The 57,125-nt window shown below is 67.0% G+C and carries 50 protein-coding genes (2 of these 50 running past the window's edge); 13 read left to right on the forward strand and 37 right to left on the reverse strand.

Annotated elements, in window-relative coordinates; all coding sequences use genetic code 11:
- Together sufB and KYX69_RS08130 are read right to left on the reverse strand one after the other, a co-directional pair.
- On the reverse strand, positions 1-485 hold the beginning of the coding sequence (sufB, locus tag KYX69_RS08125; RefSeq protein ID WP_300495890.1) for a Fe-S cluster assembly protein SufB. Its footprint begins 979 nt before the window's first position; the window shows 485 of its 1,464 coding nt (coding positions 1-485); the start codon lies at positions 483-485; its stop codon lies off the left edge, out of view.
- Positions 485-904, reverse strand: coding sequence for an SUF system Fe-S cluster assembly regulator (locus KYX69_RS08130; RefSeq protein WP_300495891.1), 420 nt, complete (start codon positions 902-904; stop codon positions 485-487). The genes sufB and KYX69_RS08130 overlap by 1 nt, the downstream gene beginning before the upstream one ends.
- Positions 905-1,008: 104 nt before the next feature.
- Between KYX69_RS08130 and KYX69_RS08135 the strand changes: the two genes are divergently transcribed.
- Together KYX69_RS08135 and KYX69_RS08140 are read left to right on the forward strand one after the other, a co-directional pair.
- Positions 1,009-1,980, forward strand: coding sequence for a quinone-dependent dihydroorotate dehydrogenase (locus tag KYX69_RS08135; RefSeq protein ID WP_300495892.1), 972 nt, complete (start codon positions 1,009-1,011; stop codon positions 1,978-1,980).
- 93 nt (positions 1,981-2,073) lie between these two features.
- Positions 2,074-3,873, forward strand: coding sequence for a long-chain fatty acid--CoA ligase (locus KYX69_RS08140; protein ID WP_300495894.1), 1,800 nt, complete (start codon positions 2,074-2,076; stop codon positions 3,871-3,873).
- Positions 3,874-3,925: 52 nt separating this feature from the next.
- On the opposite strand, the gene KYX69_RS08145 is transcribed toward KYX69_RS08140, so the two are convergent.
- Positions 3,926-6,835: a pitrilysin family protein gene (locus tag KYX69_RS08145; protein WP_300495896.1), complete on the reverse strand. Its 2,910-nt coding sequence runs from the start codon at positions 6,833-6,835 to the stop codon at positions 3,926-3,928.
- A gap of 208 nt (positions 6,836-7,043) precedes the next feature.
- On the opposite strand from KYX69_RS08145, the gene KYX69_RS08150 reads away from it, so the two are divergent.
- Complete coding sequence (locus KYX69_RS08150; protein ID WP_300495899.1) at positions 7,044-7,682, forward strand: aspartyl/asparaginyl beta-hydroxylase domain-containing protein; 639 nt, start codon at positions 7,044-7,046, stop codon at positions 7,680-7,682.
- Between the two features lie 21 nt (positions 7,683-7,703).
- On the opposite strand, the gene KYX69_RS08155 is transcribed toward KYX69_RS08150, so the two are convergent.
- Together KYX69_RS08155 and KYX69_RS08160 are read right to left on the reverse strand one after the other, a co-directional pair.
- Positions 7,704-10,307: a TonB-dependent receptor gene (locus KYX69_RS08155; RefSeq protein WP_300495901.1), complete on the reverse strand. Its 2,604-nt coding sequence runs from the start codon at positions 10,305-10,307 to the stop codon at positions 7,704-7,706.
- A 167-nt stretch (positions 10,308-10,474) separates the two neighbouring features.
- The gene (locus KYX69_RS08160) at positions 10,475-11,485 is read right to left on the reverse strand and encodes a LacI family DNA-binding transcriptional regulator (RefSeq protein ID WP_300495903.1); all 1,011 of its coding nucleotides are present in this window, start codon (positions 11,483-11,485) and stop codon (positions 10,475-10,477) included.
- A gap of 66 nt (positions 11,486-11,551) precedes the next feature.
- On the opposite strand from KYX69_RS08160, the gene KYX69_RS08165 reads away from it, so the two are divergent.
- The gene (locus KYX69_RS08165; protein WP_300495905.1) at positions 11,552-12,394 is read left to right on the forward strand and encodes an endonuclease/exonuclease/phosphatase family protein; all 843 of its coding nucleotides are present in this window, start codon (positions 11,552-11,554) and stop codon (positions 12,392-12,394) included.
- Between the two features lie 43 nt (positions 12,395-12,437).
- Here the strand turns inward: KYX69_RS08165 and KYX69_RS08170 are convergent, their stop codons facing one another.
- From KYX69_RS08170 to lgt, 10 genes are all read right to left on the reverse strand, one after another.
- Positions 12,438-14,531, reverse strand: a complete 2,094-nt coding sequence (locus tag KYX69_RS08170; RefSeq protein ID WP_300495908.1) for a sodium-translocating pyrophosphatase — start codon at positions 14,529-14,531, stop codon at positions 12,438-12,440.
- A gap of 554 nt (positions 14,532-15,085) precedes the next feature.
- Positions 15,086-15,964, reverse strand: a complete 879-nt coding sequence (gene thiL / locus KYX69_RS08175) for a thiamine-phosphate kinase (protein WP_300495911.1) — start codon at positions 15,962-15,964, stop codon at positions 15,086-15,088.
- Between the two features lie 32 nt (positions 15,965-15,996).
- On the reverse strand, positions 15,997-16,626 hold the full coding sequence (locus KYX69_RS08180; protein WP_300495913.1) for a hypothetical protein: 630 nt from the start codon (positions 16,624-16,626) through the stop codon (positions 15,997-15,999).
- 105 nt (positions 16,627-16,731) lie between these two features.
- Positions 16,732-17,901: a tetratricopeptide repeat protein gene (locus KYX69_RS08185; protein WP_300495915.1), complete on the reverse strand. Its 1,170-nt coding sequence runs from the start codon at positions 17,899-17,901 to the stop codon at positions 16,732-16,734.
- Between the two features lie 55 nt (positions 17,902-17,956).
- The gene (locus tag KYX69_RS08190) at positions 17,957-18,799 is read right to left on the reverse strand and encodes a cupin-like domain-containing protein (protein WP_300495917.1); all 843 of its coding nucleotides are present in this window, start codon (positions 18,797-18,799) and stop codon (positions 17,957-17,959) included.
- 182 nt (positions 18,800-18,981) lie between these two features.
- Positions 18,982-20,307: a cystathionine gamma-synthase family protein gene (locus KYX69_RS08195; RefSeq protein WP_300495919.1), complete on the reverse strand. Its 1,326-nt coding sequence runs from the start codon at positions 20,305-20,307 to the stop codon at positions 18,982-18,984.
- A 57-nt stretch (positions 20,308-20,364) separates the two neighbouring features.
- Entirely contained in the window at positions 20,365-21,135 is a 771-nt protein-coding gene (gene pgeF / locus KYX69_RS08200; protein ID WP_300495921.1) for a peptidoglycan editing factor PgeF, read from the reverse strand.
- The gene (locus KYX69_RS08205) at positions 21,132-21,656 is read right to left on the reverse strand and encodes a GNAT family N-acetyltransferase (protein WP_300495923.1); all 525 of its coding nucleotides are present in this window, start codon (positions 21,654-21,656) and stop codon (positions 21,132-21,134) included. The genes pgeF and KYX69_RS08205 overlap by 4 nt, the downstream gene beginning before the upstream one ends.
- Positions 21,653-22,717 carry an SAM-dependent methyltransferase gene (locus tag KYX69_RS08210; RefSeq protein ID WP_300495925.1) on the reverse strand — a complete coding sequence of 355 codons (1,065 nt, stop codon included), beginning with the start codon at positions 22,715-22,717 and terminating at the stop codon, positions 21,653-21,655. Before KYX69_RS08210 ends, KYX69_RS08205 begins: the two co-directional genes overlap by 4 nt.
- A gap of 51 nt (positions 22,718-22,768) precedes the next feature.
- Positions 22,769-23,659, reverse strand: a complete 891-nt coding sequence (gene lgt / locus KYX69_RS08215; RefSeq protein WP_300495927.1) for a prolipoprotein diacylglyceryl transferase — start codon at positions 23,657-23,659, stop codon at positions 22,769-22,771.
- Between the two features lie 287 nt (positions 23,660-23,946).
- Here lgt and KYX69_RS08220 point away from each other — a divergent pair, with 287 nt between their 5' ends.
- Genes KYX69_RS08220 through phbB form a run of 3 tightly spaced genes read left to right on the forward strand, consistent with a single transcriptional unit; the run spans position 23,947 to position 27,928 of the window.
- Positions 23,947-26,172, forward strand: a complete 2,226-nt coding sequence (locus tag KYX69_RS08220; RefSeq protein ID WP_300495929.1) for a molybdopterin cofactor-binding domain-containing protein — start codon at positions 23,947-23,949, stop codon at positions 26,170-26,172.
- Complete coding sequence (gene hemH / locus KYX69_RS08225; RefSeq protein ID WP_300495932.1) at positions 26,172-27,176, forward strand: ferrochelatase; 1,005 nt, start codon at positions 26,172-26,174, stop codon at positions 27,174-27,176. Before KYX69_RS08220 ends, hemH begins: the two co-directional genes overlap by 1 nt.
- Before the next feature lie 29 nt (positions 27,177-27,205).
- Positions 27,206-27,928: an acetoacetyl-CoA reductase gene (gene phbB, locus KYX69_RS08230; protein WP_300495935.1), complete on the forward strand. Its 723-nt coding sequence runs from the start codon at positions 27,206-27,208 to the stop codon at positions 27,926-27,928.
- 184 nt (positions 27,929-28,112) lie between these two features.
- Here the strand turns inward: phbB and KYX69_RS08235 are convergent, their stop codons facing one another.
- The gene (locus tag KYX69_RS08235) at positions 28,113-28,649 is read right to left on the reverse strand and encodes an outer membrane protein (protein ID WP_300495937.1); all 537 of its coding nucleotides are present in this window, start codon (positions 28,647-28,649) and stop codon (positions 28,113-28,115) included.
- Between the two features lie 178 nt (positions 28,650-28,827).
- Between KYX69_RS08235 and KYX69_RS08240 the strand changes: the two genes are divergently transcribed.
- A complete protein-coding gene (locus KYX69_RS08240; protein WP_300495940.1) occupies positions 28,828-34,584 on the forward strand; it encodes an alpha-2-macroglobulin in 5,757 nt (1,918 codons plus the stop codon).
- Between the two features lie 245 nt (positions 34,585-34,829).
- Positions 34,830-36,905 carry a penicillin-binding protein 1C gene (pbpC, locus tag KYX69_RS08245; RefSeq protein ID WP_300496045.1) on the forward strand — a complete coding sequence of 692 codons (2,076 nt, stop codon included), beginning with the start codon at positions 34,830-34,832 and terminating at the stop codon, positions 36,903-36,905.
- A gap of 108 nt (positions 36,906-37,013) precedes the next feature.
- Here pbpC and KYX69_RS08250 read toward each other — a convergent pair whose 3' ends face one another.
- Positions 37,014-37,529 (reverse strand): RcnB family protein, encoded by a 516-nt coding sequence (locus KYX69_RS08250; protein ID WP_300495943.1) that lies wholly within the window; start codon positions 37,527-37,529, stop codon positions 37,014-37,016.
- A gap of 103 nt (positions 37,530-37,632) precedes the next feature.
- Positions 37,633-38,106 carry an outer membrane protein assembly factor BamE gene (locus KYX69_RS08255; protein ID WP_300495946.1) on the reverse strand — a complete coding sequence of 158 codons (474 nt, stop codon included), beginning with the start codon at positions 38,104-38,106 and terminating at the stop codon, positions 37,633-37,635.
- Between the two features lie 111 nt (positions 38,107-38,217).
- Here KYX69_RS08255 and KYX69_RS08260 point away from each other — a divergent pair, with 111 nt between their 5' ends.
- Both KYX69_RS08260 and KYX69_RS08265 read left to right on the forward strand, forming a co-directional pair.
- The gene (locus KYX69_RS08260; RefSeq protein WP_300495949.1) at positions 38,218-38,739 is read left to right on the forward strand and encodes a ubiquinol-cytochrome C chaperone family protein; all 522 of its coding nucleotides are present in this window, start codon (positions 38,218-38,220) and stop codon (positions 38,737-38,739) included.
- On the forward strand, positions 38,736-39,254 hold the full coding sequence (locus tag KYX69_RS08265; protein ID WP_300495952.1) for a DUF177 domain-containing protein: 519 nt from the start codon (positions 38,736-38,738) through the stop codon (positions 39,252-39,254). The genes KYX69_RS08260 and KYX69_RS08265 overlap by 4 nt, the downstream gene beginning before the upstream one ends.
- A 171-nt stretch (positions 39,255-39,425) precedes the next feature.
- Here the strand turns inward: KYX69_RS08265 and KYX69_RS08270 are convergent, their stop codons facing one another.
- The 18 genes from KYX69_RS08270 to KYX69_RS08355 form a co-directional block, all read right to left on the reverse strand.
- On the reverse strand, positions 39,426-40,805 hold the full coding sequence (locus tag KYX69_RS08270; RefSeq protein ID WP_300495955.1) for a UdgX family uracil-DNA binding protein: 1,380 nt from the start codon (positions 40,803-40,805) through the stop codon (positions 39,426-39,428).
- Positions 40,806-40,813: 8 nt separating this feature from the next.
- Positions 40,814-41,836 carry an SO2930 family diheme c-type cytochrome gene (locus tag KYX69_RS08275; RefSeq protein ID WP_300495957.1) on the reverse strand — a complete coding sequence of 341 codons (1,023 nt, stop codon included), beginning with the start codon at positions 41,834-41,836 and terminating at the stop codon, positions 40,814-40,816.
- Positions 41,833-43,032, reverse strand: a complete 1,200-nt coding sequence (locus tag KYX69_RS08280; RefSeq protein ID WP_300495959.1) for a parallel beta-helix domain-containing protein — start codon at positions 43,030-43,032, stop codon at positions 41,833-41,835. Before KYX69_RS08280 ends, KYX69_RS08275 begins: the two co-directional genes overlap by 4 nt.
- Positions 43,033-43,104: 72 nt before the next feature.
- The gene (locus KYX69_RS08285; protein ID WP_300495962.1) at positions 43,105-43,587 is read right to left on the reverse strand and encodes a hemerythrin domain-containing protein; all 483 of its coding nucleotides are present in this window, start codon (positions 43,585-43,587) and stop codon (positions 43,105-43,107) included.
- 28 nt (positions 43,588-43,615) lie between these two features.
- The gene (locus tag KYX69_RS08290) at positions 43,616-44,071 is read right to left on the reverse strand and encodes a hypothetical protein (RefSeq protein ID WP_300495965.1); all 456 of its coding nucleotides are present in this window, start codon (positions 44,069-44,071) and stop codon (positions 43,616-43,618) included.
- Positions 44,072-44,102: 31 nt separating this feature from the next.
- Positions 44,103-45,350, reverse strand: coding sequence for a putative DNA modification/repair radical SAM protein (locus KYX69_RS08295; protein WP_300495967.1), 1,248 nt, complete (start codon positions 45,348-45,350; stop codon positions 44,103-44,105).
- A 36-nt stretch (positions 45,351-45,386) separates the two neighbouring features.
- Entirely contained in the window at positions 45,387-46,802 is a 1,416-nt protein-coding gene (locus KYX69_RS08300; protein ID WP_300495969.1) for a hypothetical protein, read from the reverse strand.
- A gap of 177 nt (positions 46,803-46,979) precedes the next feature.
- Entirely contained in the window at positions 46,980-47,372 is a 393-nt protein-coding gene (locus KYX69_RS08305; protein WP_300495972.1) for a hypothetical protein, read from the reverse strand.
- 22 nt (positions 47,373-47,394) lie between these two features.
- Positions 47,395-47,886 (reverse strand): demethoxyubiquinone hydroxylase family protein, encoded by a 492-nt coding sequence (locus KYX69_RS08310; RefSeq protein WP_300496046.1) that lies wholly within the window; start codon positions 47,884-47,886, stop codon positions 47,395-47,397.
- A gap of 38 nt (positions 47,887-47,924) precedes the next feature.
- Complete coding sequence (locus KYX69_RS08315) at positions 47,925-48,392, reverse strand: disulfide bond formation protein B (protein ID WP_300495975.1); 468 nt, start codon at positions 48,390-48,392, stop codon at positions 47,925-47,927.
- An 8-nt stretch (positions 48,393-48,400) separates the two neighbouring features.
- Complete coding sequence (locus KYX69_RS08320) at positions 48,401-49,750, reverse strand: S41 family peptidase (RefSeq protein ID WP_300495977.1); 1,350 nt, start codon at positions 49,748-49,750, stop codon at positions 48,401-48,403.
- Between the two features lie 88 nt (positions 49,751-49,838).
- Positions 49,839-51,017, reverse strand: coding sequence for a peptidoglycan DD-metalloendopeptidase family protein (locus KYX69_RS08325; RefSeq protein WP_300495980.1), 1,179 nt, complete (start codon positions 51,015-51,017; stop codon positions 49,839-49,841).
- Positions 51,017-51,439, reverse strand: a complete 423-nt coding sequence (locus KYX69_RS08330) for a 23S rRNA (pseudouridine(1915)-N(3))-methyltransferase RlmH (protein WP_300495982.1) — start codon at positions 51,437-51,439, stop codon at positions 51,017-51,019. Before KYX69_RS08330 ends, KYX69_RS08325 begins: the two co-directional genes overlap by 1 nt.
- 10 nt (positions 51,440-51,449) lie before the next feature.
- Positions 51,450-51,782 carry a ribosome silencing factor gene (gene rsfS, locus KYX69_RS08335; RefSeq protein WP_300496049.1) on the reverse strand — a complete coding sequence of 111 codons (333 nt, stop codon included), beginning with the start codon at positions 51,780-51,782 and terminating at the stop codon, positions 51,450-51,452.
- 82 nt (positions 51,783-51,864) lie between these two features.
- Positions 51,865-52,485, reverse strand: a complete 621-nt coding sequence (locus KYX69_RS08340; RefSeq protein ID WP_300495985.1) for a nicotinate-nucleotide adenylyltransferase — start codon at positions 52,483-52,485, stop codon at positions 51,865-51,867.
- Positions 52,482-52,769 carry a type II toxin-antitoxin system RelE/ParE family toxin gene (locus KYX69_RS08345; protein ID WP_300495987.1) on the reverse strand — a complete coding sequence of 96 codons (288 nt, stop codon included), beginning with the start codon at positions 52,767-52,769 and terminating at the stop codon, positions 52,482-52,484. Before KYX69_RS08345 ends, KYX69_RS08340 begins: the two co-directional genes overlap by 4 nt.
- Positions 52,766-53,023, reverse strand: a complete 258-nt coding sequence (locus KYX69_RS08350) for a CopG family ribbon-helix-helix protein (RefSeq protein ID WP_300495989.1) — start codon at positions 53,021-53,023, stop codon at positions 52,766-52,768. The genes KYX69_RS08345 and KYX69_RS08350 overlap by 4 nt, the downstream gene beginning before the upstream one ends.
- 31 nt (positions 53,024-53,054) lie before the next feature.
- Complete coding sequence (locus tag KYX69_RS08355; protein WP_300495992.1) at positions 53,055-54,311, reverse strand: glutamate-5-semialdehyde dehydrogenase; 1,257 nt, start codon at positions 54,309-54,311, stop codon at positions 53,055-53,057.
- Positions 54,312-54,383: 72 nt separating this feature from the next.
- On the opposite strand from KYX69_RS08355, the gene KYX69_RS08360 reads away from it, so the two are divergent.
- The gene (locus KYX69_RS08360; protein WP_300495995.1) at positions 54,384-55,439 is read left to right on the forward strand and encodes a DUF3667 domain-containing protein; all 1,056 of its coding nucleotides are present in this window, start codon (positions 54,384-54,386) and stop codon (positions 55,437-55,439) included.
- Between the two features lie 3 nt (positions 55,440-55,442).
- Here KYX69_RS08360 and KYX69_RS08365 read toward each other — a convergent pair whose 3' ends face one another.
- Positions 55,443-55,817, reverse strand: coding sequence for a hypothetical protein (locus KYX69_RS08365; protein WP_300495997.1), 375 nt, complete (start codon positions 55,815-55,817; stop codon positions 55,443-55,445).
- Positions 55,818-55,941: 124 nt separating this feature from the next.
- Here KYX69_RS08365 and KYX69_RS08370 point away from each other — a divergent pair, with 124 nt between their 5' ends.
- On the forward strand, positions 55,942-57,125 hold the 5' portion of the coding sequence (locus KYX69_RS08370; protein ID WP_300495999.1) for an Hsp70 family protein. Its footprint extends 517 nt past the window's final position; the window shows 1,184 of its 1,701 coding nt (coding positions 1-1,184); its start codon is at positions 55,942-55,944; its stop codon lies beyond the right edge, outside the window.

Genomic DNA, 57,125 nt, shown 5'->3' on the forward strand with positions numbered 1-57,125 from the left:
TCGGAGATGCTGCGGAAGATGACGCCGGCGGCTTCGAGCTCCTTGCGGAAGGTGGTGGCGACGCTGACGCTATCGAACACCGCGTCGACCGCGACCTTGCGCGCGCCCTCGACCCCGGCGAGCACCTTCTGCTCCTCGATCGGGATGCCGAGCTTTTCATAGACGCGCAGGATTTCGGGATCGACCTCGTCGAGCGAACCGAGCTTGGGCTTCGCCTTGGGCTCGGCGTAATAATAGGCATCCTGATAATCGATCGGGTCGATGTCGAGCTTCGCCCAGTCGGGCGTAGGCATGGTCAGCCAGTGGCGATAGGCCTTGAGTCGCCAATCGAGCATCCATTCGGGCTCGTTCTTCTTGGCCGAGATGAAGCGGACGGTGTCCTCGCTCAGCCCCTTGGGCGCGAAGTCCTGTTCGATTGGCGAGGAGAAGCCCCACTCGTACTTCTTGTTGGCGGCGGCGATCGCCTCTGCGTTCTTGGTGGCCATTATGCGGGTACCGGCTGGGAGGAGAGGGAGGCGAGGGTGACGTCGGCGAGCGCACTGCGGACCGAGGCGTTGACGCTGTTCCAGTGCGGCTTGACGCGGCAACCGCTTTGAATCGCGCAGTCATGCTTGCCGCTGTCGACACAGGTGGTGAGCGCGATCGGCCCTTCGATCGCCTCGACGATATCGGCGAGGCTGATTGCTGCGGGCGGGCGCGCGAGGCGGAAACCGCCGCCGGTGCCGCGGGTGCTTTCGATGAGGCCGGCGCGGGAAAGATGGCTGACAAGCTTCTGGACGGTGGGCAGCGGAAGCCCGGTTTCATCCGCCAGCAGCGTCGCGTTCAGCCGCCCGCTGACGCCGCAATGGCGCGCGGCGGCGGAGAGCATGACCACTGCATAATCGGTTTGAGCGGAAAGCCGCATGAGGTCCTTCGTTGCGAACAATTCTCAAATCGGAATGATTCGTTCCGATTGGGCAGATGGGCTTGGGGGTCGCCTTCGTCAACCCATGGTTTTAAGGGGAGGGCATGCTGTACGACCTGCTGAGGCCGCTGATCTTTACCCTCGACGCCGAACGCGCGCACGGAATCGCGATCCGGGCGGCGGGGCTGGCGCCCGGCGGTGCGATCCCGCGCGTGCGACCGGTTACGATCGGCGGGGTGGAATTTCCCAATCCCGTAGGCCTCGCTGCGGGGCTCGACAAAGATGGCGAGGCGATCGACGGGCTGATGGGGCTGGGCTTTGGCAGCGTCGAGATCGGGTCGCTGACGCCGCGTCCGCAGGCGGGGAATCCGAAGCCGCGGCTGTTCCGGCTGGTCGAGGATCGGGCGGTGGTGAACCGGATGGGGTTCAACAATGGCGGGATCGACGCGGCGCTGGAGCGGGTCGCTAGGGCGAAGCGTCCGGGCGTGCTCGGCATCAATGTCGGCGCGAACAAGGATAGCGACGATCGCGTCGCGGACTATGCGCTGGGCGTGGCGAAGGTCGCGCCGCATGCCGATTATGTGACGATCAATGTCAGCTCCCCCAACACGCCGGGGCTGCGCGACCTCCAGTCGCGACCGGCGCTGGATGAGTTGTTGAATGCGGCGAGTGCGGCGCGGCTGGTGGACGGGCGGCGGGTTCCGCTGTTCCTGAAGGTTGCGCCCGATCTCGACCGTGCAGGGATGGAGGGCGTGGTGGCCGCCGCGGCCAATGCGTCGGTGGATGCGCTGATCGTCGGCAATACGACGATTTCGCGGCCCGATACGCTGCGCTCGCCGCTGGCGCAGGAGGCGGGCGGACTGTCCGGCAAGCCCCTGGCGGCGCTCGCGCGGGAGAAGCTGGCGGAGGCGCTGGCGATTGCCGACGGCGCAATGCCGGTGATCGCGGTGGGCGGGATCGATTCGCCGGAAGAGGCGCTGGCGCGGCTCGATGCCGGGGCGGCGATGGTGCAGATCTACTCGGCTTTGGTGTTTGAGGGGCCGGGGCTGGTGCGGCGCATTCTGCACCGGCTGTGACGTAGCGGCATTGCGATTGCCAGCGGTGTCGTTAGGGTTCCCGGCTCAAATCGAGCGCGGGCACGAACTCGCGCCGCAGGAGTTGGGAACAGGATGCGCAAGCTCGAAAAATTCGACAATCTGGTTTCGATGTTCTTCACCCGCGCCCGCGAAAAGGGCGACGCGCCCTTTCTGTGGGCGAAATCGGGCGGCAAATGGCAGTCCACCAGCTGGGCGGAGTCCGCCCGCAAGGTCGCGAGTCTTGCCGCCGCGCTGAAGAAGCTTGGCCTAAAGCCCGGCGACCGCGTGATGCTGGTCAGCGAGAACCGGCCCGAATGGTGTCTGAGCGACCTCGCCATCATGGCGGCGGGCGGGGTGACCGTGCCGACCTACACCACCAACACCGAGCGCGATCACCAGCATATCATCGACAATTCGGGCGCGACGATGACGATCGTGTCCGACGGTAAGCTCGCCAAGACGTTGCTCCCCGCGATTCTGCGCACCGCCGGCAGCGTTGGCCATGTCGTGATCGGCATCGAGGAGATGAAGCTGAGCCAGCCGGGCGCGATCGACTTTCACGATTGGAACGCGCTGATCGCGGCCAACCCGGTCGATGTCGCCGAGGCGGAGCAGGCGGCGGCGCGGATGAAGCGCGCGGACCTGGCGTGCATCATCTACACCAGCGGCACCGGTGGGTCGCCGCGCGGGGTGATGCAGCATCACGGCGCGATCCTCACCAATGTCGAGGGTTGCTGCACCGTCATCAGCGAGGATTTCGGATGGGAGGACGAGGTGTTCCTGTCGTTCCTGCCGCTCAGCCACGCCTATGAACATACCGGCGGGCAGCATTTTCCGATCGGGCTGGGCGCGCAAATCTATTATTCCGAAGGGTTGGACAAGCTCGCCTCGAATATCGAGGAGGTGCGTCCGACGCTGATGGTCGTGGTGCCGCGTCTGTTCGAAGTGCTGCGCACGCGGATTTCCAAGCAGGTCGAGAAACAGGGCAAGTTCGCCAATTATCTGCTCGACCGCGCGGTCAGCATTGGCGGCAAGAAGGCGGCGGGCAAGAACACGCTGCTCGACCTGCCGATGAGCCTGTTCCTCGACCGCACGCTCAAGCCCAAATTGTCGAAGAAGTTCGGTGGGCGGATCAAGGCGATGGTGTCGGGTGGCGCGCCGCTTAACCCGGAAGTCGGGGTGTTCTTCGAGAGCCTCGGCATCACCTTCCTGCAAGGCTATGGCCAGACCGAGGCGGCGCCGGTGATCAGCTGCAACCGGCCCAAGGCGGGGCTGAAGCACGATACGGTCGGACCGCCGCTGGAGGGGGTCGAGGTCAAGATCGCCGACGATGGCGAGATTCTGGTGCGCGGCGAACTGGTGATGCACGGATACTGGCGCAACGAGGCGGAGACCGCCCGCGTGCTCAAGGACGGATGGCTGCATACCGGCGACATCGGGCTGATCGACGAGAAGGGCCGGATCAAGATCACCGACCGCAAGAAGGACATCATCGTCAACGACAAGGGTGACAATGTCGCGCCGCAAAAGGTTGAGGGGATGCTGACGCTGCAGCCCGAGATCATGCAGGCGATGATCGCGGGCGACCGCAAGCCGTACATGACGGCCGTGCTGGTGCCCGACCCCGAATGGACCCAGGAATGGTGCGCGAAGACCGCGACCAAATGCGACCTCAAGGCGCTGCGCGAAAATCCGGAGTATCGCGCGGCGATCAGCGCGGCGGTCGACCGGGTGAACAAGGATCTGTCCGTAATCGAACGCGTGCGCCGCTTCATCCTGGCAGACGAACCGTTCACGATCGAGAACCAGCAGCTGACGCCGAGCCTGAAGATCCGCCGCCACATCCTGAAAGGGGTATATGGCGAGCGGCTGGACGGATTGTACAAGGGGTAATGCCTATGTCGCCCCGGGCCTGACCCGGAACCGGGGCGACGATGGGATTAATTCAGCGCCCGCCCGCCGCCGGTGCCGCCGCCTTTGCCTCGGGCAGCACCACCATCGACCAGTCTTTACCGGGCGCCAGATATTTGGCCGCGAGCGCCTGAAGCTCGGTCGGACCGGTGCGGCCATAGTCTGGCCCCAGCGTGTCGACTGCAGCAAGCCGACGCGGATCGAGCGTCCCGCCTTCGGTCTGCTGCATCCAGAACGGATTGCCGCTCGACCGGCGTGAGACCATTTCCAGCGTCGGCACCAATGCGCGGCGTAGTTCGTCCAGCTCGATCGGTTTGGCGATCAGGTCGGCGGCGATCTCGCGCGCGACCCGCAGGAACAGGTCGGTCTTGTCAGGCGGCAGCAAGGTGAGCGCGATTACGCGCCCGCCGCCGGGCTGGCCGACGGGCCACTGGCTGATCACGGTGGGCGAGTAGCTGACGCCTTCGGCTGAACGAATTCGGTCGAGGATGCGGTCGCGCATCACCGCCGCCAGCACTTCGAGCTTGCGCCCCTCGGCAATGTTCGCTGCGCCGCCGCCGGCCTGCCACGCGATCACGGCGGCCGCCTGATCGGGTTCGCCGGTATGGCGCAGCACGACCGGGCTGGCGACATGCGCCGGAAAGCGCACCGCAGCCGACACGATGCGCGACGCCCGACGCGGCTTCATCGCGCCGAAGGTGTTGCGCACCGCCTCAATCGCCTTTTCGACATCGATATCGCCGAACACCTGCACCTCGATCGGCCCGCTGGCGAGCAAAGGTTCCCAAAAGGCGCGGAAATCCTTGGCGTTCAGCTTCTGGATGTCGGCGAGCTCCGGCGTGCGCCAGCGCGGATCGCCGGCGTGGAGCAATGTTTCGAGACTGTCGGCGATCACCGCATCGGGCGATGCCCGGCGCGCCGCATTGCCGGCAATCGCAAGCGCGCGCGCCCGTGCGATCGGCTTGGGATCCCAGCCCGGCACCTCCAGCTTGGTCGCAATCAGGCGGAGCTGGTCGGCGAGGTCGGCGGGGGAGGTCTGGCCGGCGATCACGAAGGCGTCATCACCCACGCCGAACTGCATCGAGATGCGCCGGTCACCGGTGATCTGGTCGATTTCCTCCTGCCCCAATTTGCCGATCCCGCTTTCCAGCAAGGCAAGGTTGGCGGCCCAGGCCGGGGTCTGGCGGTTGGACGGCAGCGCCTGCATGCCCCGACCGAATCGGACCGAGACATAGGCGCGCCCGACTTCGCCCGGATTCTGGTAGAACAGCGCGGTGACGCCGTTCGAATAGCGGACCTGTTCGATCTTCGGATCCGCGACCGCGATCGATCGCGACGCGACCGTGCCGGGGGTGCCGAGCGGTGGCAGGGATGCGAAGCTGACATCGCCCAGTGCGGCGCGTGTTCCGGCAAGACCCGTGACATCGGCCTGCAGTGCGGCCGCCAGCTTGGCCTGGATATTCGGATCGGCGGTTCGGGTGTTGATGATCGCGCGCGTCGCGACCCCCTGCAGCACCCGCTGGGTCGAGGCGAGGACGCGGTCTGGCGTGAACATCTTCTGATCGATCGCGCCCTGAAAGATTCCGAGGCTGGCCTCTTCGCTGGTCGTCACCTCGTTGATGTCGACCGCGGCGATCAGCGTGTCGGCGCGGATCGATCCGGCGGTCACGCGCGCCGTTTCGATCTCGTTGCGCATTTTCGAGGCGATTTCATTCACCTCGCGATCGATTTCGGCCTGAGTCGGGGCGGTGGCGAGCGCGTCGGCGACGACGGCGCGCACTTCTTTGAGCGCGGTTTCCCAATCCTCACCGATCGGGATGACCTGAATGCTGGTGATGTTGGCCGAACGAAACGCGTCCGACAGGTCGGCACCGGCCTGAAGATAGCTCGATCCGGCGCGCGCGCGGCGTTCGAGACGGCGGTTGATGATGCGCACGGCAACAAGATCCACCCAGCGTTCCTGGTTGAACTTGACCGTATCCTCGAACACCGTCCAAGGGCGCAGCGTGGCCAGCATGACGACGGGGGGCAGGGTTGGTTCGACCGACGCTGCGCTTTTTGGGTGGGCGTCGCTGGGCGTGCCGAAATCGGGGGTGGCAGGATTGGGTCCAATACCCTTCCACGCCGCGAAATGCTTGGCGATTTGTGCCTCGAACAGCGCGGGGTCGAGGTCGCCGACGATCACCAATGTGGCGCGTTCGGGGCGGTACCAGCGCTGGTGAAAGGCGCGGACGGTCTCGGCGGTGGCACCGGTCAGGGTCTCGACCGTGCCGATCACCGGGCGGTCGGCGAAGCGTTGGCCGGCGAAGAGCAGGCGGCGGCGCAAATCTTCGAACCGCTCCGCCGGCCCCAGCGACTCACGCTGTTCGGCCAGCACCACGGGACGTTCCAGCGTCAGCGATTCGGTGGTGATATTGGGCGCCGCCATCATGTCGGCGAGGATCATCATCGACTGATCGAGGCTCGCCTCGTTCGCGTTGGGCAGGTCGAGCTGATAGGTGGTCGAAACCGGCGTGGTGCTGGCGTTGCTGTCCGAACCGAAGGTGACGCCGAGCCGCTGCCATACCCGCTTCGATTCGCCGTCCGGAATTTTGGACGAGCCGCGGAAGGAGAGATGTTCCAGCAGGTGGGCGAAGCCCTTTTCGCTATCCTGTTCCATCAGCGAACCGACCGCGATGTGCAGCCGCACCGCGACCTGGCCGGGGGGCACGCCGTTCTTGCGCACCGCATAGCGCAACCCGTTGGGCAGCGTGCCGAACCGCCATTCGGGGTCGTGGACAATGTCGCTGCCCTTGTAGAGCCAGGGCGTCTTGTCGACTGTGACCGGCGCGGGCGCTGGAGTGGTCCGGGCCGCTGGGGCGCTGGACTGGCCCAGCGCGGGCAGCGCTGCGGCGATCAGCAGGAGGGGAAGGGCGAGCGGCCTTACGCGCGAGAACAATGCCATCGCGGGCGAGCTTAGCTTGGATGGAGGCGCCTTGCCAGACGCCGTGCACACGCTTTGCCGCGTGCCACTTTGGCGCGGGTTCGGCCATGTTTTGGACCCAGACTCGGCTTAGGCATAGGCCGAAGCGGCGACGGCCAGATCGTCGACGGACAGCAGGGCGGGGCGTTACGTGTTTCAGCGGTCGATTGTTCGGAGTGAGGGCGCGTCGGTGGCGCTGCCTGTCGCCGCGCCACCGGCCGCGATGCCGCGCCCCCGCCGTGACGGCCTGACCGAAATTGCCGATCGCGTCCTTGCGGGCTGTTCGCTGGTGCCGGTTGCGCCGGTGCTGGATGTGCGCGCCTTTGGCTGGACCGGTGGACTGCGCGACCAGTGGCGCGCGATCCGCGACGAGGCGCGGATGGCGGCACTCGCCGAAAATCGGGCTGGCGCTGAAGGCCGCTTCACCCTGTGGCGCAGGGGCGGTCATGATGCGGCAAATGCGGCGCGCTGCCCTGCGACGACGGCGACGGTAGCGGCGATTCCCGGGCTGGATAGTGCCGGCTTTTCAATCCTGCCGCCCGGTGCGCATGTGCCCGTGCGGCGTGGACCAACGCGGGGGTTGCTGACCTGCCACCTCGGCCTGATCGTCCCGCGCGACGGCGATGCGCGGATGCGCGTCGGCGACCGCATGGTCCGCTGGGCCGAGGGCGAGACTGTGGTGTTCGATGACACCTATGACCACGAAGCGTGGAACGACAGCGGCGACACGCGCGTCGTGCTGCGCGTCCGCGTGCGGCGGCCGCTGCGCCAGCCGGGGCGGTGGATTGCGGATACGCTGTTGCGGGTGCGCTCGGCGCTTCATCGTTGAAGCGCCGAGCGTCTGGCTCCGTCAGAACTTCGCGCGTACGCCGATCGAGAAGCGCCGTTCCGACAGCGCATAGCTGTTGAGTGCGATCGGTCCGGCGGCGCTATATTCGCTCGTCGCCGAATCCTCCGGGATCAGATTCTGCGCTTGGAGCGACAGCGCGACCCCCTTGGCCAGATCGATGCCGATCTGCGCGTCCAGCTGTGAGCGTGGGCCGACGAAGCTGGGGCGCCCCTCGGAGAATTCGAACACCGCCTCATCGCGATAATTATACGCGATGCGCGCCGAGAACGGACCCTTCTCGTACAGGCCGACGAGGTTGTAGCTGTGCTTCGACACCGCAACCAGCGGGAAGCCGGCATTGTCCTCCGAGTCGGAGAAGGTGTAGTTGGCGATGATGCCGAGCCCGTCGAGCGGTGCGGGGAGGAAGTCGAAGAATTGCTGCACGCCGATCTCGAATCCCTTGATCTTCGCGCTGGCGAGGTTCTCGGGGCGGGAGAAGGTCAGTTCGCGCCCGGCGGGATCGAGATTGGTGTCGATGCCGGTGGTGACGAAGCTGGCGATGAAGTCCTTCACGTCCTTGTAAAAGAACGCGCCCGAGATCAGCGAGCTCTTGCCGGTATAATATTCGAAGCTGATGTCCGCCTGAGTCGAGACGGGCGGTTCGAGTGCGGCGTTGCCGCCGGTCACCGACAAATTGGTCGCGTTGAAGAAGGTCGACGGGGCAAGGTCGGCGATCGATGCGCGCTGCATCGTCTGTGACCCCGACAGACGGACCAGGAAATTGTCGGTGACGTTGAACACGATATTCGCGCTCGGCAGGACGTTGGTATAATCATTCTCGTCGGTCACCAGCGTGCTGGTGGTGCCGACATTGAGGAAGGTATCGACCGACAGGTTGGTCCGCGCGATGCGCACACCGGCATTGGCGGAGAAGGGGATGCTGCCCAGATCGCCCTTGAACCCCACCATCACATAAGCCGCCAGCGTCTTTTCGCTGAAGTCGTAATCGCGCTGCGAGTTGGGCAGCAGCGTCGAGCGGTCGTTGGGATTGGGGTTGGGCTGCGCCGCCTGGGCGCGGGTGAAGACATAGTCGAAGGTCGGCGCGGTGCTGAGGAACGCGCGCGGGAAGCTGCCTGGAATGTCGGGCAGGAACGACCCCAAGGTGACCTGACGCAGATAGGGTTCGATTTCTGCGCGGGTCGGGGTGACTTGGCTGCGATAGGCGTTCGATTGCGCGTGGAGATCGGTGTAGCGCACGCCCGCCGACAGCGTGAAGCCGCTGTCGAATTCATAGGACAGGTCCAGCTTGCCGGTCCATTCCTCGAGCAGGCCGAGCAGGCGGTTGCTGCGCACCCCGTTGCTGGCCGGATTGTAGGACGAATAGGCGGTCGGGTCCCAGGTGCCGAGGTTCAGGCTGGGGATCGTGGTGTTGCGGAAATCGAACGCGCCGGGAACAGCTGCGGTACCCTGAAGCGTGATGATCTGGATCGTCTGGTCGATCGTGCCCTTGCTGTAATAGCCATCGGCCTCGATCGTCAGCCCGCCGCTCTCATATTTGCCGTTAAGGCCGTAGAGATAGCTTTCGGTCGGCTCGTTGCGGATCTGACCCGCCGTGGTGACGGTGCCATTGGCGTTGCCGGCGACGACCACGCCGTTTTCGACGACGCGGCTGCTGACCGGGTTGCTGCCGGTGGGCAGGCGGAAAGCGAAGAAATCCTGATGGCGGCCGGTGGTGAGGCGCGAGAACAGCGCATCGGCGGTCACTACGAATTCGGGCGTCACCTCGACCTGCACCGCGCCGTTGAGGCCGATGCGCGATCGATCGACCACGAAATTCTCATATTGCAGCAGGACCGGGGTCGGGACCACGCCGCCACCGGTGCCGGTGTAGGTGCGGTTGAGGAAATTGTTGCGCTCGAACGCCTGGGTGGTGGTGGTGCGCTTCTGATACTCCGCCGCGACCATCACGCCGATCTTGCCATCGGCAAACTTGGTGGTCGCAAAGCCGGTCAGCACCGGTTCGAACGTCTCGCTATTCTCCGAATAGACACCGGTCGCGCGCAGCGAGACGGTGGCGTTGCGGAAGTCGAGCGGTTTTGGCGTGACGAGGTTGACCGTGCCGCCAAGTCCGCCCTCGGCCTGGCTAGCAAGCGGCGATTTGCGCACTTCGAGCCGACCGAACAGGCTGGAGGGCACCGAATCGAGGCCCGACGACCGGCCAAGCTGGTCGTTCTCCGGCGGCGACAGGCGCGCCGACCAGCCGAGCAGCGTGCGGCCGTCGACTTCGACGCGGACCTGCTGAAGGCCGCGGACCGACACCGACTGACCCTCCCCGAACACGCGGGTGATCTGGACGCCGGTCACACGTTGCAGCGCCTCGGCAACATTTGCGTCGGGCAGCTTGCCGACGTCTTCGGCGGTAATGACGTCAAGGACCTGGTCCGCCTCACGCTTGATATCGGCCGCGCGTTCCAGCGACGCGCGGATGCCGGTCACGACGATCTCGTCCTTGTCCTCGGCTTCGGCGGCCGGGGCGGCGTCCTGAGCCAGCGCGGGCGTGCTGACGAGCGCTGCGGCGAGCGCGCTGGCTGCAATGCCGCAGGTGATCGATGCGCGAAACTTCATGATAGTCCCCTCCCATTTCGCATGAAAAGGACAGGGGTCGGGTGCGCTCTCACCCGTCGAAGCCCGCTCCTGAGCCATGCATCAAATGACCCGGCTTAGACACCGGTGTCACGCAGGTTGTCCTACAAACCGATTCGGGAGTCAATAAAGATGTCGGACAACTTGTTTCAGCTGTTGGGCGCAGGTCCGGTGCTGGCGCGCGCGATCAGGCGCGTGTCGAACGTCATGCGGTCGCGCGGGCTCTTGGCGTCAAGCAGCAGATCAGCGGCGCTGCGGGCGAGATCGTGTACCGGCTGTCGGACGGTGGTGAGCGGCGGCCAGACGGCGGCGGCGAGGTCCGAATCGTCGAACCCGACGATCGACAATTGATCGGGAACGGCAATTCCACGCTCATGCGCCACGGCCAGCGCGCCAGCCGCCATATCGTCATTGCCCGCGAACAATGCTGTCGGCGGACTCGCGCGGTCCAGCAGCAGATGGGCGGCGCGGCGGCCCGAATCGATGCTGTAATCGCCGGCAACCACCAAAGCCTCGTCGAACGCAACGCCGTGCGCTTCGAGCGCGGCGCGATAGCCCTTCAGCCGCTCGACCGTCGAAACATGGCTGAGCGGCCCCTTGATGAAGGCTATCGCGCGATGGCCGTGCGCCAGCAGATGCGCGGTCGCCTCCTGCGCGGCGCTGGCGTCGTCGATGGTGACCGATCGCCCGACTTCGCGGCGCACGCCCGGCTCGATCCGTACATAGGGCAGGCCGCGCCGGTCGAGTTCGTCGAGCAAGGCTTCGTTTTCGGTTACCGGCGGGGAGAGGATGAGGCCGTCGAGATGCGTCTCGTCCACCAGCGCGGCGACATCCGCGACCAGCCCGGGCGCAGCGCTGTCGACCGGCTGGGTCAGCAGGCGATAGCCATGTTCGGCGCACCCTTCCTGCGCGCCGGCGAGCAGGTGGTAGACATAATAGGGGCTGGGGTTGTCATAGAGCAGCCCGACCTGGAAGGACTTGCGCCCGGCCAAGGTTCGCGCGGCGAGGCTGGGGCGGAAGTTGAGTTCGGCGACGACCTGCTCGACGCGGCGGCGGGTTTCCTCGCTGACATTCTTTTCATTATTCAGCACGCGCGAGACGGTCTTGAACGACACGCCCGCGAGCTTTGAAACTTCCTTGATCGTCGGCCGTCGCGCCATTTGCCTCCCCTGACGGGTCAGGCATAGGTGACAGCGTTGGCAACAGGCAAGAGTGGAGTTGTGCGTATGGATCGGCGCGGAGTGATGGTCGCGGCAGCGGCGATGGGGTTTGCGCCGGGATTGGCGCGGGCCGCGAAGCCGCGCATCGGACTGCGGGTGATGAGCTTTAACGTCCGCCTGCCGGTCGACTCGGACGGGCCGAACCGGTGGGAGGCGCGGCGTGACCTGTTCGTCGAGACGATCCGACGGTGCGATCCCGACATGATCGGGACGCAGGAATTGTGGAAGGTCCAGGGCGATTACGCGGTCGAGCGGCTGCCGCAATTCAGTTGGTTCGGGATCGACCGGCGGGGCGGTCGGGGCGACGAGCATATGGGCGTGTTCTTTCGCCGCGACCGGATGAAGGTGATCGATCTGGGCCATTTCTGGCTGTCGGATACGCCCGATGTGCCGGGGAGCATCAGCTGGGGGCACCCCTATCCGCGGATGGCGACCTGGGGCCTGTTCGAGACGGTGGCGGGCAAGCGGTTCTGGCTGATCAACACGCATTTTCCGTATCGCGCCGAGGACGAGGTGGCGCGCAGCAAATGTGCGGCGGCGATTGCGAAGTGGGTCGCCAAGCGGCCTGCTGGTGAGGTGGTGGTGCTGACCGGGGACTTCAATACCGGGCCGGAGAGCGAGGCCCATCGCATCTTGAGTGCCGGGCTGGCCGATGCCTGGGTTGCGGCGCCGGAGCGAACGGGGCCGGAGGGGACGTTCCATGGCTTTTCCGGAACGCCGGGGAAGCGGATCGACTGGGTGATGGCCCGGGGCCTGACGCCGGTGGCGGTCGAGACGGTCGATTTCGGGCGGGGCGGGCGGTTTCCGTCGGATCACTTTCCGGTGGTGGCCGATTACCGCTGGCCCTGAAAGAAAAGCCCCGCCCGGATGTGCCGGGCGGGGATAGGTCAGATCAGCCAGCCGCCAGTGCCGCGAGGAGCAGCAGGGCGACGATGTTGGTGATCTTGATCATCGGGTTGACCGCCGGACCCGCGGTATCCTTGTAGGGATCGCCGACGGTGTCGCCGGTCACCGCGGCCTTATGGGCTTCGGAGCCCTTGCCGCCGTGGTTGCCGTCTTCGATGTACTTCTTGGCATTGTCCCATGCGCCACCGCCCGAGGTCATCGAGATGGCGACGAACAGGCCGGACACGATCACGCCGAGCAGCATCGCGCCGACCGAAGCGAAGGCGTTGGCCTGGCTGTCGACGGCCAGGATCACGAAGTAGAGGACGATCGGCGAGAGCACCGGGAGCAGCGACGGAATGATCATTTCCTTGATCGCCGCCTTGGTCACGATGTCGACGGTCCGGCCATAGTTCGGGCGGCTGGTCCCGGCCATGATGCCGGCATTGTCGCGGAACTGGGCGCGGACATCCTCGACCACCGCGCCCGCTGCACGGCCCACGGCGGTCATGCCGAACGCGCCGAACAGATAGGGCAGCAGCGCGCCGAGCAGCAGGCCGACGATGACGAACGGATTGCTGAGCGAGAAATCCACGACGATGTCGGGGAAGTAGCGCGTCAGATCCTCCGTATACGCCCCGAACAGCACCAGTGCCGCGAGCGCCGCCGAACCGATGGCATAGCCCTTGGTCACGGCCTTGGTCGTGTTGCCCACAGCATCAAGCGCGTCGGTGCGGGTGCGGACGTCATCGGGCAGCCCGGCCATTTCGGCGATGCCGCCGGCATTGTCGGTGACGGGGCCATAGGCGTCGAGCGCGACCACCATGCCAGCGAGTGCGAGCAGCGAGGTGGCGGCGAACGCCACGCCGATGATCCCGGCCAGCTGGAACGATGCGATCACCGCGACGACGATGACGATGGTCGGCAGCGCGGTCGATTCAAGGCTGATCGCCAAACCCTGAATGACGTTGGTGCCATGACCGGTTTCGGATGCCTTGGCGATCGAGCGGACGGGGCGGTACTGGGTGCCGGTGTAATATTCGGTGATCCACACCAGCGCCCCGGTGACGCCAAGGCCGATCATCATGCACCAGAACAGGTCCATGCCGGTGAACGCCTGATCGCCGATCGTGGCGTTGAGGTCGTCGAGTGTAAACTCGGTCGCGAACCAGATCGCCGGAACGGCGAGGATCGCGGTGGTCCAGAAGCCCTTGTAGAGCGCACCCATGATCGACTGGCTGCCGCCGAGCCGGACCATATAGGTACCGATGATCGAGGTGATGATGCACACGCCGCCGACGATCAGCGGGAGGGCCATCAGCTTGAGCATGGCATTGTCGGAGAGCCCGCCGACGAGCAGCGCGATCGACACCATGGTGAGGCCGATCGTGACGACATAGGTTTCGAACAAATCGGCGGCCATACCGGCACAGTCGCCGACATTGTCGCCGACATTATCGGCGATCACGGCGGGGTTGCGAGGGTCATCCTCGGGGATGCCAGCCTCGACCTTGCCGACGAGGTCGGCGCCGACGTCGGCGGCCTTGGTGAAGATACCGCCGCCGAGACGCGCGAAGATCGAGATCAGCGACGCGCCGAACGCCAGTGCGGTCAGCGCCTTGATGATATCCTCGCCATTCGCGGCTTCACCGGCGGGGCCGACGAGATACCAGAAGAGTCCGGCGATCGAGAGCAGGCCGAGCCCGGCGACGAGCATGCCGGTGACGGCCCCGGCGCGGAAGGCGAGGGTGAGGCCACCCTGGAGCGAGCCGCGCGCCGCCTCAGCCGTGCGGACATTCGCGCGGACCGAGATGTTCATGCCGACATAGCCGGCGACGCCCGACAGGATCGCGCCGATCAGGAATGCGACGGTCGACAGCGCGCCGAGCGTGAAGAACATCACGGCGGCAACGACGACGCCGACAATGGCGATGGTGGTGTATTGGCGGCCGAGATAGGCCTTGGCGCCTTCCTGAATGGCGGCGGCGATATCCTGCATCTTCTGGTCGCCCGCCGGTGCGCGCAGCACCTGTTGCGACGTCACCAGGCCATAGAGCACGGCAATCAGGCCGCACACGATGGCGATGTAAACAATCGTCATCTGGTATCCTTCCCCTGTGAATCCCGCAGGTCGTCCGGATCTTGCTGCCCGGTACAAACCGCGTCGGAGTGGAGCGTAGAGAGGGGCGGGGGGCTGTCAAGCGGCGTGGTGGAATGGGGCAATGCCGGACGAAGCGGACAAAAAAGCGGGGTGTGCGGCGCGAAGGACCAGGACGCGCCGGGTTGGCTACCGCGACGGGGCGGGTTCGTGACTGCTGCGCGACGGTGACGCGACAGGCGCGCGACATCCGCGCGACGGGCGGACAACCGGGAGGCGACGGGGAAGCGGCAGGGTGGCAACTGCGACGCGACCGGCGCGCGCCGGGGTGACGACGCGGGGGCGGGTGAGTCGGATGCGGTCGGCGTCATCGATCAGGGTAGATCAGATGAAATCCAACATTTGAAGGGGGGTAAGGCACGCTTCCTTATCCTCCCCCGCCAGGGGGAGGTGGCGCCGAAGGCGACGGAGGGGGAGGACGGCTGTGTCCTCTCGAGCGTCGTGCTTCCTCCCCCTCCGTCAGGCTGCGCCTGCCACCTCCCCCTGGCGGGGGAGGATTATTGGGTGCCGTGGCGGTAGCCGAGCTTCGCGGGGAGGGGGGCGGGGGCGCCGTTGGCGGTGAGGGTGAGGCCATGACCGGGGCTGGCGGTGCCGATGCGGGTGGCGGCGACAGGCGGGGCGGTGCCTTTGGGCAGGGTGAAGAGCAGTTCGTAATCGTCGCCTGCGCAGGCGGCGTCGAGGACCGGGCCGGGGAGGGCGAGCGGGACGGCGTTGAGGTCGATGTGGATCGCGATGCCGCTGGCGGTGGCGAGCCGCTGGGCGTCGATCAGCAGGCCGTCGGATATGTCCATCACCGCGGTGGCGAGCGGGGCGAGCGCTTGCCCCTCGGCGACGCGCGGGACGGGGTGGAGGTAGCGAGCGAGGTCGCGTGGCTGTCCATCCGCGCCAAACGCCGCGCCGCCGATGGTGCCGGTGACCCAGAGCGTGTCGCCGGGCTGGGCGCCGGTGCGCAGCGGGGTACGGGCGGGGGCGGTGCCGATGGCGGTGAGCGTCAGGCTGCGCGGTGCGCCGGCGGGCATCGCCACCGTGTCGCCGCCGATCAGCGGCATGGCGTAGGTGGTAAGCGCGTCATTGAGGCCGTCGAGGAAGGCGCGGTCCCACTCGGCATCGCCCGACAGACTGTAGTTGAGTAGGCAGGCGAGCGGCGTCGCGCCTTTGGCCGCTAGGTCCGACAGGTTCACCGCCGCGAGCCGCCAGCCGACCGACTCCGGCGGATCGTGCGGGCGGTAATGGACGGATTCGACCATCGTGTCGCTGGTGAGGATCAGCTTGCCTGCTGCCACGTCGAGTTGCGCGGTGTCGTCGGCGAGCCCCGCAGCTGCGGGATGCGTCGCGATGGCGCGCAGGGCGGTTAAGAAGGTGAACTCGTCGGGCATCCGGATCCTTTACGCGATTGGAGCCGACCCAGTCACTCAGTCAATCGCGGCACGACATCGCGGACAAATGCCCGGATATTCTCGCGCGCATCACACTGCATCCCCAGTGCCATGAAAGAGCGCGCATCCTTGCCCTTAATCTGGGTTTGGACGCTGTCGATAATCGGCACGCCATATTCCGTCATCGTGTGCAAAGGCTTGTCAAAATCAGCGGAGGCGAGCTCTAGAACGCAGTCGTTAGGCACCCCTTGGAAGGGATTGTGTGGTGGCCATGGCATCACAACGGCCACGTCGCGCAGGTGCATTTGTACGAACGCATCGAAAGAGAGAGACTGAAATTGGATTGGATTTCCCGGCGATCCGGTCTGGTCCCGGAGCAGTGTGACCGCTTGGTTGCGGGCAATGCTTTCGCAGTCGTCTGCGATCTCGACGGTACTGAGTGTTCTGAAGTCGATATAGGAAATCACGAATGACGCGTTTCCGGTCGCTTTGAGAGCTACCAACTTTCGTAAGATCCCCCCGGGATTCTTTTGCGGTAGGTCGAAGGAGTAGCCACAATAGCTTTGAGGCGGGCGAAAAAAGAAGCGCATGCCGCGCGATGGCTGATCAGCGGTAAAGCCACCGGTCGCCGCGAGAATTGATAGCATCGAGGCAAAAAACATTGGCGGTTCCCCTATGCGCTTCACGACTGCACGGCGGGGGTGATCTGATCAACGGATGAAATCGGGCAAACCGGACACGGGCGCTTTGGTGGGGGGAAGGCAACTCTATCGTGCTGGAGAGGGTGCCGCTCCCCCCAATCGCCAAGCCACCGCAACCCCGCCCGCAAACACCCCGCGCCATTGTGCCAGATCGCCCCGGCTGCGCTCGTCGAATTCTTGCGCGCGGGCGGTGCGGGTGAGAACGCCTTGGCTGGCTTCGCGGAGCAGGGTGCGGGCGACGGGGAGGCCGGTGTTGTTGGCGGCGAGGAAGCGGGCGAGGTTGTGGGCGGCGCGGATTCGTAGCGGGGCGTCGGGGCTGAGGCCTTCGCGGGCGCCGGCATAAGCGAGCATGTAGAGTTCGAGCGCGCCGGTGCGTTTGCCCTGCGCGTCGAGATTTTCGGCGAGCATCGTCTGGGCGAGGGTGGTGCGCGGGTCGCCGGGGATCAGCACCGCTTCGCGCGTCATCAGCCCGGCGCGCAGATAGGGTTCGGCGATCAGGCGTGCGGCATCGGGCTGACGCGCGAGCAGTTCGGCGAGGTTGAGCATCGAGGTGCCGAGGTCGTAATGGCTGCCCTTCAAGCGCTCGCGCCGGATCGTCAGCGCGGCCTGTTGCTCGGCGAGCGCTTCGCGGTCGCGGCCCATGCGGGCGAGCAGAACGCCGAGGTTGGATCGAGCGGTGGCGATGGCGAGGAGATTGTCTGGCAGCTTCTCCTGCCGCACTGCGAGTGCGCGGCGCAGTGCGGGTTCGGCGTCGGCATAGCGGCGCTGTTCGGCGAGCACGATGCCGAGGTTCATCAGGTGATCGGCGAGCAATTCGGGGTCGCCGTTCGCGCTGGCCTGAAGCGTCTGCGCCGCGACGCGCAGCACCGGTTCGGCCTCGCCATAGCGGCCGCCGCGCAGCAGCACCGCGCCGAGTGTGCCGCGCACGACGCTGGTATCCTCATGCGCCGGGCCGCGCAGGGTCTCCATCATGGTGAGCGCGGTGCGCGCGGCGCGTTCGGCTTCGTCGAACAGGCCGGCGGTGGCGAGCAATTCGGCGGCGGCGACCAGCCCCAGCGCGCAATCCTCGCTCGGCGGTGTGGCGGGGGTGCAGGTGGTGCGTGCCTCTGCAGTGGCCTGGAGCACCGCCGCGCGGGGCAGGGCGGAGGCGCTTTCGTCGAGCTGGAGCCCGAACTTGAACTCGTCGGCCGCGGCGGGAGTGGCGATCAAGGCGAACAGCAGGGCGAGGTGGCGCATGGCGATGATCTGCGCCGTCGTCGCGCAGCTTGGCAAGCGACGAATGCGGTCGCGGTCAGGCGATGCGCTGGGCGGCCTTGGCCTTGAGTGCCGCGTGCATCGCGTCGATCATCCGGCCGGCACCTTCCGCCTGTGCGCCGCCCTGAAGCCGTGTGTTGAACAGTGCCGCGAGCTTCCAGTCGCGCGGGCCGGGCTCGGCGACGATCGCGTCGATCACCGGATCCACTTCGCCGACGCCGATCGAGACGGTCGCGGCAGGTTCGAGATAGGTGACGGAGTGCCACCAGAAGGGCGGCTGGACCAAGGCCTCGCCCGGGCCGAGGACGAAATGGCAGCCGTCATGATCGGCGACCAGCGCGGACCAGTCGTCAAGCGTCAGGTCGCGCAGCTTGCGGCGGGCGAAATTGGCCTTCACGTCGAGCGCGCCGGCGGCGGTGATCGGCAGAAACGCGAAATGCTTGCGACCGATCAACGGCACCTGAAACAGCCAGTGGCTGAGCCAGTCGAAATGCATGTCGGCGCAAGACCCTTGTCGCCCGGCGAAGAAGCGCGGATGGCGGGTCGGGCCGAGCGATTGCGGCAGATCGATGCGGTCGAGCACCGCCTTTGGCACTGGCGCCTCAAGCACCATTTCGAGCGCGTTGACGCTGTCCGTCGGCGGCGCGGGCGTGTCGAGATAGGTGCCTAGCCCGATTCTGCGCGGAGCGGAGCCGAGATCGCGACCGCCCAGCAGGTCGTTCAGATAGTTGTTCACGACGGGGACGCGCATGGCGCGCAGGTCGGCCTGGAAGGCGGGGTCTTGCAGCGCCGGCTGCGCGAACCCGACGATCTTGGTCGGGCGGGTGAGACCGGCGAGCCCCTGTGTCCGGAGCTGGCCGAACTCGATCACATCACGCATACTGACTGCCACACGAATACTGAACTAAATCAGTATTGTGGTAGCCTCACTTCAGGAATTCGGGAAAGCCCCCGTTTACGCATTTTTTCCCATCATTGTGCGGAATCGGTGCAGCGTAACTGCCCGATCGGTGGTGGCATGGCGTGCGGTGCAGCCCCTCCCCGGAGGGGAGGGGCTGTGTTTCACACCGCCTTCAGTGCTTCCTCAAAGTCCGCGATCAGGTCGTCGGCATTTTCGACGCCGATCGAGATGCGCACGAGGTTGTCGGTGATGCCCAGTGCCGCCTTGCGCGCGTCGGGGACCGAGAGGTGGGTCATTGCGGCGGGAGCGCTGGCGAGGGTTTCGGTGCCGCCGAGGCTGACCGCCAGCTTGGCGATCTTGAGCGAATCGAGGAAGGCGAACGCCTCTTTCTCGCCGCCCTTGAGGTAGAGCGAGAAGGTCGATCCGGCGCCGGTGCAGTGGCGATCGTAAATGTCGCGCTGGCGGCTGCCCTGAGGCAAGAAGCCGAGATAGCCGACGCTTTCGACCTTGGGATGGGTGCGCAGATATTCGCAGACCTTGGCGGCGTTTTCGCCGGCGCGGCTCATGCGCAGTTCGAGCGTTTCCAGCGAGCGCAGCAGCATCCATGCGGTGTTGGGGTCGCAGATCGTGCCGATCGTGTTGCGCATCATGCGGATGGTATTGATGTGCGCCTTGCTGCCCAGCACGCCGCCCGCGACGAGATCGCTATGGCCGCCTGCGTACTTCGTCAGCGAATAGACGACGAGGTCCGCGCCCTGCTTGAGCGGTTGTGCCCAGAGCGGGCCGAGGAAGGTGTTGTCGATCGCGATCGGGGGCTTGTTCTCACCGGTGAAGATCGCGTCGCGGCTGGCGGCGACGGCCTCGACATCGACCAGCACATTGGTCGGGTTGGCGGGGCTTTCGAGATAGATGAGGGCGACGTTGCCCGACGATGCCTTTTGCAGCACCGCGTCGATCTCTTCACGCGTCGCGCCGGCGGGGAAGTCGACCCAGTGGACGCCGAACTTGCCGAGGATGCGGGCGATCAGCGTTTCGGTCGCGGCGTAGAGCGGGCCGCTGTGCACGATGGTGTCGCCGGGCTTGACCATCGCGAGGAACAGGGTGGCGATGGCGGACATGCCGGAGGAGAAAGCGAGCGCGTCCTCCGCCTCTTCCCACACGCCCAGGCGATCCTCGAGGATTTCCTGATTGGGGCCGTTGAAGCGCGAATAGACCAGGCCTTCGGCACCGCCGGGACGCTTGCCGGTGACGCCTTCGAAATGGCGCTTGCCGGCGGCGGCGTTGGGGAAGACGAAGGTCGAGGTGGCGAAGATCGGCGGCTTCAACGAGCCTTCCGACAGCATCGGGTCATAGCCATGGCCCATCATCATCGTCGCAGGGCTGAGCTTGCGATTGCCGATCGTGTCGGCCGAGGGCTTCGGGCGGCCGCGCGCGGGTGCGCCGGTGATTGCGGCTTCGTCGGGGGTCTGTTCGGGCGTGTCGGTCATGGCGGGCCGCTCCTGGTATCATGTGAAACTAGTTGCCGCAGCCGTCGCACCGAACGCTTACCCCGTCAATCCAATCACGCTGATCTGACGGCCGTAATCGGGGGCGCCTTCGTGCGTCGCGCGGCGATAGCTGAAGAAACGCGCCGGATCGGCATAGGTGTCCGCGCCGAGTGCCTCGATCCGGCGCAGCCCGGCGGCGGCGAGGCGGTGGACGACATAGGCCTCGAGGTCGAACTGGTGGTGGCCAGGCTTGCCGGGGGTGAAGAATCGCTCGTTCGCCGGGTCGGTGGCGGCGAAGCGGGTGAGGAAGGCGTCGTCGACCTCGTAGCTGGCGCGGGCGATGCAGGGGCCGACAGCGGCGGCGATGCGGCTGCGGTCCGCGCCGAGCTCTTCCATGCGCGCAATGGTCGCGTCGGTGACGCCGTGGAGTGCGCCCTTCCACCCGGCATGGGCGGCGGCGATGACGCCTGCCTCGCGGTCGGCGAACAGCACGGGGGCGCAGTCGGCGGTGAGGATGCCGAGGAGGATGCCGGGGCGATCGGTAACCAGCGCGTCGGCATGGGGGCGGGTGTCCTCGTCCCAATCGGCGGCGACGATCACCGCGTCGGGGGAGTGGACCTGATGGACCGTCGCGAAGCGGCTGCCCGGGGCGATGGCGGCGATCACGCGGCGCTGGTTTTCGATCAGCTCGGGCGTGGGGGGCAAGCCGCGGCGGCCCATGTCGAGGCTGGCGGTGGGGCCGGTGGTGACGCCGCCGGTGCGGCCCATGAAGCCGTGGGCGACGTCTTCGAGCGCGGTGGCGCGCAGGAGGGTGAGGGCTTCGCTCACAGCGCGAGCCGCATCACGAGGTCGCGGTCGATCTGGCGGCCGACCGGGAAGGCATAGTCGCCGACATGGACGAAGCCATATTTGGCGTAGAAGGCGATGGCGCGGTGATTCTCCTCGAACACCGTCAGCAGCAAGGCAGGGGCGCGGCGGGCGCGGGCGGTGGTCATTGCCCAGTCCATCAGCGCCTGCGCGACGCCACGTCCGTGCCAGTCGGTCGCGACATAGAGCTGCGCGAGTTGCGCATCGGTCGGGTGCGCCTGTTCGAGATTGGGGGGCACCATCTTCGCATAGCCGGCAATGGCGCCGTCGATGCGCGCGACCTGCCATGACATAAGTGGGTTGGAGAGGTCGCGGCGCAGGCGACCGTCCTCGCCGAAATTCTCGTCTAGGAAGGCGTTGAGGTCTTCGGGCTTGTAGAAATGCGCGAAGGTGTCGCGCCAGCTTGCTTCCGCCATCGCGTCGAGCGCGGCGGCGTCGGCGGGGGTGGGGGTGTCGAGGGTGAGGGTGGCCGCGATCGTCATTCCGCAAACCCCGCTGGGATCGGCCAGCCCGGGGCGGTCAGCGCGACGACCTTGAACAGCTCACCCATCGCGTCGTCGCCGATCAGCCGGTCGCGGGCGATGGCGACATCGGCGGCGCGGTCGGGCGCGGCGCGGCTGAGGGCTTCCGCACGCGGTTCGATGCCGAGGTCGCGCAGCCATGCGCCTTGCGAGACGGGGCCATAGGCCTCCAGCCCCTCGACCCGCGCGGCTTCGATCAGCGTACCGAAATCGACATGCGCGGTGAGGTCAGCCTCGCCCGGATCCTCGAACGGGTTGACGTAAGCATGGCCGCGCACCGCTTGCAGCGTGTCGCCGATTGCAGGCCCGGCATAGCCATAGTCGATCACGATCGCCGCGCCGCCCTGTTCGAGCAGTCGCGCGGCAAGCGCGCGCAGGATCGCGACGCTGGGGGGTGAGGTTTCGAGGATCGATCCGTCGGGTGCATCGCGGAACTGCGGCGGGATGATCGGGTCGAAGATGGTGTTGCCAATGACGGGCAGGAACAGCGTGTCCTGACAGGCGACCAGCCGCTCACGCCAGCCCTGCGGCGTCTTGACCAACTGCCGGATCGGGAGCGCGTCGAAAAATTCGTTGGCGACCACCAGCAGCGGCTTGTCGTCGGGGATGCCGATCAGGTCGAGCGACCATTCGGCGTGCGGCACCTGCTTGGCCTGTTCGGCGCGCAGCATCGGGCTGTTTTCGACGAAATGCACCGGTGGGGTGAGGCCAGCGCTGCGCATCGCACGCAGGGCATCACTGGCGAGCGTACCACGCCCCGGCCCGAGTTCGACATAATGGCAGTCGGGGCGGTCGGCGCGGTCCCACAGATCGGCGAGCGCGAGGCCGACGAGTTCGCCGAACATCTGGCTGATTTCGGGCGCCGTCGTGAAATCGCCGCGCGTACCGAGCGGGTCGCGGGTTGCGTAATAATGGGTGTTGGCCGCGCCCATGAACTGCGACAGCGGGATCGGCCCGGCGAGCGTGATCGCGCGGGCGATTCGCTCGGGCAGGGGGCCTTCGGAATTAGCCTGTTCGGTCATGGCTTGGCGACATGCCCTCCCCCGACCCCTCCCGCAAGCGGGAGGGGAGTTTTACGCAATCGTCTGGTCGCCGGCGAAGGGTTCGACCCGCTCGCGGCGCTTTTTCGCGGTGGCGATCAGGTAGATGCCGCCGAAGATCATCGGGAGCGTCAGCAGCTGGCCCATGTGCAGGCCGGGCGTCGCGAAGATCGTGCCGTCGAACTGCGCGTCATGTTCGCGGAAGAATTCGACGAACCAGCGCGACAGGCCATAGCCGAGGATGAAGGTGCCGACGAGCTTGCCCGGCTGGTAGCGCGCGTCGGTCTTCCAGAACAGGAACCACAGGATCAGGCCGACGACCAGACCCTCCAGGCCGGCTTCGTAGAGCTGGCTGGGGTGGCGGGCGAAGGTTTCGCCGGTCGGCTGGGTGAGATCGCGCATGTCGTAGACGATGCCCCAGGCGACAGTCGTGGGATGGCCCCACAGCTCGCCATTCACGAAATTGGCGATGCGCCCGAAGAACAGGCCGAAGGGGACGCAGCAGGCGACATAGTCATGGACGCGCAGCCAGTTGAGCTTTTCCTTGCGGCACAGCCACAGGATCGCGAGCATCACGCCGATCGTGCCGCCATGGAAGGACATGCCGCCTTCCCACAATTGCACCAGCTTGAGCGGTTCGAGGAACAGTGTCGGCTGGTAGAAGATCACATAGCCGAGCCGCCCGCCGACGATGATGCCGAGCGTGGCGTAGAACACCATGTCATCGGCATGACGACGCGCCATCGGCGCACCCGGCTGGGCCAGCAATTTGAGCAGATACCACCAGCCGACCAGGATTCCCGCGATATAGGCGAGCGAATACCATTTGAGCTTGAAGAAGCTCAGATCGAGCGCGACCGAATGCAGGCCGAGGTCGCTGAACTGGATATGCGATGTCGCTTGCGCGGCGGCGGTCAGGATCACGGTTCGGGCTCCCCGGGGGTTTGGCGCTGTCCTATCGGGATATGACGGCGGGGAAAAGGGGGATGGGGCGCTATCCTATTCCTCCCCCAGCTTGCTGGGGGAGGGGGACCGCAGCCGCAGGCGGTGGTGGAGGGGCGGCTGCGCAGACAGCCGTTGAGCAGCTCGGCAAAATTCCGCCCTCTGCGAGGGCGGCCCCTCCGTCAGCGCTGCGCGCTGCCACCTCCCCCAGCAAGCTTGGGGGAGGAATGGTGTGGCGCCCTGCTGTGTGCCCCGCTAGAGCGGCGGGGATGGAGCGCAAGGGCATCAAGGGGATCGACCGGCGCACGCTGCTGATCGGTGGCGGTGCGGGGATCGGGCTGATCGTCGCATGGGCGGCGTGGCCGCGCACCTATCTGCCCAATCTGCCGGTCCGGGAAGGCGAAACGGCGTTCGGCGCGTGGCTGAAGATCGCGCCGGACGGACAGGTCACGGTTGCCGTACCGCAATGCGAATATGGGCAGGGCGTGTTCACGACGCTGCCGCAGATCGTAGCCGATGAGTTGGGCGCCGACTGGCGGCGGGTCGGGGTCGAGCAGGCGCCGCTGAGCCCGCTTTACGCCAATGCGCTGGCGGCGGGCGAGCTGTTCCCCGGCGTGCTGCCCGAGCGGCTGCGTGCCACCCATGCGCAGCGCACCGCGCTGGTGCTGACCGGCGCGTCGACATCGCTGCGCCAGTTTGCGGGGCCGCTGCGCGAAGCGGGTGCGGCGGCGCGGGCGATGCTGTGCCAGGCGGCGGCGCGGCGCTGGGGCGTCGAATGGACCGCGTGCGACACGGCGAACGGCTTTGTCGTGCATGACAAGCAGAAGATCGGCTTTGGCGAGATTGCGGCGGAGGCGGCGGGCGAAGACGTGCCGGCCGACCTGCCGCTGCGCGAGGGCGAAGGTGCACGGCTGATGGGCGAGCCTGCGCCCCGGCTGGACGCGCCGGGCAAGGTGAATGGCAGCGCGAATTTCGCCGCCGACATCCGCCTGCCCGACATGGTGTTTGCCGCCATCCGGCAGGGGCCGGTGGGCACGGTCAAGCTGCATTCGGTGGACGAAGCGGCGGCGCGCAAGGTTTCGGGCGTGCTGCAGATCGTCAAGGACGAACGCTGGGTCGCGGCGGTGGCCAATAACAGCTGGGCGGCGCAGCGCGCGCTCGACGCGATGAAGCCCCGGTTCGAGGTCGCGACCAAGGTCGACAGCGCGTCGATCCAGGCGGCGCTCGATGCTGCGCTGGATGGCGAGGGAACCCGGATCGAGTCGGAGGGCGACCTGTCCGCGGCGTTCAAGGGCGCGCGCGTGGTCACCGCCGAGTATCGCGTCGGCGTGGCGCTGCACGCGGCGATCGAGCCGATGGCGGCGACCGCGAGCTTTGCCGACGGGCGCTGCCGCATCTGGATGGCAACGCAGGCGCCGGGCCTCGCCCGCGCGGCGGTGGCCGATGTGCTCGGCATGAGCGAGAGCAATGTCGTGATCCATCCGGTGTTCGCGGGCGGATCGTTCGGACAGAATCTGGAGCATGACGTCGCACGGCAGGCGGCGGTGATCGCGCGCGAAGTGGGCAAGCCGGTGCAGCTGACCTGGTCGCGCGGCGAAACGTGCCTGCACGACCGCTATCGCGCCCCCGCCGCGGCTCGCATGACGGCGCGGCTGGGCAGCAATGGTGCGGTGGCGGGCTGGCTCGCCAAGATCGCGGCACCGGCGAGCGGGCATGAGCTGGCGGCGCGGCTGATGGCCGGGGACGGTGCGATTGCGGCCGGGCTGAAGCTCGCCGGCAGCGGCGATCCGGCGGCGGTGGCGGGGGCGCGGCCGCCCTATCGCATCGCGAATCTGGCGGTCGATCACCACCCCGCCAATATCGGCATTCCAACCGGGTACTGGCGGTCAGGATCGCATGCGACCACCGCTTTCTTCACCGAGAGCTTCATCGACGAACTGGCGCACGTCGCGCAGATCGAGGCGCATAGTTTCCGCATCGCGATGCTGGGGGGCGAGCCGCGACTGGCACGGTGCCTGTCCACCGTCGCGACGCTGGGCGGGTGGCAGGGCGGGCTTGCGGGCAGCGGGCAGGGGCTGGCGTGCCATGCCTTTGCCGGATCCTATATCGCGGTGATGGTCGAGGCGTCGGTCGGTGGCGACCAGCGGATCAAGGTCGATCGCATCGTCGCGGCGGTCGATTGCGGGCGGGTGGTCAATCCGGACGTGGTGCAGCAGCAGATCGAGGGCGGGCTGATTTTCGGCATGGCCGGGGCGCTGGGCGCGACGACCGGCTTTACCGGCAACATGGCCGAGGCGCGCGGGTTCGCCGATCTCGACCTGCCGCGGCTGGCCGACACGCCCGAGATCATGATCGAACTGATCGCAAGCGAGGCCGAGCCGGGCGGGGTGAGCGAGCTGGCGGTGCCGCCGGTCGCGCCCGCCATCGCGAACGCAATCCATGCCGCGACCGGCGTGCGGTTGCGGCAACTTCCTTTGATCCCCGGAGGCGAATGATGGCGTTACCGCAAGGCCACCCCGCGGTTGCGCCGCGGCGGATCGGCGTGCTGCTGGTCAATCTCGGCACGCCCGATGCGCCCGATGCGGGTGCGGTGCGGCGCTATCTGGGCGAGTTTCTGTCGGATCGCCGGGTGGTGGAGATACCGGCGCTGATCTGGCAGCCGATCCTGCGCGGCATCATCCTGCGTACGCGTCCGGCCAAGTCGGCGCATGCGTACCAGCAGGTGTGGACCGATGACGGGTCGCCCCTGGCGGCGATCACCAAGCGGCAGGCGGCGGCGTTGCAGGCGGCGTGGCCCGAAGTGATGGTCGACTGGGCGATGCGCTACGGCAATCCGTCGATGCCGGCGAAGCTGAAGGCGATGAAGGATGCCGGGTGCGAGCGCATCCTGATCGCGCCGCTCTACCCGCAATATTGCGCGGCGACGAGCGCGACGGTGGTGGACAAGGCGTTCGAGACGCTGGCTGCGATGCGCTGGCAGCCGGCGCTGCGCACGCTGCCGCCCTATTTTGACGATCCGCGCTACATTGCGGCGCTGGCGGAGTCGGTGCGGACGCAGTTGGCTGCGCTGGAGTTCGAGCCTGACGCGGTGCTGGCGAGCTTTCACGGGATGCCGCAGCGGACACTGGAGCTCGGCGATCCTTATCACTGCCATTGCCGCAAGACCGCGCGGCTGCTGGGCGAGGCGCTGGGGCGTGAACTGACGGTGACGTTCCAGTCGCGGTTCGGGCGCGCGAAGTGGCTGGAGCCGGCGACCGATACGGTGCTGGAAGCGCTGCCGGGCAAGGGCGTGAAGAAGATCGCGATCGTCGCGCCGGGGTTTTCGGCCGACTGCCTCGAGACGCTGGAGGAACTGGCGATCCGCGGGCGCGAAAGCTTCGAAGCGGCGGGGGGAACGCATTTTGCCTATCTGTCGTGCCTGAACGACAGCGCTCCGGGCATCGCGATGTTGCGCAGCATTGTCGCATCGGAACTTGCGGGTTGGGTCGACCTTCCCTAGCCTTTGGGTAAATCGGCTTAGGAGAGAGTATGGCACGGGTAGCGATCGTAACCGGCGGCACGCGCGGGATTGGCGAGGCGATCAGCGTCGCGCTCAAGGACATGGGGATGACCGTTGCCGCCAACTATGCCGGCAACACCGCGCGGGCGCAGGAATTCACCGAGCGGACCGGGATCTCGGCGTTCAAATGGGACGTCGCCGATTATGACGCCTGCCAGGCGGGGATCGCGGAGGTCGAGGCGGCGCTGGGGCCGGTCGATGTGCTGGTCAACAATGCCGGTATCACCCGCGACGGCACGATCCTGAAAATGACCTACCAGATGTGGAAGGAGGTCATGGACACCAATCTTGGCGGGTGTTTCAACATGGCCAAGGGTGTGTTCCCGGGCATGCGCGACCGCAAATGGGGGCGCATCGTCAATATCGGGTCGATCAACGGTCAGGCCGGCCAGTACGGCCAGGTCAATTATGCTGCGGCGAAGAGCGGGATCCACGGCTTCACCAAGGCGCTGGCGCAGGAAGGCGCGCGCGCCGGGGTGACGGTCAACGCGATCGCGCCGGGCTATATCGACACCGACATGGTCGCGGCGGTTCCGGCGGAAGTGCTGGAGAAGATCGTCGCCAAGATCCCGGTCGGACGGCTGGGCCAGGCGAACGAGATCGCGCGCGGCGTGGCGTTCCTGTGCTCGGAAGAGGGCGGGTTCGTGACTGGGTCGACGCTTAGCATCAATGGCGGGCAGCATATGTACTAATGGGCGCAGGGGCGGCGACGCCCGCCCCCGGGTGCGCCGAGCCATTGGCGCAGCGCCCCGCCCGGACGGCGGGGCCGCGCAAGCGGAACCCGTCCGACGCCAAGCACGGGCTTTGCCCGTACTGACACAGAAATGGGGCAGCTCTCGCATTCCGAGAGCGGCCCCTTTCTTCATCACAGTCCGATCAGAACCGCACGCCGATTCCCGCAACGCCCTGATGGCGGGTCATGCCAGCCTCGTAATCGGTGTAGCGATATTCGACCTTGGCGAAGACCTTGTCGGTCAGCTTGTGCTCGACGCCCGCACCGACGCGGAAGCCGTCGGCGTTGCCGTTGCCGGCGACGGTGAGCAGGCGGAAGTTGGAATAGCCCGCCTTGGCGTAGATCAGCGTCTTGCCGGTGACGACGCCGACGCGACCGCCGATATAGAGGTCGCGGCTGGCTTCAGCCACGGTCGCCGCACCGGCCTTGAGCTTCGCGGTCGAGTCGGATGCTTCCGCCTCGATCCCGAACACGGCGCTGCCCTTTTGGACGTCATAGCCAAGGCCGAGGCCGTAGACGAGGCCGTCGGGGTTGCGCACGCCGGGGGTGTTGAGATCGACCACGTCGTATCCGGTGATCACGGTCGCCTTGGCACCGCTGAAATCTTCGGTGTCCTGGGCGAGCGCCGGGGTGGCGACGGTGGCGAGGGCGGCGGCGAGGGCCAGAGCGATCTTTTTCATGTCATGCGTTCCTTGCAACTTCGAATGGCGACGCGGCGGCGTGCCGCGGTGGCCCCGATGTGCTGGAGCGGCTGCGTGCGAACCACTGACAGAAACTGAGAATGCATGGCCGCTGACACTGGACTCCGGCGGCAGGGGGCGTAGGGTCGCGCGCATCGCCTTTGGGGGAAGAGGTTCGATGAAGCAGCTCGCACGCTTGGCCGCGGTTCTGGCACTGGCGCTCACGCCGATTGCCGCCTGGGGCGATTCGAGTCCGCAGGTGGTGTTGGCCACGCCGGGCATGGGGGATGGCGCGATCGAGCGCTATACCGTGCGCTTCAGCCAGCCGATGGTGCCGCTGGGCGATCCGCGCGCTGCCTCCCCGATCAAGGTGACCTGCGCGGTCGGCGGCGAGGGGCGCTGGGTCGATCAGCAGACCTATGTCTGGGAATTTGCCAGCCCGCTGCCGGGCGGGACGACCTGCACCGTTGCGCTGGAAGAGAAGCTCAAGAGCGTGGCCGGCTATGCCGTGTCGGGCAAGCGCGAGTTCACGATCGATGCCGGCGGGCCGACGGTCAAGGCGATGCTGCCGCAGCGCTGGGGCGGGGAGATCGAGGAGGATCAGGTCTTCCTGATCGGCACCAACATGCCCGCCACGCGCGCGTCGGTTGCGGCCAATGCCTATTGCGCGGTCGAGGGCATCGGCGAGCAGATTCCGGTCGAGCTGCTGGCGGAGGACGTTCCGGGGAAACTGCTGCAAGACCTCAATCCCAAGCGTTGGGAAGTGCGCAACTTCCTGAGCGAGGCCGGGATGGCCGAGGCGCTGCCGGAGAAGGCGGAGGATCGTGCGAAGGTGCTGTCCAACGTCGTCGCGCTGAAGTGCGGACGACCGTTGCCGCCGGGGCGTGACGTGGCGCTGGTGTGGGGCGCGGGCGTGGCGGGTGCGGGCGGCAAGACTGCGGGCGCCGACCAGCGGTTCGACTTTACCGTGCGCAAGCCGTTCGAGGCGCGGTTCGAATGTTCGCGGGTCAATCCGCAGGCGGGGTGCAACCCGGTCAAGGAAGCCTATGTCCGCTTTACCGCGCGCATTCCCCGCGAACAGGCCGAGGCGATCCGCATATCGCTGCCCGACGGCAAGGAGCTGAAACCGGCGCTGAGCGACGAAGACAAGCGCGCCAATACGATCAGCGACATCAAGTTCGCCGGACCCTTGCCGGCGTCCACCACCGGCAAGGTGGTGCTGCCCGAGGGGCTGAAGGACGAGAGCGGGCGGGTGCTGGCCAATGGCCAGCGCTTCCCGCTGGAGGTGCGCTTCGACGAGGCCCCGCCGCTGGTGAAGTTCGCCGCGCCGTTCGGGATCATCGAGGCGCAGGAGGGCGGGGTGCTGCCCGTCACGGTGCGCAATGTCGAACCCGCGCTGCAGGGCAAGGGGCTGACGATTGCGGGCCAGCGGCTGCGCGTCGAGGCGTCGGACGGCGAGATCGCCAAATGGCTGCGCACGATCGACGACGCCGATGATTACAAGAGCGAGGAGGTCAAGAAGGGCGCGGAGACGGTCACGATCAACCAGACCGGTGCCGCGTCGATCCTGACCGGGGCGACCGGCAAGGCGCTCCCGGCGATCGCGCTGCCCGGCAAGGGCAAGGAGTTCGAGGTCGTCGGAATCCCGCTGGGCAAGCCCGGATTCTATGTTGTCGAGCTGGCCTCGCCGCAACTCGGCAAGGCGCTGCTGGGCCGCGATGCGCCGCGTTATGTCGCGGCGGGCGCGCTGGTCACCAACATGGCGGTGCATTTCAAATGGGGCCGTGAGGGCTCGCTGGTGTGGGTCACCGCGCTCGACAGCGGCAAGCCGGTGGGCGGGGCGGATGTGCGCGTCACCGACAGCTGTTCGGGCCGGTCGCTCGCCACCGGCAAGACCGATCAGTTCGGTCGTCTCGCTGTCGCGCAGGGAATCCCCGAGCCGCAGAGCTGGGGCGGGTGCGATGCGGGCAACGCCCCGCCGCTGATGGTGTCAGCGCGCAAGGGCGATGACATGAGCTTCACGCTGACCGCGTGGGGCGAGGGCATCCGGCCGTACGACTTCGACCTGCGCTATGGCTATGAGGCCGCGAGCGACATCGTCCACACCGTGTTCGACCGCGCACTGGTCCGCCAGGGCGAGAGCGTCAACATGAAGCATATCCTGCGCCGCCCGGTGGCGAATGGCTTCGTCTTCCCGGAAGGCTTCAGCGGCAAATTGCGCCTGTCGCACAGTGGGTCGGACACGCAGTTCGAGCTGCCGGTGACGATCAGCGCGATGGGCAGCGGTGAGACGCAGTGGAACGTGCCGCAGGGCGCGCCGATGGGCGATTACAACCTGCAATTCGTGAAATCGGACGGCAAGGGTGGCGAGGAGACGCTGTGGACCAGCCAGTCGATCAAGGTCGACGAATATAAGCTGCCGACGATGAAGGCGTCGGTCGCCGGGCCGAAGGAAGCGGCGGTGCGGCCCAAGACGCTGCCGCTCGACCTGTTCGTCGGATACCTCTCGGGCGGCGGGGCGTCGAACCTGCCGGTCGAGCTGCGCATCGGCTATTATGATGAGAGCGATACGCCCGATGGCTGGGACGGCTACACGTTCGGCGGGCGTGCGATCGAGGAGGGGACCAAGCCGCTCAACGGCGATGGCGAGGAGGATGAGGCGAACAGCCTGCCACCGATGCAGACCCTGCCGGTTACGCTGGGCGCCGATGGCACTGCGCGGACCAATGTCGACATCCCCCAGACGCTGGCCGGCACCAGCCGGATGCGGGTCGAGATGGATTATCAGGATGCCAATGGCGAGGTGCTGACGGCATCGCGCGGTATTACGCTGTTCGGCTCGGCCGTGCAGCTGGGCGTCAAGACCGATGGTTGGCTGATGAAGGAGGACGACCTGCGGCTGCGCTTCGTCGCGCTCGATCCGCAGGGCAAGCCGTTGAAGGGCCAGAAGGTTCAGGTCGCGGTGTATAGCCGTGAAATCCTGACCGCGCGGCGGCGGCTGATCGGCGGCTTCTACGCCTATGAAAACAACATGCGCACGACCAAGATCGACGCATCCTGCTCGGCGAAGACCGACGAACTCGGCCTGGCGCAATGTTCGATCGACCCGGGGGTGTCGGGCGAGGTCTATGTTGTTGCGACCACCACCGACAGCGCGGGCAATGTCGCGCGCGCGACAACGTCGGTCTGGCTGGCGGGCGAGGATGACTGGTGGTTCGGCGGAGACAATGGCGACCGGATGGACGTGATCGCCGAGGCGCAGGAGTACAAGTCGACCGACACCGCACGCTTCCAGGTGCGGATGCCGTTCCGTGAGGCGACGGCTTTGGTGACGGTGGAGCGCGAGGGCGTGCTGTCGAGCTTTGTCACCGAGCTGTCGGGCGACAATCCGGTGGTCGAGGTGCCGCTGAAGGGCGTCTATGCCCCCGATGTGTTCGTTTCGGTGATGGCGGTGCGCGGGCGTGTTGGCGGGTGGAAATTGTGGTGGGCCGATCTGGCGCGGCGTTGGAACCTGCCCTTCTTCTCGCGCGAGGGGGCGAAGCCGACGGCGTTGGTCGATCTGGCCAAGCCGAGCTTCCGCATGGGCATCGCCAAGATCAAGGTCGGCTGGGAAGGGCACCGCATGGCGGTGACCGTCAAGGCGGACAAGGATCGCTATGCCGCGCGCGACACCGCGAAGGTCGCGCTGCAGGTCAAGAACCCCGATGGCAGCGTCGCGCCCAAGGCCGATGTCGCGTTCGTCGCGGTAGACGAGGCGCTGTTGCAGCTTGCCCCGAACGAGAGCCTGGATGTGCTCAAGGCGATGATGGGCGAGCGGCCGCTTTCGGTGCTGACCTCCACCGCGCAGACGCAGGTGGTGGGCAAGCGGCATTATGGGCGCAAGGCGGTCGAGGCCGGCGGCGGTGGCGGCGGCGATCTGTCGGCGCTGAACCGCGAGAATTTCCAGCCGGTGCTGTTGTGGCGCGGCACCGTGCCGCTCGATGCGCAGGGTCGGGCGCAGGTCGATGTGCCGCTGAGCGATGCGCTGACTGCGTTCAAGCTGGTCGCGGTTGCGGTCGGCAGCGACGGCCAGACGTTTGGCATGGGCGAGACGGCGGTGCGGACGGCGCAGGATCTGAGCATCTTTGCCGGGATTCCGCCGCTGGTGCGCGATGGCGATTTCTTCTCGGCGGGCTTCACGCTGCGCAACGGGTCGGACAAGCCGATGAAGGTGACGGCGAAGGTCGAGCTGTCGCCCAAGGTGGCGACGGGGCGTGACTTGACGGTCGAGATCCCGGCGGGCGGCGCGGTGCCGATCGCGTGGAACCTGACCGCGCCCAAGGGCTTCGACAAATTGCAGTGGAAGGTCACCGCGCGCGACGAGTCGGGCAAGGCGGTCGATGCGGTGACGGTGGTGCAGGATATTGCCCCGGCGGTGCCGGTCGAAACCTGGGCCGCGACGCTGGCGCGCGTGGGTGAGGGCGGGCCGATATCGATTGCGCCGCCTGCTGGAGCACTGCCGGGTGTGGGCAGTGTCACGGTGCGGCTGACCGAGACATTGGTCCCGCCGCTGCAGGGTGTGCGCGATTATATGGCGGCATACCCCTATGGCTGTTTCGAGCAGCGCACGTCGCAGGCGGTGGTGCTGGGCGATATGGGCGCTTGGAACCGGCTGGCGGGCGAGATGCCGGTCTATCTCGATCGCGACGGGTTGCTGCGATACTTCCCGTCGGAGAGCCTGCGCGGGTCGGAGGCGCTGACCAGCTATATCCTGTCGATCACGGCGGAAGCCGGGCTGCCGATCCCCGAAGCGTCGCGCGGGCGGATGATCGAGGCGCTGAAGGCGGTGCTCGATGGGCGGCTGCGGCACGATGACTATGGCGATGTGCGGCTGCAAAAGGTCGCGGCGTTTGCGGCGCTGGCGCGGCAGGGCGCGGCGTCGGCGGCGATGCTGGGGCAGCTGGGTATCACGCCTGCGGACATGCCGACATCGACGCTGGCCGATTATATCGCGGCGCTGGGCCGGGTGCCCGGCCTTGCCAATGGTGCGCAGCTGCGCGCGGCGGCGGAGGGCGTGCTCAAGACTCGGCTGGTCTATGAAGGCACGCGGATCGACCTGAGCGACAAGGGCAATACGCCATGGTGGCTGATGGCGTCGGGCGACGAATCGGTGCTCAAGGCGCTGGTCGCGACGCTGGGTCGCCCGGCGTTCCAGGGCGAGGGGCCGAAGATGATGGTCGGTGCGGCGCTGCGTCAGCAACGCGGGCATTGGGACACGACCACCGCGAACGCATGGGGTGTGATTGCCGCGCGCAAGTTCGAAGGCGTCTATCCCGCCGCGCAGGTCGCGGGGATCACGACGGCGACGATCGGTACGCAGGTGGTGACGCGCAGCTGGCCGTTGGCGGAACCGCAGAGGAGCCTGTTGTTCGCTTTGCCGCGGGCGCAAACGCCTTTGGTGCTCGCTCAGTCGGGCGGGGCGGGGCCATGGGCGAGCGTTCAGGTCAAGGCGGCGGTGCCGCTGACCCAGCCGCTCAATGCCGGTTACAAGCTGACCCGCACGGTCGAGGTCGTGCAGGCCAAGACCAAGGGCGTGCTGACGCGCGGCGACGTGCTGAAGGTCACGCTGACGGTCGAGGCGAGCGCGGATCGCAGCTGGGTGGTGATCAGCGATCCGGTGCCGGCCGGCGCGACGGTGATCGGGTCGCTGGGCGGCCAGTCGGAGATGCTGGCCGAGGGCACCAGCAGCGGCGGGACCAGCTATGTCGAGCGCGGGCGCGATGCGTGGCGCGGCTACTTCGCGTGGATGCCGCGTGGGACGCACAGCGTAAGCTATGCGATGCGGTTGAACGCAGCGGGGCGGCTGCAGCTGCCGCCGAGCCGGGTCGAGGCGATGTACTCGCCCGAGATCCGCGCGGCGGTGCCGAACCAGCCGATGGTGGTGGTGCAGCGGTGATCTCCACGCGTTGCCCGTCACCCCCGCGAAAGCGGGGGCCCATCTCCCGGACTGTCCACCCTCGCGCCGGTGCAGTTGCCGGGCGGGCAGGAGATGGGCCCCCGCTTTCGCGGGGGTGACGGCTGGTGGGTGTGGCGTTTCTTCCTACCTTGATCGAGCGAGTCGGGGGCCTGTGGACCCGCCTCGAAGCGACCACGCATCGTGCGTGGTGGACCGGACCGCGCATTGCGGTGGCGGCGATCCTGATGCTGGCGGGGGTGCATGTCGCGGTGGACTGGGCGACGCTGCCGCCGCCGTTGACGTCGCACCGCGCGACCGTGGCGGGGTGGAAGCCGTCCGAGGCGTGGCTGTATGACCGTGAAGGGCGCTTGCTCGACAGTTCGCGGGTCGATTTTCAGGCGCGGCGGCTGGGCTGGACGCCGCTCGACAAGATCGCGCCGGAGGCCGTGGAGGCCATTGCAAATGCCGAAGATCGCCGCTTTCGCGACCATGACGGGGTGGACTGGTGGGCGGTTGCCGGGTCGATTCGCGACAGACTTGAGGGCAAGCGCGCGCGTGGGGCGTCGACCTTGTCGATGCAGGTCGCGGCCTACCTGGCGCCCGATCTGGCCGCGCCGGGATCGCGCGGGGTGATGGACAAATTGCGCCAGATGCGTGCGGGCGCGGCGCTCGAACGCGGGTGGAGCAAGGACCAGATCCTCGAAGCCTATCTCAACCTCGCCGGGTTTCGCGGGGAGGCGCAGGGGATTGGCGCGGCGGCGTTGGGGCTGTTCGGCAAGACGCCCGATGCGTTGACACGCGACGATGGCTTGCTGCTCGCGGCGTTGCTGCCCGATCCGTCGGCGGGGGCGGATGCGGTGGCGCGGCGGGCCTGTGCCTTGTCGCGGGACGATGACTGCAGTCGCTTTGCCGGGGCGGCGGCGTCGATGCTGGGGCCGGCGCGCAGCCTGACGCTCGATCCTGGGCTGGCGATGCATCTGTCGAACCGGATGCTGACGCAGCCGGGATTGCGGGTGAAGACGACGATCGATCTGGACGTGCAGCGCGTCGCGATCCGGGCGTTGCGGCGGCAACTGGTGGGGCTGGGAGGTACGCGCGCGCGCGATGGGGCGGTGATCGTTGCGGACAATGCCACTGGCGAGATCCTCGCCTGGGTCGGCGGCATCGGGGGCGCGTCGACCGCGCCCTCGGTCGATGGGGCGGCGAGCTATCGTCAGGCGGGATCGACGCTGAAGCCGTTCCTGTACGCTCAGGCGATCGAGAAGGGGTATCTGACCCCCGCCTCGATCCTGGACGACAGCCCGGTGCAGCTCGACACGGCGTCCGGCCTGTATGTGCCGCAAAATTACGACCGCGCGTTCAAGGGACCGGTGAGTGCGCGATCGGCGCTGGCCGGGTCGCTGAACGTACCGGCGGTGCGGACATTGATCCTGACCGGGGTGGAGGCGTTTCGCGACCGGCTGTGGGACAGCGGCTATCGCGGGCTGACCGAGAGTGGCGATTATTACGGGTTCAGCCTGGCGCTCGGGTCGGCGGAGGTGACGCTGGTCGAGCAGGTTGCGGCCTATCGCAGCCTCGCGCGCGGCGGGCGCTGGTCGCCGTTAAGGGTAGAGGCGGATGCGAAAGCGGAGGCGGATCGGGTGACGACCACGCCGCAGGCGGCCTGGCTGGTCGCGGACATGCTCGCCGATCCGGCGGCGCGGGCATCGACCTTTGGCATGGACTCCGCGCTACGCCTGCCGTTTTGGGCGGCGGTGAAGACGGGGACGTCAAAGGCGATGCGCGACAATTGGTGCATCGGCTTTTCGGACCGCTACACGGTGGGGGTGTGGGTCGGAAATTTGGAGGGCGATCCGATGCGCGCGGTGTCGGGCACCAGCGGGGCGGCACCGGTGTGGCGCGACGTGATGATGGCCCTGCACGCCGAGCAGCCGGGCCGCGCGCCCGAGCGACCCAGGGGAATCGAGGCGCGGCAGGTCAGCTTTGACGGGAATATCGAACAGCCGCGTCGGGAGTATTTTCTGGTTGGCACCGGGATGGCGCAAGTGGCGGCGGCGCCGGCGGTGGCGCGGCGGCCGCGCATTGTCAGCCCGGTCGCGGGCAGCGTCTATGCGCTCGACCCCGATATCCCGATCGAGCGGCAGCGCATGGCGATCAGCGTGTCGGGGGAAGTGATCGGCCACCGGCTGGTGCTCGACGGGCGCGATCTGGGCAGCGCCGATGCGCGGCCGCTGGTGCTGGCGGGGCCGGGGCGGCACCAGTTACGGCTGGTGGCACCGGGCGGCCGGGTGGCCGATCAGATAATGTTTACCGTGCGCTGAACCAACTTCGGACACAAGCGTTATCGCGGCTGGTCCTACCCTTTCGGGGCCGGAACATAGTAAAGGCCGCGCCGACAGCGTATCCGTCGGCGCGGCCATTTTTAAAGGTTACCAGTAGAAGTTGCGATAGACCCGCAGCACGACGCCGCGACGGGTGTCGACCAGCAGCACGTCGTCATAGTGACGCACCCAGCGCTGGAAACGGCCAGCCGGGGGCAGGCGGTAGCGCCACGGGTCATTGATGAAGTAGCGGCTGCCATAATAGGTCGGGGCGATGCGGACGCCGGCACGGAAGCCCTGATAACGGAACGGCGCGCGCCAGTTGCCCCGGGCATAAACGCCGCGATTCGAGCCGCGATAGGTGCGCCAGTCATTGTCGCCCCAGCGGCGGTTGCGATCCTGCACCGCGTCGCGATAGTCGCGGCGCGCTTCACGCACGTCGCGCTGTTCGCGGCGGACATCGCGGCGGTCGCCATAGCGGCGGGCGTCGCGCAGCTCGCGCTGTTCCTCACGGAGATCCTGGCGCTCGCGGCGCACTTCGCGCTGCGACTGGGCGCTGGCGGCGGGCACCATGACCGGCATGGCGACAGCGGCGATCAGCGCGGTTGCGATGAATTTCCTCATTTCGTCCTCCTTCGACTCGGCCCGGTGGTCGGGCATGAGCTGAAACTAGGACCCGATGACTGAACGGTGCGGGAATGAACAGTTCAGGCAACGGACAGGGAAATTACGGGCCTTCGCCGGGGCCCCCACCCGTGCCAGGGGCGCCGACGGTGCCGATATTGCCGAACAGATCCTCGAAGAAGCCACGCTCGCGGCCCAGGGTCGGGGTCTTTTTGTTCGACGGGTTGATCGATGCGATCTGCTCGGCGCCGGTGCGCGTCACTTCGGTGACGTTGCCGGCCGCGTCAAAGCGGATGCGCAGCGTCGTCTGTTCCTTCGCCGTGGGATTGTTGAAGGCGAAGTTGCGGGTCTGACGCCCGACATAATACCATTCGCCTTCGTTGAACTGGCTGGTCAGCGTCGGCTTGCCCAGCGTCTGAAGCACCGATTCGCGGTTATCCACGCCGGGCTGGACCGAGTTGACCAGGTCGGCATCGACCACATAGCCCTGATACCCCCGCAGCGGCTTCACACAGGCACTGGTGCCGAGCAGAATCGTGCCGCACAGCGCGACGGTCAGGATACGGGCGGACTTCATCAAACTCACTCTCCCCAGACGGGCACGGCCGCGCATTGCATCGCGCGCCGTTCCCCTCAATATGCGGGGCGGCTCCGGCAAACAAGCGCCGAGAGACATTGGAGTGCAACGATGCGATTGTGGGACAGGCTGACCGGGCGCAAGGCGGAGAACCCGGCGGCTGCGCTGTATCAGGCGGTGGTGGCGCGCGGGCGCGAACCGCATTGGTATGAGACGGGCGCGGTGCCCGATACGGTCAATGGCCGGTTCGACATGATCGCCAGCGTGCTCGCCATGGTGATGCTGCGGATCGAACATGATGCAGAGGCGGCCGAGACGACCGCGCGGCTGACCGAATGCTTCGTCGACGACATGGACGGGCAGCTGCGCCAGATCGGGATCGGCGACGTCGTGGTCGGCAAGGGGATCGGCAAGATGATGGCGCTGCTCGGCGGGCGGATCGGCGCGTATCGCGATGCGCTGGCCGAGGGAGCCGCGCCTGGGGCGTTTGCCGACGCGCTGTTGCGCAACCTGTATCGCGGCGAGCATCCCGGGGATGCGGCGCTGGCGCATGCAGCGGAGGGATTGCGTGCGCTGTACGACGGGCTGGCGGGCGTTTCGCATGAGGCGCTGCTGGCGGGGCGGCTGGCATGATCGCGCCGGAATTTTCGCGCCCGCAGCGGCTGGATGCCATCGGCAGGGGCGAGCATCGCGTCGAGATTTCCGCCGATGCGGCCGAGCGCGCGGCACTGGCGAAGCGGTTCGGGCTGATCGCGATCGACCGGCTCGACGCAGTGATGACGGTGCATCGCGACGCGACCGGCGTGCTGGCGCGCGGAAATCTGAACGGCGCGGTGGTGCAGGCGTGCAGCGTGACTGGCGATCCGGTCCCGGCGCAGGTGGATGAGGCATTTGCGATCCGCTTCCTGCCCGAAGGGACGGTCGAGGGGGATGAGATCGAGCTGTCGGACGAGGAGTGCGACACGGTCTTCTACACCGGCGGGGCAATCGATCTGGGCGAGGCGGCGGCGGAAACGCTGGCGCTGGCGCTCGACCCATTTCCGCGCAGCGCGGGGGCGGAAGCTGCGCTGCGCGACGCGGGCGTGCTGGGCGAGGACGAGACCGGGCCCTTCGCGGCGCTGGCGAAGCTGAAGAAGCAGCTGGATTAGTCGGAGCTTGTCATCCCCCTCCCTGAAAGGGAGGGGCTAGGGGTGGGTTTGGCGGCGAGCGCGGCTCGATGCCGCGATTGTCGCTGTGAGTGGCGCGACCCGTCCTTTGGAGCGCGCAGACGCGCGCACCCACCCCCGACCCCTCCCTTTCAGGGAGGGGAGTGGAATTTCCTAAAGCCGCGCCGCTGCGGTGCGCAGGTCGGCGATGAAGGCGGCGTGTTGCGCGGCCTTGGCTTCCGGGTCCGGGAGGCGCAGCAGATAGCTGGGATGGACCGTGATCCACGCCTCAGCGCCCGAGTCGAGCGGGATCGCGCGGCCGCGTTCTCGGGAGATGGTGACGGCTCTGCCCAACAGGGAGCGCGCGGCGGTGGCGCCGAGGGCGATGACTACCTTGGGCCGGACGATCAGCAATTCCTGTTCGACCCACCAGCGACAGGCGCTGATCTCGCCTGCATCTGGGGTCGAATGGATGCGGCGTTTCCCTCGCGGCTCGAATTTGAAATGCTTGACGGCGTTGGTGAGATAGGCGGCGGAGCGGTCGATCCCGGCCTGTGCCAGCGCATCGTCGAGCAACTGCCCGGCCGGGCCGACGAACGGGCGGCTGGCAAGGTCCTCCTGATCGCCGGGCTGTTCGCCGATCAGCATCAGCGGGGCGTCGACCGGTCCTTCGCCGAACACCGTCTGCGTCGCATGCTTGTGGAGGTGGCAGCGGGTGCAGGTCATCGCCTCGTCACGCAGCGCTGCCCATGCCTTGGTCGCATTGTCGCCCGGGCCGGTCATCCGCGCGGTCTCCACCATCGCCAGCTCGCGGGCGCGAGCGCCCTTGATCAGCTCTCCCACCAACGCGGTTTCGGGCATGTTTTTCCAGTATTTGCGCGGCATTTCCTTGAGCATCGCGCCGGTCTTGAGCCGGGCGGGGTTGAAGATCGACGCATAATAGGTCTTCCACACCGCCTCGACCGGATCGTCCTGCGGCGCATCGGCCTTGCTCGCGCCGGGACCTTCGGTGAGGGTTTCGCCGTCCCAGTGGAGCGAGACTTCGGGCGTCAGGATCGACCAACGCATCGTGTGGAAGCGGTCGACGAAGAAGCGCGCGTTGGCGCGGACGATGTGATGATCCGGCTCGAACCAGGCGATGAAGCGGGGGGCGGTGTCGTCGGCGACTTCGCGGAAGCGCAGGAAGGCGCGCATCTTGTGGATGTCGCGGCGCACCGATTTCGCCATGTCGTCGAGGCGGCGGAGTAGCGGATCGGCCTTGTCCTCGATGCTGCCCGGTCGCGCGATCACGCGGGTGAGCAGCGTATAGAGCAGGGCGAAGCGTTCGGGGTCGCTGTGCAGGATCGCCTCCTGCGCGAGGCCGACGAAGCGGCGCGAGACGCGCAGTTCCGGTGCGGCTGAGGGGAGGACGGCCTCGTCGCCGAAAAGATCGCCGGGCTGGTCACCAACTTGCCAGACGACCTCCGACGGATCGATGCGGGCGGCGGCGAGCGAGCGGGCGGCGTCGCGCCAGCCTTCGAAATCATCCTCTGAAGTTAAGGCTACGACACGCATCGGTCCCCTTAACGCGCGGGTAGCGATTCGATCCATTCGCTGAGCAGCGCAATGCCTTCGTCATGCGCGGTGGCGCGGCCGAGCTCGGGCATGGCGATGCCGGGGTCGGTGCTGCGCAGGCGGTAGATCAGGATCGAGCCTTCGGGGTTTCCCGGTGCGATCGCGAAATCGCGCCCGCCGCTGCCACGCCCTGCCGCGACCGGGCGCTTCCCGATGCCGAGTGCGACCGGGTCGGTGCGGTCGAGTTCGAGGAACAGGCCGGAATTGGACGCGGCGCCCGCGGGATTGTGGCAGTGCGCACAGTTGATCTCCAGATAGGCGCGCGCGCGGGCGTCGAGCGGGGCCTTGGCGTCGTCCCAGCGCGCGACGCGCGGTGCGTTGGCGGGGGCGCGGTCGAGCAGGCCGGCTTTGACCAGCGTCTGAAGCTGGCCGGCGTGGTTCAGGTAGCGCGCCTTGGGGCCGATCGGGGTGATCTGGCCAGACAGCGCGTGGCAATCCTTGCACTGGTTCGCGTTGGGGACGGCGTAGCTGATCTGGCGCGCGCGGCCGGATGGGTCGGTAAAGCTGACCGGCAAGCGGGTACCGGCGCGCTTGACCACCGCGTCGGTGCCGTCTGCGTTCCACACATAGGGGATCGCGACCCAGCCCGATGCGCGGCGCAGCAGCAGGCGGGTTTCGATCGGCTTGAACGCCGCGCCGGTGCCATAACCGAAGGTCTTGATCAGCGCCGAGCCGGTCGGGAAGTCGAATGCGGCCTTCGCATCGTACTTCACCTGTTGGCCCTCGGGGACGTAGATGAAGCGTTGCTTGATCGTGTAATCTGAGAAGAGCGGGGTTTCGAGGTCGTAGCCGACCACCCGCGCTGCCGGAGTGCGCCGGGTCAGGTCGGCGAAGAAGCCATAGTCGGAGAGCTTCGTCGGGTAGCCATCGGCGGTGATCGCGTCATCGTTGACCCGCGCAGGCTGCCTTGCCGCAGCGACGCCGAACGCCGCTGCGCACAGTGCCAGCAGGGCGAGTCCCGCACGGGTCACTTGGCCGCAGCCTCCATCGCTGCGGGTAGCACCACTGCGGCGGGGCGCGGGGCGGCGGGGGCGTTGAGTTCCGCCTTGCCCGGCTTGGCCGAGCTGGTCGGCGCGGCGAGCGCGAGGCCCAGCGTCAGCACCGGCACCGGATCGGCGACGTGCAGCCCGAGCTCGGTGGCGCCTCCGGTGCCATCCCACCACACGGGCGGGGCAGCCCCGCCGAATGCCGCGACGAGGAAGCCGCCGCCCTCAACCCCCGGCTCGAACCCGGCGCGGCCGTGGCGATTGCCCGACACCACGACGTGGCGCGGATAGGGGTTGTAGCCCTTGTCCTCATAGCTCTGGCGGTAGGACATGATGATGACGTTGGCGGTGGCATGGTCGGTCAGGTCGTTGTCGAAGACATGGACGCCGTCATTGGCCATCACCAGCACTCCGGTCCCCTTGGGCACGGTGGCGACGATATTGCCCTTTGGCGCGAAGTTCGGGGTGTCGTTGAGGAACACCTTGTTGCCATAGACGCGCACTCCGCCGCCGCCCATGCGGGGCAGGTTGGGCAGGTCGAAGACGAGGATGCCGCCCGTGTTCCTCGTCGCGGTGTTACCGAAGACGTCAGCGTGGTTGCTGTTCTCGATCTCGATCCCGGCGACATTGTGCGAGACGAAGCTGTTGCGGACGATGATCTGTTCGGACTGGCCGACATAGATGCCGGCGTCGGACGCGCCCTTCACCGTGACGCCGTCGATCAGGATCATGCTGCTGGAGACGGGATAGACGCCATATGCGCCGTTGCTCTCCTTCGGCCCGCCGGTCCATTCGACGCGGATGTCCTTGTAGACGATGCGGTCGGCGCCCTTGGACTTGATGCCATCGCCCTTGCTGTCCTCGACCGCGAAGCCGCGCAGGACAACATCGTCGGAGGTGACGAGCAACCCTTCGCCCGCGCCGAGCTGGCCCTTGAAGCTGAGCACGGTCTTGTCGGGGCCGGCGCCGCGTACGGTGACTCTGTCGATATCGAGGCTGAGGCCGTCGGTCAGGTCGAACCGGCCTGCGCTGATTTCGACGGTGTCGCCGGGCCTAGCGTCGAGCAGCGCTTGCTGCAGCCGCTCCTGCGCGTCGGGGCCGGCGGGGACGGTGAGGGTGTCGGCGTGGGCGGCGGGCGCACAGGCGAGCAATGTGGCGGCCGCGACGGCGGTGCGGATCATGGGCCTCTCCTCGTTTTGAGGAGCAGCTTACGCAGTCCGCACCGCGCGTCCAGTCGTTTACATGCGTGTCAGTTACTCGCGCGCGTCACCGGGCATTTCCTCCTCGGCGCGTTCGAGCTCCTTGGGCTTGCGCTTCTCGAAGATCGCGGCGAGCTTGGCCTTGGTCGCGTCGTCCAGGTCCTTCGACGCGGCCGGGAACATCTCTTCCTCCTCCTCGTCGATATGGTGGAGGTAGCGGTCGCGCATCGACTTGAATTTGGTCAGCCAGCCGCTGGACGACATCTCCATCTCGACCAGTTCGCCGAGCATGTCGTCGACTTCCTTATGTTCCGACACCGAATGGCGCGCTTCGTCGCGCAGATCGGGGTTGGCGAGCATCGTCGCATAAAGCGATTCCTCTTCCGCCGCGGCGTGCGCCTGCAGTTCCTTGCGCAGCTCCTCGAACAAGGTGCGCCGCTCCTCGCTGTCGCCGCTGGTCTCGGCGATGCGGTCGAGCAGGTCGCGCTGGCGGTTATGATCCTGGATCAGATCCTCGAAAATGCGTTCGTCGGCCATGCAAAGTCTCCTTTGCGCGCTCAACCGCTTATGCCCCCGGTTGTTTCACCCGCGACTCATTCTCACTGGGGCGGTCAGTCATTTGGCTGACGAGGATTTCGGCAATCTCAACCAGTGGGATGGTGAACACACCCCCTTCATTCTCGCGCCAGATTGCAATGCCCTCACTTGGGTCGGTGAAGGGGCGCGCTGCGGCTTGTGGCGATGCCAGCCGTGTCACGCTGGCATCAAGCGTTTCCCGCGATACCGGAAGGTGATGCACATCGGTTGGGGGCCGATCCCGCGTTACGCGGATGCCGGTCATGCCAATGTGGTAGATCGGCCCGGTCGGCGATGCCTCAACCTGATGGATCTTGATCAGCGACCCCGCATCCTCCGGTCGTCCAGCATATTCCCAGACCTGTCCTGCGGCATAGCCGGGTCGTTCCTGAGATGGGGACAGTATTGACGAGAGGAGGGCGAGCGCGCCGAGCATGAAGTTCATCCCGGGACGCTATCTCTCGTGCACCAAACTCTCAAGCCGCGAACAGCTCCATCTGCTTGGCCGACGGCGCGACGAGCGGGCGCAAGTCGGCGCGGTCGGCGAGCAGGGTCGGGCGCCAGTCGCTGGTGATCAGGAACGGCTTCAATTTTTTCACCGACACGGTCAGCCGCGCAACATCGGCCAACGTCAGCCGCCGCCAGCGGCGCGAGATGAGGATGCGATCGACGGCCTTTACGCCAAGGCCGGGGACGCGCAGCAGTGCCTGGCGCGGGGCGGTGTTGACGTCGACCGGGAAGCTGGCGCGGTGCTTTAATGCCCAGGCGAGCTTGGGGTCGATGTCGAGCGGCATCATGCCGGTCGCAGCATCGGCGGCGTCGGCGACCTCGTCCGGACGATAGTCGTAGAAGCGCATCAGCCAGTCGGACTGGTAGAGGCGGTGTTCGCGCATCAATGGCGGGCGCTGGAGGGGCAAGACCGCGCTCGCATCCGGGATCGGGCTGAACGCCGAATAATAGACGCGGCGCAGGCCGAAGCGGCCGTACAGGCCCGCCGCGCGCCCGACGATGTCGCGGTCGGTGGCGGCGTCGGCGCCAACGATCATCTGCGTCGACTGACCGGCGGGGGCGAATTTGGGGGCGGAGCGGTAGCGTTTTCGCGCGTCGCCCGTGTCCTCGATATCGCGCTTCAGGTCGCGCATCGCTCCCTCGATCCGGGGGGCGGATTTTTCGGGGGCAAGGCGTGTGAGGCCGGCGACGGTGGGCAGCTCGACATTGATAGACAAGCGATCCGCGTGCAGCCCGGCCTGATGGATCAGCCCCGGATCGGCGTCGGGGATCGTCTTCAAATGGATATACCCGCGAAAATCGTGATCCTCGCGCAGGCTGCGCGCGACTTCGACAATCTGCTCCATCGTGTAGTCGGGCGAGCGGATGATGCCGGAGGAGAGGAACAGCCCCTCGATATAATTGCGGCGGTAGAAATCGAGCGTGAGGCGGACGACCTCCTGCGCGGTGAAGCGCGCGCGGCGGACGTTCGAGCTTTTGCGGTTGATGCAATAATGGCAGTCGAAGATGCAGCTGTTGGTCAGCAGGATCTTGAGCAGGCTGATGCAGCGGCCGTCGGGAGCGTAGGCGTGACAGATGCCCATCCCCTCGGTCGAGCCCAGTCCCTTGCCGCCCGATGACTTGCGTTTCGACGTGCCGGATGACGCGCAGGATGCGTCATATTTCGCGGCGTCGGCGAGGATTTCGAGCTTTTCGCGCAAGTCGAGCTGGGCCATATGTTCTTCATACGTTCCAGCGGCTTGGCTGTCCAGTCAGTCCGGCGCGCGGCTGCGGCAGGCGAGCGCTAGCAGGGCGGCGAGGGTCCCTGCGAGGATGAGGTAGAGGGTGAGGCCTGCGCCCGGCGACCAGCCCCAGAACTCGCTGGGAAGCGTGCGCAGGTTGAGTGCGAGGAAGCCGGGCAGGATATGGTTGCTCAGCGGCGCGGCGAAGTGATGCGGGGCCTGGATGTCGACTGCCGCGATGATCAGGTTGAGCGCGATGCTGGCGGCGAGGAAGGTGAGGCCGAGCGCGCGCTCGATCCGGCTGGCGCTGCCCCAATAAGCGGCGAGGCCGATAGCGAGATAGGCGATGGCCGGGAGCGCGTGGCGCGGGCCGGTGGCGTTGCCTCCGTCCCAATAGACGTACGCCGCATGGTAGAGAAAGCAGGCAAGCGCGCCCCCCGCCGCCAGCACGCCGAGGTCGCGCCGGGCGGGATCGCGCAGCAGGGTCCAGATGCCGAACGGGGCGAGGGCAAGGATCGGCGCGACCCAAATGATCCCGCGCCGCTTGCCAAACAGGATTTCGGTGAGGATGTCGAGCTTGGGATAGGTGAGGCCGAACAGACCCTGCTTCATCCCCTCAAATCCCACCACGCCCGAATAGCCGGTGGTGAAGGCGTTGCCGAAAGTTGCGAGGTTGTAGGCGAGCAGGGGAAGCGCGGCGATCAGCCCGCCCGCGATGGCGAGGCCGAGCGTCCGCAATTGCGCCGGACGATCCCAATGGCGGATTGACCACAGCGCCCAGAGCGCAACGGGCGCGCCGAGCAGCACTGCGCCGTGCTCGACCACTACGGCCCAGCCAAGTGCGAGGCCTGCGGTCAGCGGATAGCGTCGGCACGCGGGTTGCTGTGTGCCACGCCACACCGCCCAGAGCGCGATGGCGATGAGGGAGGTCGCAGCGGCATGGCCGAACCAGGTTGTCGTCCAGCCCCAGACCGTAGTGCCGAGCGCAAAGCTGACCGCGGTGAACAGCCCCGCCGCGCGGCTGCCGCCGATGCCGTTGCCAAGGTCGAGCAGCGCGACTGCCGCAAGCGCGGTCAGCACCGCGCCGATCCCGGCAACGGCTGCGCGCATGCGCAGGCTCAGGAACGCCTCGGCATCGGGGTCGAACAGCTGGTGGGGAACGTCGGCGCTGGTCTGCTGCGTCACCCAGTTGGTCGCGGCGACGAAGGGCAGCGCCATCAGCGTCATGCCCGGCGCCTTGTCCATATAGAGATGGCCGTCGAACTGCGCCTTGTCGATCGTCATCGCGCCATAGGGGTCGATGCGCGCACTGCCGGTCTCAACGATCGCGGTCGCGGCGAGGATGCGCGTGGCGCTGTTGGGGTTGAACGCCCAGGAGCCGAACCAGATGCAGGACAGCCAGACGAGCGCGAAGAGCAGGGCGGGGACGTGCCAGCTCTGAGGCACTCTCAACCAACCCCGTTTGTGCTGAGCTTGTCGAAGCACGGTGCCTGCACTCTCGGAGTGTTGGGGTCGCCCTTCGACAATGATCAGGTGAAACGTCCTCCGGACGTTTCAGCCAAAGCAGGGGGCTTTAGCGACCTGATCATCAGGGCCAACGGGGTTTAGGTTAGGCGCTTAACTTTAGTCCGGCAGAACCTTCTCCGCCCGCTTGCGCGCATCCGCCTCAGCCTTGCCCGCCTGAATCTCGCGGGTGCCACAGCCGATGCCGCCGCCGGGGCCGACGGCGCTGCAGCTGCCGATGCCGGTGTCCCCTGCGGTCAGTGCCGAACGTTGGCGCACCGCCCAGCTCTCGCGCTGCGGCGAGACTTCGGTGTCGCGCAGTTCGCTGGGGATGCGAAAGCGCTCACCGGCGGGGCGGCGGACGCAGATCACGATCTCTTCGCCATCCGCGTTGGTCGGGCACTTCTCTTCCTCGCCATAGAGGATCAGCACGCCGTTCTGCGCGCTCGCCGGAAGCGCGGGCAGGACCAGCGCCGATGCGGCGGTGGCGAGGGTCAGCAGGATCGTCTTCATGTCATCGACTCCTTGGCGGCGCTTATAGCCGCTTCGACACCGCGATTGCGGTCTTGCAGGCCAGGCGGATCGCGCCAGCGAGCAGCGGATAGGCAGGCGCAGTTTCCGCGCCCGCTGCGAGCGCGCTGTCCTTGTGTTCCAATTCCTCGGCGCGGAATTCGGCGACCGCGGCGGCGAGTTCAGGATCGTCCTCACCCAGCGCGTCGAGCTGTTCCTGATAGTGAAGGTCGATTTCGGTTTCGACCGCGACCGTGCAGGCCATCGCCGCCGCCGGACCGATCGCTGCGGTCGCCGCACCCATTGCGAAGCCCGCGACATTCCACATCGGCTGCAGCGCGGTCGGGCGGACGCCACGGCGCGCGATCAGCGCGTCGAAAAAGGCGCGGTGCCGCTCTTCCTGATTGGCCATGCCCGAAATCGCGCGCGCCATGTCGTGGCGGTCGCCCATCACCGCGAGCTGCCCGGCATAGATGCGGGTCGCGCCATATTCACCGGCCTGATCGACGCGAATCATCGAATCGATGTCGCGGCGGGGGTCTCCGGGTTTCCACTTCACTTGGCTTTGCCCTTCAGCAAGAGAATCGCGATCACCAACGCGCCACCGAGCGAAAAGATCGCATTCCATCCAGCCAGTGACACTCCGAAAAGATCCCAGGGTGCAACGTCGCAGCGTACCACCGGCGCGTTCATGATCCGGTCGAGCGCGCTGCCCTCTCCGCCGAAATGCGTGGCGCACTGGGTGATCCCTTCCCACCAGCCATATTCGACCCCGGCATGGAACGCGCCGATCGCGCCGCTGACCGCGATGGCGAGCGTCGCCAACCACACCAGTGGCGTGCGCGCGGGGGCGACGACGAACGACAGCACCGCCAGCACGATCGCGGTGTAATGCGGCCAGCGCTGCCACATGCACATTTCACACGGGAACAGGCCAAAGCCATATTGGCTGGTCAACGCGCCGCCGATCAGCGCGAGCGGGATGAGCAGGGCGAGTGCCTGAGCGGTGCGGCTGGGGGTCATCGCGGATCTCAGCGCTTGCCGGCCTTCGCCGCGCCACCCCCGGCGACGCGCGCAGGCGCGGCGGTGCGGGCGATGGTTTGCAGCGCGTAATGGAGCTGGAAGTCCTTGATCCCCTTCTTCTCCAGCTCCTCCGGCGTGGCGGCGAAGCGCGGATCGGTCTTGGTATCTTCTTCCAGCACCGCGTTATCGACCTTGGTCTCGTTGATCAGGTGGCGGCGCAGGTCCGCCTCCCGGAACACCGGGCGGGTCTTGTAATCGGGGTCGGAAATCTGCGGCACCGCCAGATCAGGCTCGATCCCGCCTTCCTGCACCGAGCGGCCCGAGGGGGTGTAGTAGCGCGCGGTGGTCAGGCGCAGCGCGGTGCGCGGGCCGAGCTGGAGCAGCGACTGCACCGATCCCTTGCCGAAGGTCTTTTCACCCAGCACCAGCGCGCGATGGTGATCCTGCAGTGCGCCTGCGACGATTTCGGATGCCGATGCGGTGCCGGCATCGACCAGCACGACCAAAGGCACGCCGCGCGTCAGGTCTCCGCGGATCGCGGATTCGGCGTACCAGCGCTCGATATCGCTTTTCTCCCGCCCGCGCTGTGACACGATCTCGCCATGCGTCAGGAACGCGTCGCTGACCTCGATCGCCTGGTTGAGCAGGCCGCCGCCATTGCCGCGCAGGTCGATGACATAGCCCTTGGGCTTGCCGCCCAGCTGCTTTTCGATCTCCGCGATGCCGGCGCGCATGTCGGCAGCGGTGGTCGCACTGAAGGTGTTGATGTTGAGGATGCCGATGCCATCCTGTACCTCCCACTTCACCGCCTTTTGCACGATGGTTTCGCGGGTCAGGGTGACGTCGAACGGCTTGTCGCGACCGGGACGGACGATCCGCAGCGTGATCTTGGTGCCCGGTTGCCCGCGCATCTGGGTGATCGCTTCGTCCAGCGTGCCGCCATAGATCAGCTTGCCGTCGAGATGGGTGATGTAATCGCCGGCCTTGATCCCGGCCTTCCACGCCGGGGTATCTTCGGTCGGGGTGATGACCTTGACCGCTCCGTCCTCCTGCGTGACCGACAGGCCGAGGCCGCCATAATTGCCGTCGGTGGCGAGGCGCAGATTGTCGAAGGCGAGCGCGTCGACATAGGAGCTGTGCGGATCGAGGCTGGCGAGCATGCCGTCGATCGCGCCCTTGATCAGCGTCTTGTCGTCGACCTTTTCGACATAGGCAGCCTTTACGCGCGTGTAGACGTCCATGAACGCGTCAAGCTCACGATAACTCGACGTATCGACGCTCGCCATCGCGCCGGTGGTCACGGGGATCAGCGCCAGCGCGCCGACGGCGGCGGAAACCTGGAGGAGGGGACGGATCATACGCGTTACTCTCTGAGCGGGTCTTGGCGACAAGATAGACCGGAACCGCGTGGCCGCAAAGCGGCAAGCGCGTGTCCGGCACGCGGCGTCAATCCAGCAGCTGGGCCAGATCGACCGGGCGACCCTGGCGGCGCAGTTCGACGGTGATGCGCGGAGCGTTGTCCTGAGGCGCGCGGCCGAGCGGGGTGCCCTGGTTCAACGTGTCGCCAACCTTGACCAGCACCGCGTCGAGGCCGGCGATCAGCGAGGTCCAGCCGCTGCCATGATCGACGATCACGATATTGCCATAGCGGCGGAAGCGTCCGGCATAGATCACCCGACCGGCGGTGGGCGCGACGATCTCTGCCCCCGGTGCGGTGGCAAGGGTCAGGCCGCGCGCGCGCACGCCGGTGTCGGATAGTTCGCCAAGGCCGGTGACGACCATGCCGGCGACGGGCAGGCGATAGGGCGGTGGGCCCGAGCGCGCCGCAGCCACCGGTGCTTCGCCATCGGCGGGGCGGGGGAGCGGGCCGGGGAGCGCGGCGAGTGCGGCCCGGGTCTCGGCGGCCTCGCCCATCACGTCCATCTGATCGACCAGGTCGCGCGCTTGCTCGCCCAGCGCCAGTGCGCGGTCGGATTCGAACATCGCCTCGCGCCGGTAACCGACCGATTTGAGGCGGTGCTCGCCCTCGGCCCGGACCAGAGCGAGCCGGTCGTTCTGGAGCCGGGCGCGGCCATCGGCGAGGGTTTTCGCCGCAAGCTGCGCGCCATCGCGGAGCTGGCGGGTGCGCGCGATCTCCGCGCGGATGTCCGCAGTGCGCGCGCGCATTTCGGGGGTGACGGCGCCCAGCACCGCGCGGACATGGACGATATCGGCGGTCGATCCGGGTTGAACCAATCCCAGCACGGCGGGGCGGCGGGCGAGCGATTGCAGCGCCGCCATCAATCGAGTGATCGGCCCTTGCTGCTCGACCAGCCGGGTGCGCTGCTGTCCCAGCATCCGGTCGACCACCGCGATGCGCGCGCGCGCGGCGACGATCTCTGCTTCCGCCGCCTGAATGCTTGCGGCGATTGCGGCCTCGCGCGCGCGGGCGCGGCGGGCTTCGTCGCGTTCGGCGGCGGCGGCGCGTTGCAGCCGTTGCGCGCGGGCTTCGGCATCCTTCGCCGCTTTGCTCGCAGCGTCGAGCTGGGCGCGTTGCTCGGGCAGCGAGGGCGTCTGCGCGGGCAGCGCGGCGACGCCCACCGATGCGGTGGCGGTGATGGCCGCGATCAGGGCGATGCGGCGCATCATCCCTCGCGATGATAAGGGTGGTTGGCGAGGATGCTGGTCGCGCGCCAGAGCTGTTCAGCGAGCATCGCGCGCGCCAGCATGTGCGGCCAGGTCGCGCGGCCATAGGAGATCAGCAGATCGGCCTGCGCGCGGGCATCGTCGTCGAAGCCATCGGCGGCACCGATCAGGAAGCGGGTTTCGCGCACGCCGTCCTCACGCCACGCCTGGATGCGTTCGGCGAACACACGCGAGGGAATGTTTTCACCCTTTTCGTCGAGCATCACGATGCGCGTACCGGGTTCGATCGCCGGCATCTTGCCGCCCGTGTCGGGCAGTTCGGTGACGCGGGTGGGCAGGGTCACCCGCTTCAGATAGCGATCGACCAGCTCGGCCTCCGGGCTGCGGCCGATCCGCCCGCGGGCGACGATATGCAGCAGCATATCGGAAGGATCACGCGGTGCCGGCGGGTGCGCTGTCGCCGAATGCCCACATGCGTTCGAGATTGTAGAAGGTGCGGACCTCCGGGCGGAACAGGTGGACGATCACATCGCCCGCGTCGATCAGCACCCAGTCGGCGGTCGGCAGACCCTCGACGCGCGGGCTCTGGCCGCGCTCGGCCTTGATCTTCTCGGCCAGCTTCTGCGCCATCGATGCGATCTGGCGGGTCGAGCGACCGCTCGCCACGACCATATAGTCGGCGATGCTGCTCTTCCCCGCGAGCGGGATCGAGACGGTTTCGACCGCCTGATCGTCGTCGAGCGAGGTCAGGACCAGTCGATGCAGCGCCTCAGCATCCGGGGCGACGGTGCCGCTGGTGGCCGGGGTGGCATCGAGGTGAGGGGAAGCGGGCAAGGGGACTCCTGGGTTAGTGCGGGTCGGAAGTGGGTGGCGTGCGGCCACGGGAAAATCTCCGGTGCCAGCCGGGATCGGCGGCGCGCAGGCGGGTCGCCGAAGTCGGGTCGGGGCGGAAGCGCAACAGCACCAGGGCCGGCAAACTCCACTTCGTCCAAGTCTTCGCCTGGCGTGCGGGCCGCACGAAACGCCGCAGCCAGCTCATAGCGGGGCTCGCATGAGCAGCACGATCATAGCCCGGACGCGCGATCACCGCAATCGGAACCTGTCGCGCGATCCTTCGCCAGCCGCGCCACTGGTCGAACTGCGCCAGATTGTCGCCACCCATCAGCCAGATGAACTGGTGCTTGGGATAGAGGCGTGGCAGCTTGGTCAGCGTGTCGACGGTGTAGCGGGTCTTGAGCCGTTTCTCGACCGCCGTTGGTCGGATCGGCGCATGCCGGGCCATCGCGCGTGCCGACGCCATCCGCGCGGCGAACGGGGCCATGCCCTTCGCCTCTTTCAGCGGATTGCCGGGCGACACCATCCACCACACTTCGTCCAGCTCCAGCGCGCGCAGGGCGTGAAGCGAAATCGCGCGGTGGCCGCGATGCGCGGGATTGAACGACCCGCCGAGGATGCCGATGCGTTTCAAGAGCGGCGGGGCCGCCAGTCGCGCTTGGCGTGCTGCAAGCGCAAGATCTCGACGCCGTTGGCGATCGGTCGATACAGCAGCACATAGTCGGTGCGCTGAACAAGCCATTTGCGGACCGAGCCGTCGAGGATCGGTCCGGCCTGCGGATACTCTGCCAGAAAGCGACCTGCCGCCAATGCAGCCCGGCCGACGCGATAGGCATAGTCTGGGCTCAGCTGGGAAAACTCATCGTCGAGCGCTGCCAGATCGGCCTGCGCTTCGCGCGTCCACTCAGCTTTGTTCATTCTGCGGCGGCGGCTTGGCGATGGCGTGCCTCAAACCACGCTTCCATCTCTTCCTGGCTAATCAGCTCGCCGCGATCGGCCGAATCGATCCCTGCCTGGATAAATGCGTGGAATTCCTGTTCTTCCGCGACATAGCGTTCCACTGCCTTCGCAACGACCCATGCCCGCGATCTGTCCAACCGCTCAGCGAGCCGATCGAGTTCCGATAGCGTCTCCACGTCGAGTCGCGCCGTCACAACTGAGGTCTTGCTCATGTATGCAATGTATACAAAGAATACGCAGGGTTCAAGGACGCGCCTGCCCGCTCCCCCGAACCACCCATTTATAGGTCGTCAGTCCCTCCAGCGCGACCGGGCCGCGGGCGTGGAGGCGGCCGGTCGCGATGCCGATTTCCGCGCCCAGCCCGAACTCGCCGCCATCGGCGAACTGGGTCGAGGCGTTCCACATCACGATTGCGCTGTCGACGCCATTGAGGAAGCGTTCGGCGGTTGACGCGTCCTCGGTCACGATTGCGTCGGTATGGTGGCTGGAATGACGGGCGATATGCGCCATCGCACCCTCGACCCCGTCGACCAGCGCGATCGAGAGGATCGAATCGAGATATTCGGTGTCCCAATCCTCCGCATTCGCTGCGACCGCGCGTGGCTCGATTGCGCGGATATCGGCATCGCCGCGCAGCTCGCAGCCGGTGTCTGCGAGCGCGGACAGGATCGGCGCGGGATCCGCGAAGCCGCGGTCGATCAGCAGCGTCTCGGTCGCGCCGCAAATGCCCGTGCGGCGCATCTTGGCGTTGACCGCCAGTGTGACTGCCATCGCCGGGTCGGCGGCACGGTCAATGTAAGTGTGGCAGATGCCGTCGAGATGCGCGAGCACAGGGACGCGGGCTTCTTCCTGCACGCGGGCGACCAGGCTCTTGCCGCCGCGCGGGACGATCAGGTCGATCGCGCCATCCGCCTTGAGCATCGCGCCGACCGCCGCGCGATCGGTCGTGGGCACGAGCTGTACCGCATCGGCGGGCAGGCCCGCTTCGGTCAGGCCGCGCGCAAACGCGGCGTGGATCGCGCGATTGCTGTGCGCTGCTTCGGAGCCGCCGCGCAGGATCGCGGCATTGCCGCTCATCACGCAGAGCGCCGCCGCATCCGCGGTCACATTGGGGCGGCTTTCATAGATGATGCCGATCACCCCGATCGGCACGCGCACGCGGCTGAGCTTGAGGCCGTTGGGGCGTTCGCTGGCGTCGATCACCGCGCCGACCGGATCGGTCAGTGCCGCCACTGCCTCAACCCCCGCCGCCGCGCCTTCCAGCCGCGCAGGATCAAGCCGCAGCCGATCGAGCAATGCGCCCGACAGCCCGTTCGCGGCGCCCGCCTCGACGTCGCGTTTGTTGGCGATCAGGATCGCCTCGGAATCTGCCCGGATCGCTGCTGCGGCGGCGCGCAGCCCGGCGGCCTTGGCAGCGGTCGGCAGGCCGGCGAGCAACGTTGCGGCAGTGCGGGCGCGGGTGCCCATGTCGGCGATCAGTGTCTGCGCATCCTGTTCCATGTTGCCGGGCTAGCATGCTGCACCTGCAAAGTCCCTATCGCGCGGTCTTTTCCAAGCTGATAGATGAGCTTCATGGGGGAATTCGACGCAGCCGGGGATCTGGTCACGGGGACATTGCTCGGCCGTGCGGTCGAGCGATCGGGCGCGCATGGCGACGATAGCCATGGTGGCATCTGCCTGAATTGCGGGACCGAGTTGCTCGGCCCGCATTGTCACCGCTGCGGTCAGGTCGGGCATGTTCACCGCACGATCGGTGCGATCTGGCATGAAATCCTCCACGGCGTCGTCCATTTCGAGGGGAAGCTGTGGAACACGCTTCCGCTGCTGACCTTCCGTCCCGGCGAGTTGACGCGCCGATACATCTTTGGCGAGCGCGCGCATTTCGTGTCGCCGATGGCGATGTTCCTGTTCTCGGTCTTTACGATGTTCGCGGTGCTGCAGATCATGGGCGTGTCGCCACCGGCCGAGGTCGGCAGCACGGCGCAGTTTGAACAGGGCCTGCAGTTTGCGCGCAACAATACGCAGGAAGCGCTGGCCGATGCACGGGAAGCGCGAGCGACTGCCGAGCCGGGGAGCGAGCGCGCGGCGAAGCTCGATGCGAAGATTGCGAAGCTGTCGACCGACCTTGCCGAGCTCAACCGGATTCCGACCACGCTGAGCGGGCGGACCGGATTGCCCTCCGGCTTCACGACCGGGTGGAAGCGGCTCGACAAAGGGCTCGCGAAGATGGAGAAGAACCCCGGCCTCGCGCTCTACAAGCTGCAGACCAACAGCTACAAGTTCAGCTGGGCACTGATCCCGCTGTCGATCCCATTCGTTTGGCTGATGTTCGCATGGCGGCGGCAATATCGCGGCTATGACCATGCGGTCTTCGTCACCTATTCGCTCGCCTTCATGTCGCTGTTGTTTATTGCGCTGATGATCGGTTCCGCCCTGGGCGTGCCGGAGGACGCCATCGCGACGATCGCGGTGTTCGCGCCGCCGATACACATCTTTTTCCAGCTCAAGGGCGCCTATCGCCAGCCCGCCTGGAAGGCGCTGTTGCGCACCTTCGCGCTGCTGATCTTCATCAGCATCATCGTCACGCTATTCGGGTTGTTGCTGCTGGGGCTCGGCCTGCTGGGCTGAAGCTCAGCCTTTGCAGGGGAAGCGCTTCTTCATCATCGCGTAAAAGGCGGTCTTCACGCTCATGTTGCGCTTGGCGGCGGGGATCGCCTCAAACTCGGCCATGAGTTCGTTGCTGCCGATCTTGGCCTTGCCCTTGGGCGGAGGGCAACTGTGCGGGGCGCGGCCCGCCGCCTTGGCGCTGGCCAGATCGCTGCGATAGGCGTCCGACGCGCGTTCGACCTCGGTCCGCAGCAATTTGATGTCCGACGAGCCGATGGCGAGAAAGCCTTTGGCCTTGAGCGCATTCGCCTTGGCCAGAAACTCGGCGACGCTCATCGCCTGTGCGCTTGCGGGAAGTACCAACGCTGCACTCGCAACCACTGCCAGAATCGTCCGCATCCACACCCTCCCGTGATCCGGTGAAACAACACGACAAATCGCTTGAACGCCATATGAATTCGCCCGCTTCACAGGCGCGCGTCGCCCGCTAGAGTCGCGGCGATTCGACGGGGGACCCAGTAACATGATTATCGGTATCGACCTCGGCACCACGAACAGTGCCGCGGCGGTCTTTCGCGACGGGGCGGCGGAGCTGATCCCCAACCGGCTCGGCCATTTCCTCACCCCCTCGGCGGTCAGCATCGACGCCAATGGCGACGTCATTACCGGCCTGGCCGCGCGCGAGCGAATGGCGAGCCACCCCGACGCGACGGTGACGGCGTTCAAACGCTATATGGGCACGCAGCGCACGACCAAGCTGGGCAAGCGCAGCTTCGCGCCGGAGGAACTGTCCGCGCTGGTGCTCCGCAGCCTGAAGGCCGATGCCGAGGCGTTTCTGGGGCAGGAAGTAACCGAGGCGGTGATCACCGTCCCCGCCTATTTCAACGACAAGCAGCGCAAGGCGACGCACCGCGCGGGCGAACTGGCCGGGCTGAAGGTCGAGCGGCTGGTCAACGAACCGACCGCCGCCGCGCTCGCCTATGGCATCCACCAGCTGGCCGACGAATCGCGTTTCCTGGTGTTCGACTTGGGCGGGGGCACGTTCGACGTGTCGATCGTCGAGATTTTCGAAGGGATCATCGAAGTCCGCGCCTCGACCGGCGACAATCATCTGGGCGGGGAGGATTTCAACGAGTTGCTGGTCGGCCTGATGCGCGACGCGCATGCGGACGCGTTTGGCAATGCCGGGCGTGGCGACGACGCGCTGCACCAGAAGCTGCGCGAAGCCGCCGAACGCGCGCGCCGGGCGCTGAGCAGCGCGGGTGAGGCCGAGATGCGGATCGTGTGGAACGATGCCGAGTATCGCCACACCGTCACCGCCGCCGCGTTCGAGGAGGCGGCCAAGCCGTTGATCGACCGGCTGCGCGAACCCGTCCTCCGATCGATGCGCGATTCGGGGATCAAGAGCGCGGAACTGAGCGAGATCATCCTGATCGGCGGTGCGACGCGGATGCCGCTGGTGCGCAGCGCGGTGACGCGGATGTTCGGCCGCTTCCCCAATGCGACGGTCAATCCGGACGAAGCCGTCGCGCTGGGCGCGGCGGTGCAGGCGGGACTGAAGTCGCGCGATTCGGCGCTGAAGGAAGTCGTGGTCACCGATGTCTGCCCCTATTCGCTGGGCGTCGGCGTGGCGCGGCGGCTGCCCGGCGGCGGGATCGAGGATGGGCTGTTCGCTCCGATCATCGAACGCGGCACCGTCATTCCCGC

Source organism: Sphingomonas sp. (genome assembly GCF_030145815.1).
GTDB lineage: Bacteria > Pseudomonadota > Alphaproteobacteria > Sphingomonadales > Sphingomonadaceae > Sphingomonas.

Coding starts and splice junctions, on each gene's coding strand:
- KYX69_RS08190 (WP_300495917.1), bottom strand. CDS start 18,799: ATGCGTGATGTGATCGAGTTCGGCCAGCTCCGGACACAGGGGCTCGCC.
- KYX69_RS08165 (WP_300495905.1), top strand. CDS start 11,552: ATGGATCGGCGCGGAGTGATGGTCGCGGCAGCGGCGATGGGGTTTGCG.
- KYX69_RS08285 (WP_300495962.1), bottom strand. CDS start 43,587: ATGGCCGACGAACGCATTTTCGAGGATCTGATCCAGGATCATAACCGC.
- KYX69_RS08195 (WP_300495919.1), bottom strand. CDS start 20,307: ATGACCGACACGCCCGAACAGACCCCCGACGAAGCCGCAATCACCGGC.
- KYX69_RS08365 (WP_300495997.1), bottom strand. CDS start 55,817: ATGCGGACGATTCTGGCAGTGGTTGCGAGTGCAGCGTTGGTACTTCCC.
- KYX69_RS08305 (WP_300495972.1), bottom strand. CDS start 47,372: ATGAAGACGATCCTGCTGACCCTCGCCACCGCCGCATCGGCGCTGGTC.
- KYX69_RS08320 (WP_300495977.1), bottom strand. CDS start 49,750: ATGATCCGTCCCCTCCTCCAGGTTTCCGCCGCCGTCGGCGCGCTGGCG.
- hemH (WP_300495932.1), top strand. CDS start 26,172: ATGGCGTTACCGCAAGGCCACCCCGCGGTTGCGCCGCGGCGGATCGGC.
- KYX69_RS08360 (WP_300495995.1), top strand. CDS start 54,384: ATGGGGGAATTCGACGCAGCCGGGGATCTGGTCACGGGGACATTGCTC.
- KYX69_RS08345 (WP_300495987.1), bottom strand. CDS start 52,769: ATGAACAAAGCTGAGTGGACGCGCGAAGCGCAGGCCGATCTGGCAGCG.
- KYX69_RS08205 (WP_300495923.1), bottom strand. CDS start 21,656: ATGACGATCGCGGCCACCCTCACCCTCGACACCCCCACCCCCGCCGAC.
- KYX69_RS08265 (WP_300495952.1), top strand. CDS start 38,736: ATGATCGCGCCGGAATTTTCGCGCCCGCAGCGGCTGGATGCCATCGGC.
- KYX69_RS08140 (WP_300495894.1), top strand. CDS start 2,074: ATGCGCAAGCTCGAAAAATTCGACAATCTGGTTTCGATGTTCTTCACC.
- KYX69_RS08155 (WP_300495901.1), bottom strand. CDS start 10,307: ATGAAGTTTCGCGCATCGATCACCTGCGGCATTGCAGCCAGCGCGCTC.
- phbB (WP_300495935.1), top strand. CDS start 27,206: ATGGCACGGGTAGCGATCGTAACCGGCGGCACGCGCGGGATTGGCGAG.
- KYX69_RS08145 (WP_300495896.1), bottom strand. CDS start 6,835: ATGGCATTGTTCTCGCGCGTAAGGCCGCTCGCCCTTCCCCTCCTGCTG.
- KYX69_RS08280 (WP_300495959.1), bottom strand. CDS start 43,032: ATGATCCGCACCGCCGTCGCGGCCGCCACATTGCTCGCCTGTGCGCCC.
- KYX69_RS08235 (WP_300495937.1), bottom strand. CDS start 28,649: ATGAAAAAGATCGCTCTGGCCCTCGCCGCCGCCCTCGCCACCGTCGCC.
- thiL (WP_300495911.1), bottom strand. CDS start 15,964: ATGCCCGACGAGTTCACCTTCTTAACCGCCCTGCGCGCCATCGCGACG.
- KYX69_RS08350 (WP_300495989.1), bottom strand. CDS start 53,023: ATGAGCAAGACCTCAGTTGTGACGGCGCGACTCGACGTGGAGACGCTA.
- KYX69_RS08160 (WP_300495903.1), bottom strand. CDS start 11,485: ATGGCGCGACGGCCGACGATCAAGGAAGTTTCAAAGCTCGCGGGCGTG.
- KYX69_RS08315 (WP_300495975.1), bottom strand. CDS start 48,392: ATGACCCCCAGCCGCACCGCTCAGGCACTCGCCCTGCTCATCCCGCTC.
- KYX69_RS08250 (WP_300495943.1), bottom strand. CDS start 37,529: ATGAGGAAATTCATCGCAACCGCGCTGATCGCCGCTGTCGCCATGCCG.
- KYX69_RS08290 (WP_300495965.1), bottom strand. CDS start 44,071: ATGAACTTCATGCTCGGCGCGCTCGCCCTCCTCTCGTCAATACTGTCC.
- KYX69_RS08255 (WP_300495946.1), bottom strand. CDS start 38,106: ATGAAGTCCGCCCGTATCCTGACCGTCGCGCTGTGCGGCACGATTCTG.
- KYX69_RS08130 (WP_300495891.1), bottom strand. CDS start 904: ATGCGGCTTTCCGCTCAAACCGATTATGCAGTGGTCATGCTCTCCGCC.
- KYX69_RS08240 (WP_300495940.1), top strand. CDS start 28,828: ATGAAGCAGCTCGCACGCTTGGCCGCGGTTCTGGCACTGGCGCTCACG.
- KYX69_RS08295 (WP_300495967.1), bottom strand. CDS start 45,350: ATGGCCCAGCTCGACTTGCGCGAAAAGCTCGAAATCCTCGCCGACGCC.
- KYX69_RS08310 (WP_300496046.1), bottom strand. CDS start 47,886: ATGATTCGCGTCGATCAGGCCGGTGAATATGGCGCGACCCGCATCTAT.
- KYX69_RS08135 (WP_300495892.1), top strand. CDS start 1,009: ATGCTGTACGACCTGCTGAGGCCGCTGATCTTTACCCTCGACGCCGAA.
- KYX69_RS08180 (WP_300495913.1), bottom strand. CDS start 16,626: ATGTTTTTTGCCTCGATGCTATCAATTCTCGCGGCGACCGGTGGCTTT.
- KYX69_RS08220 (WP_300495929.1), top strand. CDS start 23,947: ATGGAGCGCAAGGGCATCAAGGGGATCGACCGGCGCACGCTGCTGATC.
- KYX69_RS08330 (WP_300495982.1), bottom strand. CDS start 51,439: ATGCTGCTGCATATCGTCGCCCGCGGGCGGATCGGCCGCAGCCCGGAG.
- KYX69_RS08270 (WP_300495955.1), bottom strand. CDS start 40,805: ATGCGTGTCGTAGCCTTAACTTCAGAGGATGATTTCGAAGGCTGGCGC.
- KYX69_RS08355 (WP_300495992.1), bottom strand. CDS start 54,311: ATGGAACAGGATGCGCAGACACTGATCGCCGACATGGGCACCCGCGCC.
- pbpC (WP_300496045.1), top strand. CDS start 34,830: ATGCTGGCGGGGGTGCATGTCGCGGTGGACTGGGCGACGCTGCCGCCG.
- KYX69_RS08325 (WP_300495980.1), bottom strand. CDS start 51,017: ATGCGCCGCATCGCCCTGATCGCGGCCATCACCGCCACCGCATCGGTG.
- KYX69_RS08260 (WP_300495949.1), top strand. CDS start 38,218: ATGCGATTGTGGGACAGGCTGACCGGGCGCAAGGCGGAGAACCCGGCG.
- KYX69_RS08170 (WP_300495908.1), bottom strand. CDS start 14,531: ATGACGATTGTTTACATCGCCATCGTGTGCGGCCTGATTGCCGTGCTC.
- KYX69_RS08210 (WP_300495925.1), bottom strand. CDS start 22,717: ATGACCGAACAGGCTAATTCCGAAGGCCCCCTGCCCGAGCGAATCGCC.
- KYX69_RS08185 (WP_300495915.1), bottom strand. CDS start 17,901: ATGCGCCACCTCGCCCTGCTGTTCGCCTTGATCGCCACTCCCGCCGCG.